Below are 57,671 nucleotides of genomic sequence, written 5' to 3'. Positions count from 1 at the left end.
ATATGAATATTAGGCGTTCGGCGGAGAGCGGACTCGGTCTGAGCAACCTTCAGGCAGAAGTTGCGCATAAAATGGTTTCGCTCATATCCGCTGCTCGTTGGAAGATTGGCGATCGGCTGTCAGATGCCGCCATTGCCAAGGAGCTTCGAGTGTCGCGCTCACCTGTGCGTCAGGTGCTCAATCTGCTGGTGCAACGCGGTTTAGTTCGTCAGACACCCAATCGCGGATATCAACTACATCGCTTCCCTGAGCCGGATGAGTTGAATGACGAGTTGCTCCCGCCGTCGGAAGCGGAAGATATTTACCGAAGGCTGATGAGTTTGCGTGCTTCGGGCGTTGTTGGTGATGAAGTATCGGAAGCGGAACTTGCCGATCAACTCGGAGCTACGCGTGGTGCAGTTCGTCGAGTTTTAATGCGCTTTGCTACTGAAGGTCTGGCAGAACGTCTGCCCGGTCACGGATGGCGGTTTGCCGAGTCGCTCGACAATGAGCGTGCCGTCAATGAAAGCTATGCGTTTCGCCTCGTGGTGGAATGCGGTGCGCTTTCTCAAACGGATTACGCACCTGAACCAAGCCAGCTTGCCGCTCTGCAGCGTGAGCAAAAAGAGATACTGGCATTGCCGCTTCAACGCCTTACAAAAGATATCTGGTTCAGTGCCAACGCCAACTTTCACGAAACCATCGTTTCATGGGCGAATAATCGCTTTTTCACCCAATCCGTGCGCTGGCAAAACCACCTGCGGCGCATGACTGAATATTCCGACTTTGCGAGACTGGGCGAAGAGCGGATTCGCAAGGCATGCAAAGAACATTTGGGTATTCTTGACGCAATTGAAAATGGGGATCTCGAGTTTGCTTCTGCGCTCTTGAAGCGGCATATAAGCAAATCTGGAAAAGAAAATGTTTAGCTCGATAAAGTGTAAAGCTTTCTTCCAACGTGATTGATATCATCATTATAGTAATTAAAATTACCAAGAACATATTACTTATAACCATTGTTAATAGTATAATGTTGAATACACATCGCAGTGTGGGAGTTCAACTCATAGGCCCTAAATTAGCGGCCGCACGATCGTGTACAAGCGAGCGTAATCAAATCCCCTGGCGTACTCAATTCGCAAGGCTCATTGGATCGGACAATTGCATTGCGCGAATGTAGGCAACGCACATGATCCGCAATTGCTGGCGGAGGCCATCGTCGATGGGACCGGCAACTGCGCGCTCGAAAGCATTGCGAACTGCCCCGAAAATCACAGTCAGAATGACCCTGGTCACCAGGACGGGATCGGTAGAAGGTGCGTCGGATGCGCTCGCGAACATAGCGACGGCAGCCGCGTCAGTACGAGCTATGAACGCCGAAATGAGTGCTTCGTTATCCATCTCGACAACAGATCGGTACAGGGCACGAGTCACGTCGGCGCGTTCCGTTTTTGCTTGCCAATAGGTATCGATAAGGTTTTCAACCATGCTTTCCATGACGTCGCCCCGCCGCGCGGTGCATGCCGTTTTTATCTTCTCGGCGAGAGCGTCCAGGTAGACTTCGTTCACCGCATAGATCAACGCCTGCTTGTTCGGGAAATATTGGTACAATGTGCCAACCGAGACGCCAGCGCGTTCTGCCACTCTCGTCGTTGTCAGCTCTGAGAGCCCGTCCTTCACCAAAAGCTGAATCGTTGCTTCGTAGATGGCCTCAAGCGTCGCCGTCGCCCGCCTCTGTTGCGGCGATTTCCGGCGCTTTAACGATGATGGCACTTCGATGTCCAAAAGCGAATCCTCAAACTGAGGATTTCTTCATATCTTTATCTGCGGACAAAAACTAGAAAAGGGAAGCGCATGCAGCAAAATCTTATCGCTCTCGTAACCGGTGCAAACAAGGGAATTGGTCTCGAAACCGCTCGCCAACTCGGTCAACGTGGCGTCAGCGTTATTGTCGGCGCGCGCAACGCGGACAGAGGCACTCAGGCAGTTCGCGAACTGAGGGCTGAGGGCATCGAGGCTACCTTCGTTGAACTCGAAGTCAGTGATGAAACCAGCATCGCTGCTGCTGCACAGCACATCCAAGACGCGCATGGCCATCTCGACATCCTTGTCAACAACGTTGGCATATGGAACATCAAAGACGATGGGCCGCCAACTTCAGCTTCCCCAGCGGTCATCCGCGAGACGATGGAGACAAACTTCGTAGCCATGGTCGCGGTGACACAAGCAATGCTGCCGCTTCTGCGACGATCTTCTGCGGCGCGTATCGTCAACCTATCGAGCACACTGGGTTCACTCGATGCCAATAGCGATCCGTCTAACCCCTATTACGCGTCGCGTCTTCTGGCCTACAATGCCTCCAAGGCGGCGGTGAACATGTTTACAGTCCAGCTTGCACAGGAACTGAAGGACACGGGAATTTGCGTGAACGCGGTCAGCCCCGGTTTCGTCAAGACTGATCTCACCGGTGGACAGGGTCTCGCAGGGGCGGCGGACGGTGCGAGAGCACCAGTCAAGTATGCGCTGCTCGAGGACGGCGTCAGCGGACGCTTCGTGGATATAAACGGTGAAATTCCATGGTGAGACTCAGTCGGGGTCGCATCACGGTACCGTTCCGATGGGTGCGACCTTCGATGTCACGTCAATCTGGATTGCGAGCAATGACAGCCGCATTTCCGATTTCAGATGGCCGGCCACAGATATAATGATTATCGCTTGTCAGGTGTGGACCAGTAAACGCCGACACGTTTGCCATCGATGATTTCGACTGGGATTTCCATCTCGTAAATATTACCAAGGATGTCCGGTTGAATGAGCTCATCCGGTGATCCCTGGTGCAGTATCTTGCCTTGACGCATGGCAACTATGTGGTCGGAATAACAGGAGGCGAAGTTGATGTCGTGGAGAACCACTACGATGGTTTTGCCTAATTCATCTGCTGCACGGCGCAATAGCTTCATCATCATGACCGAGTGTTTCATGTCGAGATTGTTAAGCGGTTCGTCAAGCAATACATAATCCGTGTCCTGGCACAGGACCATCGCCAGAAAGGCACGCTGCCGCTGCCCGCCGGAAAGCTCGTCCAGAAAGCGTCCACTTAATTCCTCAAGTCCGAGATACCCGATAGCCCGTTCGAGATGCTTGCGGTCTGCTTCGTTCGGGCGGCCTTTCGTGTGGGGATAACGACCGAACATTACAAGGTCACGCACAGTAAGGCGGGAATTGATTACATTCTCTTGTCGCAATATCGAAAGGCGTTTCGCCAGTACGTCGTTAGGCGTCGTGGTCACGTCAAGGCCGGAGACTGTCACGCGCCCTTTGTCCATGGGAAGCAGACGGCTCACCATGGAGAGCAGTGTAGATTTTCCTGCCCCGTTTGGCCCTATGATGGATGTGATGCCGCGAGCAGGCAGGCTGAGGGTCACATCATCGACAACGAGTGTACCATCATAGGATTTACTGACTTGGCTGATTTCGATCAACGTGCATGCCCCCTGACGAGAAGGATAATGAAGACCAGACCGCCCAGGAACTCTATGATAACGCTAAGCGCGGTGTTGAATGAGAAGACCCGTTCGAGCACCGTCTGCCCGCCGACAATGCAAAGAATTGCAAGCAGCACTGCCACTGGAAGAACAAACCGGTGCTTTGCAGAACCTGCGATCATGTAGGCAAGATTGGCGACAAGCAGCCCAAAAAAAGTGACCGGTCCCACAAGCGCAGTCGAGACCGAAACAAGCACTGTGACCATGAATAGAATCCTGCGTACCACACGGTGGTGATCAACGCCCAGATTGATTGCCGGATCACGCCCTAGAGAGAGGACGTCGAGGACGTGAATGAAGCGCAGTCCGTATAGCGACACGGCAATGACGATACAGGCTGATATGATCAGGATATCGCTGTTGATCGTATTGAAACTGGCAAAGAAGCGGTCCTGCAAAACAGCAAACAGGTTGGGATCGAGCATTCGCTGCATCAGATTGGAAATGCTGCGGAAGAATACACCGCAAACGATGCCGACAAGCATTACGAGATGCAGGCTGCGCGCGGCACCTGAAAATAGCCAGTGGTACAGTGCACCGGCGAAGATTACCATGACGAAGGTTTCTGCCAGGAACCGCACGTTTGGCCCGAGCCAGTCGATGTGTACAGCACCGAAAAAGAAAACCACCAGCGTCTGGATCAGGATATAGAGCGCGTCGAAACCCATAATCGAGGGAGTGAGTATGCGGTTATTGGTTACTGTCTGGAATAATACGGTCGAAACAGCAATCGAATAGGCCACCAGCACCATCGCTGCCAGTTTGGTACCTCGGAAGGACAGGATGAATGCCCAGCCACCCTTAGCTCCGAGCGTCATGAAGGCGACGGCGGCAATCAGGGTGAGCAGGCAAAGCAGCGATAGCAGGAAGGCAGGGCGTTTACGCAAATCGCGAGCCCCGCCGCAACAGGAGATAAAGGAAAATAGCGCTCCCTGTCACACCCATCATCGTGCCGATGGGAATCTCGTAGGGATATCGGATCAATCGGCCCGCAATGTCGCATGCAAGGACAAGCCCGGCACCGAGGACTGCAACCCATGGCACAGCACGACGCATGTTGTCGCCGACGAACAGGCTGACGATATTTGGAATGATAAGCCCGAGAAACGGTATCGAACCGACGGTGACTACGACGGAGGCGCTGACCATCGAGACTATGATGAGACCGAGCGTGACGACGTGACGATAGTTCAGGCCGAGATTCGTGGTGAAATCCTCGCCCAGTCCCGCAACTGTAAAGCGATCAGCCACAATATAGGACAATACCGTCAGGAAAAAAGCCAACCATAAGAGCTCATAGCGTCCGCGAAGCACTCCCGAGAAATCGCCAACAGTAAATGAATTGAGCGATTGTAGAAGGTCGAAACGGTAGGCGATGAAGGTGGTGATCGCGCTGACAACTCCACCAAGCATAATTCCGACGAGCGGAACTACCAGTACAGAGCGCAACGGAATGCTGCGCAGGATGCGAAGAAACAGGGCGGTTCCCGCAAGTGCGGTAAGAGAAGCCACAAGCATTTTGCCGAACACGGGCGTTTGAGGCGCAAACAGAATGACCAGCAGAACACCGAGGCTTGCCGATTCCACGGTCCCCGCTGTCGAGGGTTCCACGAAGCGATTGCGCGTCAGCATCTGCATTATCATACCGGAGACAGCCATTGACATGCCGGCGAGGACAATCGCCAGAGTGCGTGGAATACGGCTGACCAGCATGACTTCGGCCGCACGGTCAGTGCTTCCTACGCCCAAGAGTGTACCGAGTGACACGTCGCTCACACCAATAAACAGGCTGATGAAAGCCAGTATGACAACGACGGCTATGGCTGCAGCGAGTCTCGTCACACCTATTTCCTGTCTTGTTACCTGGTCGTGGCTTCGGAACGCCGGATGAAACAGCTGGTCCGGATCGACTGTTTCATGAGCTCTTACTTTGCGTTGTCGAAGGCAGCGGAAATCTGCCTGATCGTTTGGTGCAGTGCTCCCAACCCTCCGCCAATGAGATACCAGTTCTGCGCGTTCAGATAGACCACCTGGTCCTTCTTCCAGGCATTGGTCTGGCGGACCAGTTCGTTGTCGAGAACCTGCCTTGCCGAGTTGCCTTCGCGTCCGATTGCGGCATCGCGGTCTATCACGAACAGCCAGTCAGGATTTGTTTCGAGGATGAACTCCGAGCTAACGGGCTGACCATGATTGCCAATGGAAAGATTCGGAGCTGCGGGCGTGACGCCCAGGCTATCATGCAGAATGCCAAACCGCGATCCGGGGCCGTAGGCGCTGATCTTGCCACCGGACGTGAGGATGAGAAGGCCATTCCCCTTGTTTGCAGCCTTGTTCCTTAGCGCTGCCAGTTCAGCGTCGAGCTTTTCGATTTCCGTCTTCGCGCCGGCTTCCTTGCCAAACAACTGCCCAAGCTTCTCGATATTGGCTTCCGTGCCGGCAATAAAATTCTTGGCATCAAGCGTCAGGTCGATCGTTGGCGCGATTTTTGACAATTCGCCGTATTTCGAGGCCGACCGACCGGCCACAATAATGAGGTCCGGTGCCGCGGCGTTTACGGCTTCATAATCCGGCTCGAACAGCGTGCCTATTTTTGCATAGTCATCGCCTTGGTATTTTTTCAGATATTCGGGGAACGATATGCCGCTCGGCACGCCGGTCACCCTGACACCCAGGCGATCAAGGTTGTCGAGCGTTCCCAGATCGAAGACCAGCACTTTTGCTGGAGAGGCTGGAATCGCAGTTTCACCTTGGGCATGCTTGACGGTTATGTCAGCTGCGTTCGCAGTCGAGACAAGGCTTAACGCCAAGACGGCAGCGCCACACATGCGGGCAAGCCTTTGACCGATATTCATCGTATTCGATCCTTTCATCAATTCTGTGCGCTCCGGTTCAGTTCTTTTCACCGCCGGGCTTTTGTCCAAGCAGCATGAAATTCATCGTATCGCGTACTGTCAGCGGAATCATCGAGCCGTGGCTTTCATCGTCAAAGCGATGAGCGGCCGTTTCCATTCGGAGCAGCCCGGACAGCTCCTGCAGGATATCGGAGCCCGAAGGCCCGCCACGCAATTTCTTCAAGCGTTCTTCGTCCTGCGTTGTCTGACCGGGGCGTGTGCTGCGCTTGCCTGATGTTTCGACAAGAAGGCGGACGGGTAGTGGCGATTGCTTAAACCGCTCGATGAAACGATCCTTGTCTTGCAGGATTGAACGATCGTTCCACCATATCGATGGATCAGCAGCGCTATAGCTCTGGAATGAACTCGTGTGATTGAACAGCACATAAAGTGTAAAAAGCCCGCCCAGCGAGTGTCCGAACAGACCCTGCCTGCCTTTATCAATCTCGAAGCGTTTCTCGATTTCCGGCTTCACCTGTGTCTCGATGAAATGAAAGAATTCATCGCGTCCGCCGGTTTTCGGCACACCGGTCTGTACGGGAATCAGTTCATCCGGCGTTGGCGGAGTGAGATCGAAATATCGTAGCCGAACGATCTCTTTCCGATCGCTGGAAGGGTAGCCGATTGCGACGATTACGGCCTTCAAGTCGGTGTTTTCCGCCATATGCTTTGCTGCGATCGGCAGCATGCGGTTGCCATCGGTCATGTAGATAACCGGATATCCACCGTCAGGCGCCCTTTCAGTAGGCGCAGCAGTAAATATGCGATAGGTAATGCCATTGGCTTCCATATCGAAGGAAGCAATGACGGGCTCCGCTGCCCGCGCGGCAGAAGCAGCAAGTATGCTCGCCACGATGACGCAGGCCTTTTTTTTGATATTCTTCAGAGGGCTCATGAGCGAATCCATGCAGGATACCAGCCGACAGCTGCTGGCACCGTGCAACTCCAGATCTAGAACTGCGATGTCATGCTGACCCAAAACCGACGGCCATCAACCACGGTGTTGAAATCATCTACGCCAACCCTCTTGTCAAAGACATTGTAGACGGCCGCGTTCAGAGTAACGTTTTCGCTGAAATCATATGATCCGCCGAGGTCGAAAGTTGCGTATGGCTTGTACTTCCGTGCAACAACCTTGCCGTTTCGGTAAACAGGCTCGCCAGCAGTCCCGATCCGCGCCCCTGCATTGGTTTCCTCGCCGTGATAATTACCTGCGGCCCATACGCTGAGGCCGTCCACCGGCGTCGTCCAGTCGGCACGCAAGCTGGCCATATGCTTCGGGGTTCGCGCCAATGGCAAACCCATATATTCACCGGTCTGCTGTTCGGAATCGGTATAAGTATAGTTACCGCGCAGGCTGATCGTGTCGGTCGCTTCCCAATTGAAGGTCAGTTCCACACCCTGCATGACGGCTTCATCGATGTTGAAGCTATACCAGAGACGGTAGTTGCGGTCTTCGCTCCAGCGCACCGGATTGCCGTCGGCGTCCATCACCAGTGCATTGCTGATCTTGTCCTTGAAGTCGGTATAGAAATAAGTTGCACCAAGTCGAAGACCGGATTGGTTGTCCCAAAGGATGCTGGCCTCGTAGCTCGTGCTCTTTTCCGGCTGGAGGTCTGGATCGCCGATGATGACACCGCAAGTGCCATTTGGACCATAGGAGCAACCGGCGCCGCCAGTAGCATAGGCATAGCCCGGTGCGATGGTGCGAATCTCCGGAGCCCGGAAGCCGGTGGAGATACCACCCTTGAACGTCAATTGCTCGTTTGCGTGCCAGACAGCATAACCGCGCGGGCTGAAATGTGATCCATAGATATCATGGTGATCCAGTCGCAGTCCGCCTGTGAGGGAAAAATCTTGAGTGATCCACCACTCATCCTCGGCAAAGAGGGCCCATTGATCGACGCTGAATTCTTCATCCAGGCCAGTCCGCCGTCCGGGGTTCTGGTCGGTCAGGACTGACTGCATGAACTGTCCGCCTGTAACGAGGGTATGATCTCCGAAGAGCTCGAAAGGCGTCGTGAACTTGCCGTCCAGTACCGAATTGCGGATCTGCGGCGAACGAAGGTTTTCGATGTAGCTTCTGGTCCCGTTGTCCCAATTGAAGTTGGTTCGCTCGGCTCGTTCCTGCTGGAACGAGAATTCGGATGTTGTGGGCCCCCAGCGACCCGTATGGCTGATCGACCAATGGTCGCGGTCGTTATAATTGTAGGAATCCGCGCCGGACGCAGCTGTGTTGCCGACAGTGGTTTCGCGGCGCAGGCGGGTCTTGCCGAGCTCCAATCGAATATCATGATCCTCGTTGGGCGTGATAGTGATGCGGCCGGTTACGTCGACGTCTTCTTGCTCAGGCGTACCACTGACGATGTTATCTTCCTCGCGCTTCAAACCACGCCCCCAGATCTGAGCGCCAATAAGATCTGGAACCAGCGGACCGGTCAGGTAGTAGGAGCCCTGCAGCGAATTTCCGAACTTCGAATGTTCCTGGACTGTACCGTCGACTGTGAGCGAACCGCTCCATCGATCTGATACCTTTTTGGTAATGACATTGATGACGCCGCCCATGGCATCGGATCCGTAGAGCGAGGACATTGGGCCGCGGATGACTTCGATCCGCTCGATAGCGTTAGCTGGCGGCATGAAGCTCTGTTCGAAGCCGGAGTTGCCGTTGGTGCGTGCATCGCGGGTGCTCTGGCGCTTGCCGTCGACGAGAAACAGGGTATAGGAGCCGGGAAGGCCGCGAATGAAAACGTCTTTTTCAGCTGCAGAGCCGGTGACCGCGACGCCCTGAACATCCTTCAAGGCATCGGTCAGGTCCCGATACACGCCCTTTTTCAGCTCTTCTCCCGGAACCACGGTGATGCTCGCAGGAGCGTCATTGATGGTCTGCTCGAAACCCGTTGCGGTTATTACAATCTGTTTGAGCATGATTGTATCGCCGGATGTCGATCCCGTATCTGCAGCCGTCGAGGTTGTCTGTTCAGCAGCGGTTTCGACAGCTTGCGCAAGGGCGCTTGCCTGGCTCAGATATAGCACCGACGAAAGGGAGGTTCCTGCGAGTATCGTTCTATAAATGAACGATTTAATGGCCCGGCGACCATTCGTACTATTGCCTTCTGATCCCCGACACAGGCTGCTCATTTGTCCACCGCTTAAAGTTGAGTTGTTTACTCTCCTTATGTATGGCAATAAGGTGCCGTCAACGGCCATGTTTTATAAACATTCCAAATTTCAGAAATCGCAAATGGACGGGCTACAGCGCTGTGTCGAGCAAGCAGGTGAAACCGCAACAGCAGCCGGAAGGCGGAGAAAATGAGAACCTTCGCTTGGGGCAATTGCGTCTCCTGATTGCTTTTGACGCACTGCTTGTGGAAGGCAGTGTCGGCGGCGCTGCGAAGCAGATGGGATTGAGTATTGCCGCAATGAGCCGGTTGCTCGGCCAGATTCGCGAGAAGTTCAATGATCCCGTTCTCGTCCGTTCCGGGCGCAATATGGTCGCGACGCCGAAAGCTGAAGCACTGCGCGGGCGGTTGCGGCGCCTGGCCAACGAAGCTGAAACGCTTCTAAGCGCGGAGTTCGCGGAATCACCCACGTCGGACTTCGCAGCCCATCAAGGATGGAAACGCAGTAGCATTGTAGCAGCGCCACCGCTTGGTATCCGCAAAGTCGTTGCGCTTGAAAATCACCCGACGCCCGAACAGCTTGCTCGACAATTCGCCAGTATCCAGGACGAGAGTGACCCCTTGCGAAGGCTCGCAAAATATATCGCCGTGGTTGGACGGAGATCTGGTCAGACCCGCCCATTGGAAATATCGGAAGCAGAGGACGCCTTTTCGACGATCTTCGCTGGCAACGCCGATCCAATGCAGATCAGTGCGCTATTGAGGCTCATCCACTATCGCGGAGAGACCGCGACCGAACTGGCGGGCATGGCGCGGGCAGCTCGGCGAATGTACTCGGTGGATACGGGACTAAATATGCCGGCGCTTGATTGGCCAGCTTATCTGTCACCCAATTCCATGCAGTCGCCGTGGTTTATGCTCTCTGCTCTGCTGGTCGCCAGAGCTGGTTATCCCGTCGTCCTGCATGGCAATTGTGGTACAGGGGACGTTTCCGGCAAACTCGAGATTGCGGCAGAAGCAGTCAATATTCCCATTGCAACCTCGCATGCTCTTGCAGAAAGCGCATTGAAGACGCACAACATCTGTTTCATGCCCCTGGCTGGTTTCGCGCCCCAAATACAAGCACTTCTGGCGCTCTATCCACTGTTCGAGTCACGCTCGCCGATGAACAGTCTTGTTCATCTTCTTAATCCAATACGCCTGAACGCATCGTTTCTCGGGGTTACGCAGCCCACATATCGTGAACTGCACCGCCATGCGGGGGGCATCCTAGGTACAGCCTCGATGTCTGTCGTGTCGAGCAGCCGGGATGTCGCCGAACTGGTTCCACATCGCACGCATACGATCTACCGGCTTGTTGACGGCCGCGAAACGAACCTGCTGCTTCCAACGCTTTCCAAAGACAGGAGCGACAAGCATTCAAGCTTCAGCTCATTCGAATTCTGGTATGGCGTCTGGTCCGGCACGACGATGGACAAGAAGGCAGAGAATACGATCATTGCGACCGCTGCAATGGCGATGATGACGGCAACCAGTGCAGACGACAAAAGTTACGCGCAGTTTTTGGACAAGGCTGCGCAGCTTTGGCGCGTTCGTCACAGTCATCGAGCCGCCTGACCTCCTCGGCCTCGTCTCACAAATATCCATCCAAAACGTTTTGGAGTTGACTCCCAAAACGTTTTGGTTGATCTTCTTCGCATCTCGGGAGGAGACATGGCCAATCTCAAGCAACTTGCCCAATCGCTGGGGCTATCTATCACCACGGTTTCGCGTGCGCTGGATGGTTACGGCGATGTCTCTGCCACAACCCGCGAACGCGTGCGCCAGGCGGCCAAGCAGGCCGGCTACCATCCCAATGCTGCGGCCCGCCGGCTGCGCAAGCAACGGGCCGAACTGGTGGCTGTGACCCTGCCGAGCGAGCCCGGGCATATCGGTCCGGCCCATTTTCTCGAAATGCTTTCGGGTTGCGCCGAGCATCTCGCCGCCGCCGGTCTCAACTTGGTGATCGCACCAGTTCCCAGCGGTGAGAGCGAACTCGACATGTGCCGGCGATTTGTCGACGGCCAAAGAGTAGATGCCATGCTGCTGGTACGCACCAAGCGTCACGACGAACGTGTCGAGTTCCTGCAGTCGCGCGGTATTCCCTTTGTCACCAACGGCCGTACCGAATCGACCATCCAGCACGCCTTTATCGATGGTGACGGCCTATCGGGGTTTCGTCGGGCAACATTGCGTTTTTACGATGCAGGTCATCGTCGCATCGGTCATATCGCCGGCCCGCAGGCTTATTTTTTTGCGCATGAGCGCAAGAAGGGCTGGGAGGCGGCGATGAACGACTGCGCCCTGCCAACCGATCTGTGCATCGAGCAGGCGCCGACCGAACAGGGCGGCTATGAAGCAGCTCTTGAGCTGCTAAATCGGCCCGACCGCCCGACAGCGCTGGTCTGTGCCACCGACGAAATGGCGATCGGCGCGTTGCGAGCACTGCGGGAGGTCGATGGCGGCGATTTGATCAGCCTCATCGGCCATGACGACCTGCCGATCGGCGCATTCACCAGTCCGTCACTGTCGACGATGCGCATGACCGGCGGCAATCTCGGCCATAGTTTTGCATCGCTTCTCCTGCGCACCATTGCCGGCGAACCACCCGAAACACTGCAAGAGCTGCACGCTATCGAGTTCGTCGATCGCGACAGCCACCATCGCTCATCGCCGGTGGCATGAACAAAACCAAGGATGAAACAATGAAGCACCTTTTGTCATTAGCAATCCTGGCCTCAACCGCCATCGGTCTGGCGGTCCCTGCCACAGCGCAGACCGTATTCCTCTCGACCCAGTTGCGCCCTATCGAAGAAGCGACAGCCGTTCGTGAGGAACTCCTGAGCGGCCTCGACAAACCAGCCGATTATGTGGTCGAGGAACCGCCGCAATTTGCTGTGCGCATGGAGGCCGAGCAGCAGGCCGGCAAGCATACTATAAGCCTGGTCGGCGCCCTGCATGGCGAACTGTCGCCGCTGGCAGACAAGCAGACGCTGGAGCCGCTCGACGATCTGGCGAAAAAGCTTGCCGGCGCTGGCATGCCGCAGTCGCTGCTCGATCTAGGCAAGCTCGGGAAGACCGAACAGCAGTACATCCCCTGGATGCAGGCGACCTATGTGATGGCCGCCAACAAGGATGCGCTGCAATACCTTCCGGAAGGCGCCGACATCAATAAGCTTGACTACGACCAATTGATTGCCTGGGGCAAGAACATGGAGAAAGCCACCGGCGCCCCACAGATCGGCTTTCCGGCCGGGCCCAAGGGCTTGATGGCGCGCTATTTCCAGGGCTATTTCTATCCGTCGTTCACCGGCGGCGTGGTACGCACGTTCAAGAATTCCGATGCTGCAGCCGGCTGGGCCAAGCTGAAGGAGTTGTGGACCGTAGTCGCGCCTACCTCGACGAATTATGATTTCATGCAGGAGCCTCTGGCTTCAGGTGAAGTCATGGTCGCCTGGGATCACGTCGCGCGCCTGAAGAACGCCATTTCCGCATCGCCCGACCAATATGTAGTCTTCCCGGCACCAGCCGGTCCGAAAGGACGCGGCTATATGCCGGTCGTCGCCGGCCTCGCCATCCCGAAGGGTGCGCCAGACAAGGACAATGCCACCGCGATCATCGAACATCTGGCGACCCAGGATGTGCAGCTGAAGACCGCGTCCCTGGTCGGCTTTTTCCCGACGCTCAACGTGCAACTGCCGCCGGATCTCGATCCGGGTGTCGCCCTTCTCGCCGGCGCCGTCACCGCCACCCAGAGCGCTCCGGACGCGGTGATTTCGCTGCTTCCGGTCGGTCTTGGAGACAAGGGCGGCGAGTTCAACAAAGTCTATATGGACGCCTTCCAGCGCATCATCCTGCAAAATGAACCGATCGACGCGGTCCTGAAGGCACAGGGAGATACAATGACCAAGCTGATGACCGATGCCAAGGCCCCGTGCTGGGCACCGGACGTCAAAAGCGATGGCGCCTGCCCAGTCGAATAGACCAATCCTCACCCCGGGATGACCGAGCATGTTGTTGGCGGACGCGCAGGTACCGCCCGGCACCGCTCATCCTAGTTCCTCCCAGGTCTGCTTCCTGAAAAGCGAGAGTCGATGACCCAAAACCGATCCTGGATCCCCTATCTGCTGATCCTGCCCACCGTCTTCTTCCTGGGCCTGCTCTTCATCGCGCCTCTGGTCCAGACGATCTGGCTTGCAGTGTCCGATAACGGCATGCCGTCCCTCGCCAACATGCGCACGATGATGATCGACATCAATTTTGGCCGCTCGATCCTCAACACCTTTCTACTGACGCTCGTTGTCGTGCCGGTGATCGCCATGGCGCTGGCCATGGGCACCATGGTGTCGAAGGTCAATGGCGGCCGCGAGACCATTTTGTGGATCTGGACGATCCCGCTTGGCATTTCCGATCTCGCCGCTGGCATGGTGTGGTTATCGATCCTGCAAAATACCGGTTATCTGAACACCTTGCTGTTCAGCATGGGCCTTATCGAGCGGCAGACGGCCTGGCTCACTTACCAAACGCCAGTCGCGCTGTTCGTCGGCATCGCCGTCGCCGAAATCTGGCGCGGCACGGCGATCGTCATGATCATCATCGTTGCAGGCCTCAACCAGGTGCCAAAGGAATTCAAGGAAGCCGCCGAGATTTTTGGCGCCAGTCCCTGGACGCGCTTCACCCGCATCACTCTGCCGTTGATCCGTCCCGCCCTGCAGTCGGCACTGATCCTGCGCACGGTGTTGGCCTTCGAGGTGTTTGCCGTCGTTTATGCACTGGGGGGGCGCAATTTTCCGGTCCTCGTCGGTGAAGCCTACAATTGGCAGAACCAGAACCAGAATTACAGCGTGGCCGCTGCCTATGCGGTGCTGATCATGGTCATCTCGCTAATCGCCACCCTGTTCTATCTCAAGGTCATAAAGGTCGATCCGGAGCGTCTGCCATGAGCAATACGAGCTTTATCTCCGCACGCCGGCTCCTTTTGTGGAGCGGTATCGTGGCTCTCTGCGCCTGGGTCCTGGTGCCCATCTACCTGGTCGCGCTCGGTGCGTTGGGCGGACGCTCCGGCGTATACCAGTGGCCAAAGTCCATCCTGCCCACAGGCGTTTCACTGCAGCCGTTTTTTCTCTTCCTGAAGACGGAAGGCGTCGTCCAGTCGTTCCTGAACTCGCTCGGGGCGGCCGGAATCACCGTTGCGCTGTCTATTCTGCTCGGTGCGCCTGCGGGCTACGCGCTGGCACGCTATAATTTTCGCGGCAAGGACAGTTTTCGTATTCTGGTTCTTCTGACCCGCGCCTTCCCGCTGGCGATCCTGGCGCTGCCACTGACGGTTTCATTCATCCGTCTCGGGCTCTATGATACCGTCATCGGCGTCGGTCTCATCCATACGGTCCTGGCGCTGCCGTTCGCTGCGCTGGTCACACAGGGCATTTTCCTTGGCGTGCCGCGCGAACTGGAAGAGGCCGCCTGGGTATTTGGCTGCACCCGCATCCAGGCTTTCTTCAAGATTGTTGCACCGCTGGCGCTTCCCGGTCTGGTCGCGACCGCCGTCTTCGCCTTCGTCATCTCCTGGAACGAGGTTTTTGCAGCCTCGGTGCTGACGGTGCGTAACCGCACGCTCACCGCCTATCTGCTGACGGTTCTGTCGGAAAGTCCGATGCACTACCGCTTTGCCGGTGGTCTGCTCCTCATCCTTCCTTCTGTTGTCTTCATCTTCGCGGTCAGGCGCTACCTCTTCGCGATCTGGGGCATCTCCTCCAAGTAACGGAATAACTCATGGCCAACATTGTCATCGACAGTATCCGCAAGGACTTCGGCACCTTCCAGGCGCTCAAGGAAGTCTCCTTGACAATCAACGACGGCGAATTCGTCTCGCTGCTGGGACCGTCGGGCTGCGGCAAGACCACGCTGCTGCGTATCATTGCCGGGCTCGAAACCGGGACATCCGGCGATATTAGCGTCGATGGCCGTTCCATCGTCGGCCTGCCGCCAAAAGACCGTGGCCTGGCCATGGTTTTTCAGAACTATGCGGTGTTCCCCCATATGACGGTCTATGAAAATGTCGCCTTCGGATTGCGTATGCAGAAAGCCGATGAGGTTCGTGTCAAGAAACAAGTCGAGAAGGCAGCCGCTCTGCTGCATATCGAGCCGAATCTCGGTCGTTATCCTAACAAGTTGTCTGGCGGCCAGCGGCAGCGTGTCGCCGTGGCGCGTGCGCTCGCAGTGGAGCCCCGCGTGCTTTTGATGGACGAACCGCTTTCCAACCTCGACGCCTTGCTGCGCCTTGAGATGCGCACCGAACTGAAGACAGTGCTGCAGGCGGCCGGCACAACGACGATCTACGTCACACACGACCAGACGGAGGCATGGGGCTGTCCGACCGTATAGCCGTCGTTCATGACGGCCGCATCGAGCAGGTCGGTACGCCGGTCGAGGTCTACAATCATCCGGCCACGCGCTTTGTCGGCAGTTTCATCGGCAACCCACCGATGAATTTCATCAGCATGCCAGTCACCGCTGGCCACGTGGCGATCGGTACCAAGCGGTTCGCGGTGCCGGCCGGCAGCGGTGACACCATCCTGCTCGGCCTACGTGGCGAGACGGTGGAGCGCGCGCCTCACGGACAGGGGCTCGAAATGCAGGTGCGGGTGGCCGAGCCGATGGGTTCGCACCTGCTTCTAACCGGCAGCATTCTTGGTCAGTCCGCACGCGTCATTCTGCCTGCCACGGAAACTGTGCGGAATGGCGAGATGATCGGTCTTACGCTGGACGCCAAGCGTTTGACCTGGCTGTCGCCGGACAGCGGCATTTCCTATCCGGCAGCAGCCTGAGACATCTGGAGTTTTGACAGTGACTAAACACTTTGACGAGGCTAAACGGATCCTCGCAGCGAATGACCGTGGCGGCTACACCGTGCCGACCGACAGGCTCTATCCGTTTCAGTGGAACTGGGATTCCGCCTTTGTTGCCATGGGTTTTGCTACCTATGATATCGATCGCGCCTATCGCGAACTGGAGCGTCTGGCCGAGGGCCAGTGGGCCGACGGTATGATTCCGCATATCATCTTCCACCAGCCAAGTGACACCTATTTCCCGGGCCCCGGCGTCTGGCGCACGAACCACACTATCCCGACATCTGGCATTACCCAGCCGCCGGTATTCGGCATGGCGCTGCGCGCCGTTCACGAAGCGGCGGAAAAGGCTGGCACCGACAATGCCCGGGCCCGCACGATCGTGCTATTCGAAGCGGCCCTGAAATGGCATCGTTGGTGGTATGCGGCACGCGATCCCGATGGCACGGGCCTCGTGGCGCTATTGCATCCTTGGGAAAGCGGTAGCGACAACTCGCCGGCATGGGACGTCGCGCTTGCCCGCGTGCCGACGACGACCAATACCGCGGTGGTGCGCAAGGATACGGGCCACGTCAATGCCGACATGCGCCCTCGCGACGAGGATTATCGGCGCTTCATCCATCTGGTTGACACCTACGCCGCCTGTGGCTGGAACCCGGCCAAGCAATGGGAAAAGGCATCGTTCAAAGTGGCGGAAGTGCAGACCAGTGCCATCCTTCTCAAGGCCGGTGAAGATCTCGAACATCTGGCCGGCCAGCTCGGCCTCGACGCAGCTGCAGAGGAACTTGCGGCCTTTAATTATCGCACACGCCGGGCGCTGCTGGCACAATGGCGGCCAAACCTGTCCCGCTTCGTCTCCAGCGATCTGATCTCCGGTCAAGACATCGAGGCGCCGACCCAGGCGGGTTTCCTTCCGCTGCTGGCACTCGACCTCGACACGGATTTGACGCAAGCCTTAGCTGCCGAGATGCGGCTTTGGTCGGACGGTATGAAAGTGGCTTTCCCGACGACCAAACCATTTGTGGAAAGTTTTGAGGCAAAACGCTATTGGCGCGGTCCGTCCTGGGCGATCATTAACTGGCTGCTGATCGACGGTCTCGAGCGCAACGCCCAGGCAAAAATGGCAGAGACCCTGCGGTCAAGTACGCTCGATGCCATCGAAACGGAGGGGTTTGCCGAGTATTTCGACCCGATCACCGGCGAAGGCTGTGGCGGGCTTGGCTTTTCCTGGACGGCGGCAACCTACCTGTGGCTAGCGAGATGACGATCGTCACGGCCTGAAGGCCAATGGGTCATGACACGATAGTCGGCGCGCAGCCGCCGCTATGCCATCGGTCAATCCAACGCCCGGTAACCGCGCCTGCATTTGGCCCTGAACAGCTGGGTGAAACGGGCCTGCGCATCGTCTTCGCCAGCAAATGTCTGGATCTTCACCTGTCCAGCCGAGCCGATACGTCCCCAGTTGCGCATCAACGACACTTCGCCAAACAGGTTTTTCTGGATCGACAGGTGATAGAAGCGGCGCATATTGTACTCCGGCTCGATGCGCTGCATGTAGGTCTGGAATGGCGGCTGTTGTGACATGGCGGAATCTTCGCCGGCACGAGCCCGGAAATCCAACGACTTTTTTGAATCGATTGGCCGCGATTGATTCATCCGCGTGATGAATGGCGCAGTGTCTGCTGCAATACATGCCATAATCGTTTATGCAGGATGGATGATTGCACTTTCTGCCCTGCTCTATTTCCTCAGCCAACATTTCCTTCTGTCGATGCCGCTGCTGACATTGTGCGGCCTTGCAATCGGTGCCGCTATCACACGATGGCGGGCGAACTCCGCATGGTTCGTGCTTGGCATCGTTGGCTTTCTCATTGGCGTGTTCAACATAATCACTGGATCAATGGTCAATGCGATTTTTCTCAACGCGTTCGGTATCTATGGCACTGCGGTCATCACGCATGCCGAAGAAACCAACTCTCAGCTCAACAACCAGAATATCTGGGCCTATGACGCCGTCATGAAGACCGCCGATGGCCGCGACATCAAAATCAGCTTCGACACAATGTCCGCCAGCCTCTATCCGCCCCGCAACGAGATCAATATCCCGCCGACGGGAGAGCGCTTCGTCGTCAAATACATCCCCGGCTTTGAGCGCAATGTTGCGATCATGCGCGATGAATCGCCTTACGGGAAACGGCAGCTCGTCATGAAAGCACGTGTACCAGTGGACCGCGCTGCCGCCCAGCTTACCGCCAGCCCGGACAACGAGGCTTTCAAACAGGAATATCGCGATGCCTTGCATCGGTTCCTGGACAGCCATGGTGAAGATGCACCGCCGGGGTTGGCCGCGCATTATCGCGATGAACTGCAGGCTCTCGATCGCAAGGCCTCCACACAAGAGCGCTGAAGATGCCGGAATTCAAGGCGGCGCGCGTGACGCTTTTGTGACCGAAATGAAAGCCATTGGAAACGCCTGTTACGGGGCTGACACAAGGAAGCGCTAAGAGGCTCGCAACAGCGCCGCCGAATGTGCCGGCGCGCCTGAATACCGGAGAGCCGACCATGAAAGTCATCCAGATCACCGACACCCATTTCAGCCCGGAAAAGACCCATTTCAATGGGAACTGGGCGCCGCTCCTGACCTGGATCGAAGACCAGAAGGCCGACCTGATCATCCATACCGGTGACCTTTCCGTCGACGGCGCCGATCATGGCCAGGACATCACCTTTTCGATGGACCTGATGCGCCAGGTCTCGACCCCCATGCTGGTCATCCCCGGCAATCACGATGTCGGCCATTTGCCGGGCTTCCATCAGCCGGTCAATGCGGAGCGCCTCCAGCGTTGGCGCGATCTGACCGGTGGCGATCGCTTCATCGAGGATGCGAACGGCTGGCGTTTCATTGGGTTCAATGCGCTTCTTCTCGGCCACGAGGACGAAGAGGAAGAAGCGCAGTTCGAATGGTTGCGGACCGCATTCGAGGAACGCAACGGACGCCGGCTGGCGCTGTTTTCCCACAAACCGCTGTTCGTCGACGCTCCCGATGAAGGCGATACCGGCTACTGGGGTTTTCGTCCCGCCCAGCGCAAGCGTCTCTTCGACCTGATGGCCGGCCATGACGTGGCGCTGTTTGCCAGCGGCCACCTGCATTGGGCCTGGAAGGGCAAGTTCGAGAACACCTCGATCGTCTGGGGCCCGTCGGCCGCTTTCGTCATCGACACGCTCGAGCGCGAAATGCCGGGCGAGCGCCTGATCGGCGCCGTCGTCCACCAGTTCGGCGACGAGGTGACGAGCGATATCGTCACTGTTCCGGGCATGACTGCCCATTACATCGACGATGTCATCCACGAAGTCTATCCGCAGGCAGTGCCAAAGGGCGGCCGGGCTGCCAAGTCTCTGCGGCGGACGGCCGAGGAGGCTGCGGAATGACCACCCTCAGCCTTTCCAACATCCAGAAATCCTTTGGCGGCAACCATATCCTCAAGGGCGTCAGTCTCGATGTGCAGCCGGGCGAATTCATCGCGTTGGTCGGCCCGTCGGGCTGCGGCAAGAGCACGCTTCTGCGCATCCTTGCGGGTCTCGACAGCGCCGATAGCGGCGAGATCGTCATCAATGGCCGCGAGGTCAGCGGGACGCAGGCCGCCGATCGCAATATTGCGATGGTCTTCCAGTCCTACGCGCTCTATCCGCATCTGACGGCAGCCCAGAACATCGCCGTGCCGCTGGTCATGCGCCGGCTGACGCGCGCGCAGCAGGTCCCCTTCGTCGCTCCGCTGATCCCGGGCCAGCGCAAGGCTGTCGCCGAGATCCACCGCGATGTGCGCGAAATGGCCGCCTCGCTCAAGATCGACCATCTTCTCGACCGCAAGCCGGGCCAGATGTCCGGCGGCCAGCGCCAGCGCGTGGCGCTCGCCCGCGCCATGGTGCGCCGTCCGGCCGTGTTCCTCATGGACGAGCCGCTGTCCAATCTCGATGCCAACCTGCGCGTCCATGCCCGCGGTGAGATCGTCGAGCTGCATCGCCGCGCCGGCGTGCCGACCCTCTATGTCACCCATGACCAGGCGGAAGCCCTGTCGATGGCCGACCGCGTCGCCGTGATGATCGGCGGCTCGCTGCTGCAGCTGGCGGCACCGCAGGTGATCTACGACGATCCGCAGCATATCGAGGTCGCGAAATTCGTCGGCCAGCCGCGCATCAACCTCGTTTCCTCGCATGTGGAAGCCAACGGCGTCGTCGCGCTTGGCACCGAGCGCTGCGCACTCGCCAACCGTGGCCTGGCCGCCGGTACGTCGGTGACGCTCGGCGTCCGTTCGGAATTCGTGAGAGTTTCCCGCTCGGGTAACGCCGGGCTTCCCGCGCATGTCGAGCGCGTCGAGTTCCTGGGCTCCGAAATCATCGTCTACAGCACGCTCGATGCGATCGGCGAAACCATGATCGCCAAGGCGACGCCCGCCGAAGGTGCGGGCCTCGGCCCCGGCACGCCGGTTCGCCTCTCGGCAGCGGCCAAGCACATCATGGTCTTCGGTGCCGATGGCGCCCGGCTTGCCTCGGCGCCGCTGGTCAAGAGCGCGGTCAAGGGGGTGGCCTATGCCTGACGTGGCTGCAACCTCGATTGGTCCGGTGCCGGTCGCTGCGAAAGCGCGGCGCTCTGACGCCGAGAGGCAGGAAGCGCGCGCCGGCCTGTTGCTGTCGCTGCCGGCGATCCTGCTCGTCCTCCTGTTCATCATCCTGCCGGTCGCGGCGGTCATCCTTCTCGGCTTCACCAATTTCGAACTCGGCTATCCAAGCTTCGAATTCGTCGGCTTCGACAACTATGTCGAACTGTTCGGCGACCGCACCTTCATGAAGTCGCTGTGGAACACGGCCGTCTATGCGGCAATCGTCGCGCCCATGTCGATCTTCCTGGCACTCGGCCTTGCGATGCTGATCGAGGCGGAAGGCATCGGCCGGTCGTTCTTTCGCACCGCGTACTTCCTGCCGGTCGCGTCGCTGCTCGTTGCCATGGCGACCGTCTGGCAATATCTCTTCCACCCGACCATCGGCCCGATAAACACGATGCTGGCGACGATCGGCATTAACGGGCCGAACTGGCTCGGCGCGTCGAACACCGTGCTCTACAGCCTGTCGATCATCGGGGTGTGGCAGTCGGTCGGCTTCAATCTCGTGCTATTCCTCGCCGGTCTCACCGCCATTCCACGCGAGCTTTATTCGGCCGCCGAAATAGACGGCGCGAAATCCGGCTGGGACCGGTTCCGGCTGGTCACCTGGCCGATGCTCGGCCCAACCACGCTTTTCGTCACCACGATCAGCGTCATCAATTCCGTAAAGGTCTTCGAGACGGTCAAGACGCTCACCGAAGGCGGCCCCAACAAGGCCTCCGAGGTGCTGCTCTACACTATCTACCAGGAAGGCTTCGTCTACCTGCGGGTCGGCTACGCCTCGGCCATGACGGTGGTCTTCCTAGCCATCCTCGTCGTGCTGATGTTCATCCAGTACCGCGTCCAGGACAAGCAGGTGCATTACTCATGAGCCCGAACGCTTTCACCCTCGGCCGCATCGTCCGGCTTTCGATACTCAGCCTCGGCGCGCTGTTATTCCTGGCACCCTACATCTTCATGATCTCGACCGCCGGCAAGGCGCAGAGCGACATCTTCTCCTCATCACTGAACCTCATCCCGCAACACTGGTTCTATGCGGAAAACTTCGCAAAGGCCTGGTCGCGCGTGCACATGCCGACGCTGCTGTTCAACGGCGTGATCGTCTGCCTCATGATCCTGGTCATCCAGGTGGTGATCGCCATCCCCTGCGCCTACGCCATGGCCAAGCTGAAGTTCCGCGCGGCAAAGGCCATGATGGTGCTCGTCATGCTCGGCCTGCTGGTACCGATCCATGCGACGGCCCTGCCGCTCTATGTCGCCTTCGACAGGGTCGGCGCACTCAACAGCTACATGGCTCTGGTCGCACCGTTCTCGATCTCCGTCTTCGGCATCTTCCTCTTCCTGCAGTTCTTCCGCGCCATGCCGGACGATCTGATCCACGCTGCGCGCCTCGATGGAATGAGCGAGATCGGCGTCATCGCCCGGGTCATCGTGCCGAATGCCTGGCCGGCAATCACCGCGTTTTCGATCTTCTCGGTCGTGGCCCATTGGAACGACCTCTACTGGCCGCTGATCGTCGTCTCGAACCAGGCCTATGCCACTCCGCCGCTCGGTCTCCTCTACTTCCGCGCCGCGGAAGCGGGCGACGACTACGGCGCGCTGATGGCGGCGACCCTGATCATCACCTCCCCTCTCGTCGCAGCCTTTCTGATTGCCCAGAAGCGCTTCGTCGAAGGGATCACCATGACCGGTCTGAAGGGCTGAATCCCAAGTCCGGTCGTCCACACCGAAGCCTGCCCTAACCCAAATCGCCCCGAACCAGGAGCAATGCGATGAAACATATCACCAAGATTCTTGCCGCCGCGACCGTTGCCATGACGTTTTCGCTGCCGGCCCATGCCGAAACCACGCTCACCGTGCATTACCCGATGCCAGGCTTCTTCAAGGACGTGATGGACACGATCTCGAAGAAGTTCATGGAAGAGAACCCGGATATCAAGATCCAGTTCGCCAATCCTTCCGCGACCTATGAGGAAGGCATCCAGACAATCATGCGCCAGGTCGGCACCTCCGAAATGCCGGACCTGACCTTCATCGGCCTGAACCGCCTGCGCATGGCCAACGAGCGTGGCATCCCGGTTGACATGGGTCCGCTGATCGCCAAGGACAAGGCGACCATGTCTGAGCAGGGCTTTTCCGACACGATCCTCAAGCTTGCCCAGGTCAACGGCAAGCAGGTCGGTCTGGCCTTCGCGACATCGAATCCGATCATGTACTACAATGCCGACCTGGTGAAGGCTGCCGGGGGCAACCCGGATGTCCCGCCAAAGACCTGGGACGAGGTCATCGCCCTCGGCGCCAAGATCAAGGCGCTTGGCAATGATGTAGATTCCATCGACTTCCGCTGGCAGGGCGACGACTGGATGTTCTCCGCGCTGTTGTTCGGCGCCGGCGGCACCATGCTGTCGGAAGATGAAAGCCAGGTAGCATTCAACGACGAGAAGGGCCAGAAGGCCATGGCTGTCGTCGACCGTCTGGTCAAGGAAGCCGGCATGCCGGTCTTCACCAAGCAGGCCGGTGAGCAGGCCTTTGTCGCCGGCAAGGTCGGTTTTGCCTTCCAGACCACCGGCGCGCTGCGCAACACGATCAAGAATGTGGGCGACAAGTTCGACCTGCGCACTGCCGAAATCCCGCTGCTCGATCCGGAAAACGGCAAGCTGCCGACCGGCGGCAATGCCGTCGTCATCCTCACCAAGGATGAAGCCCGCCAGGAAGCCGCCTGGAAATTCGCCAAGTTCGCTGCCGGCCCTTACGGTGCCTCGGTCGTCGTTCCGGGCACGGGTTATGTTCCGAACAACGAACTGGCCGCCAAGGCGCCCGAATATCTCGGCAACTTCTACAAGGAAAACCCGCTGTTTCAGGCCGGCCTGAAGCAAATGCCGCGCATGATCCCGTGGTATGCCTTCCCGGGTTCGAACGGCGTGCGCGTCACCCAGACGATCGTCGACAACACTTCGCGCGTCGTCGACCAGTCGGCCACCCCGGACGAGGCGCTGGAAGACGCCGCCAAGGAAATCAAGCGCCTGCTGCCACGCAGCTGAGCTTTCATTCCTGGAAGATATCAGCCGCCGGGAGCGAAAGGGTCCGGCGGTTTTGTTTTGGCGTTGCCGGTGAATCAGCGGCGGAGAAAAATTCCGCGTCCAAAGCCCTTAAATCGCCCTGACGGTCCCGCCGCGCCGCAGAGAATACGCGACCTCGAGATGCCTTGGCTGGGCGGCGTTTTCGGCGATGTCGAGCAGAAGCGATGCAGCGGCGGCGCCCATGCTGGCGTCGGGCATTTCTATCGTGGTCAGTGGCGGGTCCATCATCCGGCCGAGCGGAATGCCGTCGAAACCGGCGACCGAAACGTCGTCCGGCACGCTCAGGCCCTCGCGCCGCAGCGCGCTGATGACGCCGAAAGCGAGCAGGTCGTTGGAGGCGATGATCGCCGTCGGCCCGATATCGGCCATGGCAGCGCTGAGGTCGAGCATGTCGTAGTCGCCGACGAAGGAAATCTGCATGGCGGCAAGCGGCATGGCGCCGCTCTCGACCATCGCCTGGGCATAGCCCTGGTAGCGCAGCCTGGCGCGGTCCGAGGCGGAAAAACTGCCGGAGACGAAAATGATGCGCTCATGCCCGAGCTGTCGCAGCAGCATCGTCAGCTCGTGGCCGGCCTTGAAATTATCGACCGTGACCGCCGACTGAAACCGTTCCGTTGGGCGATTGTGAAGCAGCACCGTCGGCGGCAGCGGCAGGCCGAGAACGGCGCTCCTGTCGGCGCTGCAGAGCGTCAGGATCAGGCCGGTCGGCTTTTCGTTGAGCAGAGAGGCCACTGCATCGAGCTCCCGGGCCGGGTCGTAGTGGGACTGGGAGATCAACACCCCATGGCCAGCCATCAGCATGCGGTTCTCGATACTGGACAGTGAGGAAGAGAAGACCGGATTGGTAATGCTGGGGATCAGCACGCCGACGACGAGGCGGCGGCCGGATTTGCCGCTGGGGAAAGTGTGACGATAGCCGAGTTCGGCCGCCGCGCGGCGCACCTTGCGCACCATCGCCTCGCTGACCGATCCCTTCAGCGTCAATGCCCGGCTCGCCGTCGCTGGCGAACATCCGGCCCTGGCCGCAACTTCCTGCAGCGTCGTCACTTGATCGTCCCTCACGTTTCGAGCTTGCCTATAGCACAGCTTCCGTCGCAACGCGCACCGTCGGCCGACGATTGTCCATCGAGTCCGCGTCCTTCGGATAGGACGGAGGTCTCGCCGAATGGCTTGTCGCAGCTAGAACGTTGGCGGCGTCGATGCACTGACAACGTGACAGGGTACTGGCCCAACACACCGGAACCTGTGAGGACGCCGGCTGTCGAAATAGTAGGCATCGCCGGGTCCCAGAATTCGTCGTTCCTGATCGACGGTGACTTCAAGCCTGCCCGACAGGATGATGCCGCCCTCCTCTCCGTCGTGAACAAGCGGCACTTTCCCGGTGTCGGCACCGGGCTGGTAGCATTCTTTCAGGATCTGCAGCGCCCGACCGAAGAGATTCTCTCCGACCTGCCGGTAAGAGATCGATCCCTTGCCGATCTCGACAAGTTCTTCGGCCGCATAGAACGCCTTTTTCGGCCGATCCGGTTCGAAAGCGAAAAATTCCGCCAGACCTATGGGGATACCGTCGAGAATGCGCTTCAAAGCTCCGACGGAGGGGTTCGACGTATTGGATTCGATCAAGGATATGGTTGAATTCGGCACCCCGGTTCTCTTCGCCAGTTCGCGCTGCGACAGATTGCTTGCGGTGCGCACGGCCCGGAGCCGATTGCCGATATCAACTGACATGAGCATCCTTTTGGTTTGTTCAGAATAACAGGAATTCTATCTAACAGTGACAGTATTTTCAATGTATTAGCTCGAGATAGAAAAGGGCTTGTTCGTCTCTGAAAAATGCCCAATCTGGCTCCGTCCCAAGGAGGCACAGATGGAAATCACCACCAAGACCAATGCTCCCATACTCGACAATTTCTGGATGCCATTCACCGCCAATCGGCAGTTCAAGGCGTCGCCTCGCCTGCTGGCCGGGGCTGATGGCATGTATTACACCGATATTGACGGGAACAAGGTTCTCGATGGCACAGCCGGCCTTTGGTGCTGTAACGCCGGCCACGGCCGCAGGAAGATCACCGAGGCCGTCGAGCGCCAACTTTCGATGCTGGACTTCGCGCCGACCTTCCAGATGGGCCACCCGATCGCCTTCGACTTTGCCGCCCGCCTCGCCGAAATCGCTCCGGGTGACGGCCAGGGCAGGCTTGATCGCATCTTTTTTACGGGTTCCGGCTCGGAATCGGTCGATACAGCGATTAAAATCGCGATCGCCTACCAGCGTGCAATCGGCCAAGGCACCCGCACCCGAATTATCGGTCGGGAAAAGGGCTATCACGGCGTTGGCTTTGGCGGCATATCCGTCGGCGGTCTCGTCAACAACCGGCGGATGTTCCCGCAAATCCCGACCGACCATATCCGCCATACGCTGGACATCGAACGCAACGCCTACTCGAAAGGCCTGCCTGCCCACGGGGCAGACCTCGCCGACGATCTGGAACGGCTGGTCCAGTTGCACGGCGCCGAAACCATCGCCGCCGTCATCGTGGAACCCATGTCCGGCTCGGCCGGCGTCATTCTTCCACCGAAAGGATACCTGGAGAAGCTGCGCACGACAGCAGACAAGCATGGCATCCTGTTGATCTTTGACGAAGTCATCACCGGATTCGGTCGCCTCGGCACGCCCTTTGCAACTGATTATTTCGGTGTCGTGCCCGACCTGATGACGACCGCCAAGGGCCTTACCAACGGAACGATTCCGATGGGCGCCGTCTTTGCAAGTCGCAAGGTGCATGACGAATTGATGATTGGACCGGAAAACGCCATCGAACTTTTCCACGGCTATACCTATTCGGGTCATCCGGCTGCGTGCGCTGCCGGGATCGCGACCCTGGACATTTATGCCGAGGAAGGTCTTTTGACCCGTGCAGCCAGTCTGGCAGGGCATTGGCAGGACGCGCTGCACTCGCTGAAGGGAATGCCGTCAGTCATCGACATACGCAATCTCGGCCTGGTCGGCGCGGTTGAACTGGAGCCGCGGACGCATGCACCCGGAGGCCGGGCCTACGATGTCTTTGTCGATTGCTTCCAAAAGGGCCTGCTGATCCGCGTCACGGGGGACATCATTGCCCTGTCTCCACCACTGATCGTTGAAAGCGATCAAATCGATACCATTGTCTCCACGCTCGCGGACGCCTTGAAGCGCGCAGCTTGATAGCTGGAAAATGCACCCCGAGCCGCAGGCCGGTCGCCACCTGATCAGAGTGGCGGACAGCCTTTGGGGCCCGGCGCGATAGTAGAGTGATGACTTCGCAGCGGTGAAGCCGATGTTCAGTTTGCCAAATGATTGTGCCCCGACGCCGAGATGTTCAAGAAGGGGTACAAATCGTTCACGGCATGGACATCCGCCGTAAGCTCCGCAATCAGCCAGTCCCTGACCTCGCCGACGATCGGACGCACCGGCTTGTCACGCAGTCTGACGAGATGACAGCGACGACCGGTGACCATGAGGTGTTCGCGCGCCGGTACAAGCGCGCGCGTCCTCAGCCAGTGGGCGACAACATTGAGCCAGCCAAGTGCCACGCCTTGGCCCAGCAAGGCCGCCTGTACGACAATTGCATAGTCCGAAAAGATCATGGAATTCTGTGCATTAATGCCATTGGCCGGGGTGAAAAGCTTCGACCAATCCGGCTGTGCGTCACTCAGGTTGATCATCGTGTCGGGCACGCCGCTGATTCCGCGACCCGATATAGCATGACCCTCCATGTAGTCAGGACTGCAGATCGGCAGCAATATTTCAGGCATGATGAAAGCGGCCTCATGGCGCTCGTCCGGCCCGTCCACAAAGCGCATCCCGAGATCGACATCGTTGACAGGCCCCGACAGAGCCCCCATCACCAATTGGAACCGCAGGTCGACGGCGGGAAACTGCTTCTTGAACTCCGCCATTCTCGGCATCATCCAGTGCGTGGTGAAACCGGTCGATACGGATAGCGACACCGTTTCCGTACCGGTTTTTCGGTCCTCGATCTCTCGAAGTGCGCTTTCGATCCCGGCAAAGCCACGTGCGATTGCATCGAACAGCAGCTGGCCCGGTTCCGTCAAGCTGACGCCGCCGGGCTGGCGAAGAAACAAAGCAATATCAAGATATTCCTCGAGCCGCGATATCATGCGGCTAACTGCGGCAGGCGTCACGTTCAACTCGTCCGCGGCGTTGGAAAAGCTTCCGCAACGTGCCGCTGCCTCGAACGTAAACAGGCCATTCATGGACGGAAGCGATCTTCGAAGAAACGTCATTACATTTTGTAACATTGACTGGATTTTTTTTCAATTGCACGTCCGCGTCTTGTTTGGTCTGCTGAGAGCCAAGGAAGGCAAAAGTCTTTCCAAGCAATCAGGGGAACATGACGGTTTGATCGTTGAACGGGCGCTTCGCGCCATTTTCTGTCAATCTGTTGCTGTTTCTGCAAGATCGTGGTGCCGTGTCTCGAACTGTCATCGAGGCTTTAAGAATTTTGCAGTGGAATCATATGCTTGAGCAATCAAACAAAGAGCGTGTCGGCGTTTCCATCAAGAAGGCGACTAAATCCTACGGGGCTTTTCGCGCACTTGATGACGTCAGCCTCGATGTCTCTCCCGGCGAATTCGTTTCCATTCTCGGGCCGTCCGGCTCGGGTAAGACCACCCTGCTGGGCATCCTGGGAGGCTTCGTTCAGCCGACGTCGGGTTCGATCTGGTTGGGGGGCAGAGATATTACATTCGAGCCGCCACATAAGCGTGAAATCGGAATCGTCTTCCAGAACTATGCCCTGTTCCCGCATATGAGCGTCGGCGAAAACATCACCTTTCCGCTCAGGGCACGCCGGCTGCCAAAGTCGACCTGGCCGCGCAAGCTTGCGTCGGCGCTCGAGATGGTGGAGCTGGTCGGCTACGAGGACCGGCGGGTTCACGAACTATCCGGCGGTCAGCGCCAGCGTGTCGCGCTCGCGCGTGCCATGATCTTCGAGCCCGGCCTTATCCTTATGGACGAGCCGCTCTCGGCACTTGACAAACAGTTGCGCGAGACCATGCAGATCGAGCTCAAGCGCCTGCACAGGCGGCTCGGAGCCACGATCGTCTATGTCACGCACGATCAGCGCGAGGCCCTCACGATGAGTGACCGCGTGGCAATCATGAACAAGGGGCGGCTCGTGCAGGTCGACACGCCGGAGCGCCTTCACGATCATCCCGCGAATGCCTTCGTGGCCCGCTTCATCGGCGAAGCAACATTGCTGGCCGTCGATCGCGCAAGCGACGACGCCGTGCGGCTCGGTAGTCAGACGCTGAAAACGACGCACCGCGTCCCCGATGGCAACAGTCTGCATCTCGTGGTCCATTCCGAGAAGCTGACCGTGGCCGACGGTTCCGAAGCGGACATTTGCAACAGGCTGACCTCCACCATCACCGACGTGCTCTATCAGGGTGAGAGCATTCGCGTATTCGTCAGGCTTGATGTCGGCGGGGAGCTGAGCTTCCGGCTTCCTAGCAATCATGCCGGCCGCGCACTCATGAAATCGCCGGGTGAGACGATAACGCTCGCGCTACACCCGGAAGACACGATCATCGTCCCCGATGCAGGCTGACGACCCCCGTTCAATGCAGCAAACAAGGAATAACACTATGCAACTCACGCAATTTAAGGTCATGACCTTCGATGTCGTCGGCACCTTGATCGATTTCGAAACCGGTGTGCTCAATGCGGTTCGGGCACTTGGGGGCGAAAAGGCGGCAACCGCGACCGATGATGAGATTTTCGAGCCTTACAAGCGTGGCCGCGACAAATTTTATGGCCGTTCCTCCGTCGCGATGAAGGATGTCTATCTCTCGCTTGCCAACGAAGCAGGCTTCAAGAATGACGATGCCACCGCCGAAGCCTTCCAGCTCGCCGTATTGCGCTGGCCCGCCTTTGCAGATTCGGTCGAGGCGCTCGCCCGGCTGCGCAAGAATTTCCGTCTGGTCGCCATGACGAATGCGGACCGGACTGCCTTTTCCGCCTACTCCGATACGCTCGGCAACCCATTCCACGACAGCGTCACCTGCGACGAAACCGGTTGCGCCAAGCCCAATCCGCAGTTCTTTGCTTTCAACAAGGGCCGGCAGTCCGCCTTCGGCTTCAGGCAGTCGGAGATCCTGCATGTCGCCCAGAGCCAATACCACGACATTGGCGTAGCCCGCGAGCTTGGTTATACGACCTGCTGGATCGAGCGCCGTCAGGGTCAGGAGGGTTTTGGGGGTACGCCGGAGCCCAAGGTAGTGACCAAGCCCGACTTCCACTTTTCCTCCCTCGGGCAACTCGCCGATGCCGTGGATAGAGAACTCGCGGCCCGCCTCAAGACGGCAACAGCAGCCTGACCAAAAACGAACCAGACCGATGACCACCCAACCTCCCCTTCCCGACATTCACTCCCTGTGGCAGGAAACGGCTGCAAGCCGTCCTGCTTTCGATGAAATGTCCAGCGGTCATCGGTTTGACGTTGCGATCATCGGCGGCGGATATACGGGCCTGTCGACCGCGCGCTATCTTGCGCGCCGCGGCCTGTCAGCCGTGGTGCTGGAGGCGAGCCGGATCGGCTGGGGCGCAAGCGGTCGCAATGGCGGCGTGGTGTCCGGAAAATTCCGGTTGTCGTTCTCCGACATCGCCGCACGATACGGTCTCGATACCGCACGCCGCATGCACGACCTGGGCATCGAGGCGATCGACCATGTCGGGGAATTGGTGGAAGACTACGGCATCGCCTCTGCCGGGTTTCATCCCACAGGTTCGCTGCGCTGTGCGCACAACCAGGTTTCGCTCGATGGACTCAAGAAGGAAGTCGCGTGGCTGCACGGCACGCTTGGTGATCGCGCATGCTCCATATTGTCACCCGAGGAAATGGAGGCCGAGACCGGTTCGCGCGACTTCGTTGGCGGCATGCTGAACACGCATGGTGGCGTCATTCATCCACTGAATTTCGTGCTGGGCATTGCAGCCGGCTTGAAGGCCGCGGGCATCGCCATCCATGAGAAGGCGCCGGTCACAGCGATCCGGCGGGACCGCAACGGCGTAGTACTCGAAACTCCCCACGGCGCCGTGTCGGCCGGTCAAGTCGTGATCGCCACGAATTCCTATTCCGACCTGACGCCGGCAACCTCGGCGGTGCGAAAGTCCATCATTCCGTTCCGCTCTGCCATGATCGCCACCGAGCCGCTGACGGACAGCGCCTATGCAAGCCTGCTGTCGCAGGACCGCAGCTACACGGAGACGCGCCGGATGATGCGATGGTTCCGTAGAGCCGGAGACCGGGTGATTTATGGTGGCCGCGGCGCCTTCGGCAAAACCGATTCCGAAGGCGCTTTTGCAGCTCTCCACAAAGCGATGGTCCGCCAGTTTCCGGAACTGGCGGCGGTATCGGTGACGCACCGTTGGTCGGGCCTGGTCGCCATGACCATGGACAGCATTCCCCATCTTGGCCGGCTCGACGACCGCGTGGTCTATGCCGTGGGCTACAACGGCACTGGCGTCGCGATGGCCTCCAACATGGGCCGCTATGTGGCGGCCATGGTTGCGGGCGAGAACCCCGATCTCGGGCTCCTCACACGCACACCGCTGAAGCCCGTGCCCCTCTATCCCATCAGGGAGCCAGTCGTCCGGCTTGTCGCCGGCTGGTACCAGTTCCTCGATGCAATCGGGCGCTAAGACCCGAAAGTCGCGTAGCAACCGGGGCATAATGTCCCCGCCAAGAAAGAGGAGAACCAGTAATGGCCTATAGACTTTCCATCATCGCGCTTTCCGTATCAGCTGCGGTCTTTCTGGCTGGCACGGCTTCAGCCGAACAAATTACCTTCGTGTCGCAAGGTGGCGCTTATCAGGAGGCTCAGACCCAGGCAATCCTGGATCCGGTTGCCGAACTGCTCGGCATTACCATCAACCAGGACAGTGCCCCCGACGCATGGCCGGTCATCAAGACGCAGACAGCATCTGGCAAGGTTATCTGGGACGTGGTGGACACCCCGGCGAAGGACTGCATCCGGGGGGGCGAGCAGGGCATGATCGAGAAGCTCGACTTCTCCAAGATTCCCAATGCGGAGAAGATGCCGGCCGAATACAAGAGCCCTTATTCAGTTGCCTATGAATTCTATTCGAGCGTACTCGCCTACAACAAGGACAAGTTCGGCGACAACGCACCCAAATCCTGGGCCGACTTCTGGGACGTGAAGAAATTCCCGGGCACGCGCGCTCTGCGCAACCATCCGCTGGCAACGCTCGAAGCTGCGCTGCTCGCTGACGGCGTGCCGGCCGACAAACTATATCCGCTCGATGTAGACCGCGCCTTCAAGAAGCTCGAGGAGATCAAGCCGCATGTGGCCGTGTGGTGGACCTCCGGAGCGCAGTCGGCGCAATTGCTTGCCGACGGCGAAGTCGACATGGAGATGGCCTGGAACGGTCGCGTGGCCGCGGTCGTCAAGGAAGGTGCGCCGATCGGTTATTCCTTCAACGAGGGGTTCCTGCAATACACATCGCTTTGCGTCCTCAAGGGCGCACCCAACCAGGAAACCGCAGTAAAGTTCGTCAATGCCGCGCTGACGCCCGATATCCAGGCGAACTTTCCGACCTATATCGACTACGGGCCCGCGAATCCGGAAGCCTACAAGACAGGCAAGATTTCCGCGGAACGCGCAGCCGAGATGCCCAGCTCACCCGAGAATGCGAAACTCCAGGTCCTTGTGTCGGACGAATGGTGGAGTTCACCGGCTGGCGAGGACGCGCAGAAGCGTTGGGCCGCGTTTATCCAGCAGTAATCATCAGCCTTGGAGGCGAACTGATGGCACAGTCGATACGAAACCCCGCGGAGTTGCATGAGCGGCGCGAGCAGAGGCTCATGATGATCCTGCTGGCTCCGGCCCTGCTGGTCATCACCGTCCTGCTGGTCCTGCCGCTCCTTTGGTTGGCCTGGCAGTCGATCCGGCAGGACGGCGGCTTCACGCTTGCCCATTACGAGCGGTTTCTGACGGACTCTGTCTATTGGGTGACCTTCCTCCAAACCTTCCGCATCGCCGTGACCGTTACCCTGATGACTGTCGTCCTCGGCTACCCCGTCGCCTATGTGGCGGCGGGTCTGCCGCAGCGTTGGAGCATCCTTGTTCTTGCGATGGTTCTGCTGCCATTCTGGACTTCGGTACTTGTGCGCGCCTATGCCTGGCTGATCCTGCTGCAGCGCAATGGCATCATCAATTCGGTTCTGACCGGGTCGGGGCTGATCGATGAGCCGTTGCGCCTGGTCAACAACGAGTTCGGCACGGTCATGGCGACGATCCATATCCTGCTGCCTTTCATGGTGCTGCCGCTCTATGCGACGATGAAGAAGATCCCGGGCGAGCTGACCATGGCGGGCGCCAGCCTCGGCGGCTCGCCCCTGCATGTCTTCCTGCGCGTATTCCTGCCGCTGTCACTTCCAGGCATGATCGCGGGCATGGTGCTGGTCTTCGTGCTGACGCTCGGCTTCTATATAACGCCGGAACTTCTGGGAGGCGGGCGCACCTACATGGTGTCCATGCTGGTATCGCGCAACATCGAGGTCTACAACGAATGGGGCGCCGCCTCGTCAATCAGCGTGGTGCTGATGGTCTGTGTCTTTCTGGTCTTCCGCCTCGCGAGCCTGCTCATTCCGTTCGAACGCATCATGGGAACGAGGTGACGCATGAACCGTTCAAAATTCCTTCTTTACGGCTTCGTGGCCCTCATCCTTGCCTGGCTGATGATACCGGTCCTGATCATTCTGCCAATGTCCTTTTCAGGTGCGCGCTTCCTCGCATTTCCCCCACCCTCCTGGTCGCTGAGGTGGTACGAATCCTATCTGGGCAGCGCCGCCTGGATGCAGGCAACCCGTGTCAGCCTGACCGTCGCTGTCTGCAGCGCGTTCATCTCGACCATCTTCGGCACGGCTGCGGCCTATGCCCTGAACCTCACGCAATCGCGCCTGGTGCGTAGCCTGCAGGCTCTGCTGCTGCTGCCATTGATCGTACCGATCGTCATCACCGCCGTCGGCATCTTCCTCGTCTATGCGCAGGTCGGATTGCTCGCTTCCATGACCGGGCTCATCCTCGCCAATGTGATGCTGGGTTTGCCCTATGTCGTCACCTCGGTCCTGGTCGGGCTTCGCAAGTTCGACCATACCCAGGAAATGGTGTCGCGCAGCCTGGGCATGAACCGGTGGCGCACCTTCTTTGCCGTCACTCTGCCGCAGATCCGGCCGAGCGTGATCTCCGGCATGCTGTTCGCCTTTATCTCGGCGATCGACGAGACCGTTGTCGCGCTTTTCATCTCTGGTGGCGAAAACCAGACTCTGACCAAGAAAATGTTCACCGCGCTTCGGGACGAGATCGATCCGACGATCGCCTCGATCAGTTCATTGCTGACGACGGTTTCCTTCATCCTGCTGATGCTGGCGGCGCTGAATGCGCGTAATACCGAGCGCTCCCAGGGGCGGGCGACATGATCGTAGACCACCTGATCCTGGGTGGCGGGTCCGCTGGCTGCGTGCTGGCTGCCCGGCTCTCGGCCGATCCGAGGCGAAGGGTCGCGCTGATCGAAGCCGGGCGCAACATCTCGGCAGACGATATCCCCGAGGATATCCGCAGCCGCTATCCTGGACGCGCCTATCTCGACACGCGCAATATCTGGTCTGAATTGACGGCCATGATGGGTTATGCCCGATCCAATGCCGCGCCCCGTTCATCGCGGCGCTACGAGCAGGCGCGACTGCTGGGTGGCGGTTCGGCGATCAATGCGCTCATGGCCAATCGCGGGGCACCGGCGGACTATGCCGATTGGCAAGGGTTGGGGGCAGAGGGCTGGGACTGGGACGATTGCCTACCCTATTTCCTCAAGATCGAGGCCGACAGGGATTTCCGCGGCCCGCTGCACGGACAGGATGGGCCGCTCACCATCCGCCGCGTCTCCGATGACAAGATTTCACCCTTCGTCGATCGCGTCATGAAGACGCTTGATCGGCGCGGCCATCCGATCAAGCCCGACCAGAACGGTCCCTGGGAAGACGGCGTCTTTCGCGGTGCCCTCGCCGTCAGCGATCGCGGCGAGCGGATGCCGACCTCGCTGGCCTACCTGACGCCCGATGTCCGCAAACGGACCAATCTCCGCATCATCACCGAAAGCGTCGCAACTCGGATCCTGTTCGACGGCCGTCGTGCCACGGGGGCGCAGCTGTCGGGCGCAACGATGGAGACCATCCATGCGGCAGAAGTGATCGTCTCTGCCGGCGCGATCCATTCGCCGGCCTTGCTTCTGCGGTCCGGCGTTGGCTCGGTCCGCGATCTCGCATCCAAGGGCGTCGATGTCGTGGCCTCCCGCGAGGGTGTCGGACGCAACCTGATGGAACATCCCTCCATCGCCGTCGCCGCCTACCTGCCGCCCCATATGCGGGTGCGCGACGAATCCGAACATCACGAACAGGCCGTCTGGCGCTTTTCCTCTGGCCTCGACGGCACCCCAAGCGGCGACATGCACGCCGCTATCCTCTCGCGGTCGGGCTGGCATTCCGTCGGGCAGCGTCTAGGGAGCCTGTTTTTCTGGGTCAACAAATCCTACTCCCGTGGCGTGGTGAAACTCGCCTCGGCCGACCCGACATGCGAGCCGGACGTCGATTTCAGGATGTTGAGCGACGAGCGTGACCTGATCCGGCTCAAGCTTGCCGTTCGCATGGGCGCCGAAGTGCTGTCCGATCCCTTCATGAACGGCCATCGCGGTACGGCCTTTCCCTCCAGTTACTCGCCGCGTGTCGCGAAGGTGGCCGTACCCGGCGCGTGGAATGCGCTGCAGCGCGGCATTCTTTCGGGCTTGCTCGACGTAGCAGGGCCGTTCCGCCCTGCCCTTGTCCATTCGGCGATCACGTTGGGAACGACGATGAAGGGTCTATTGACCGACGACGATGCTTTAACGGAGTTCGTACGGCGCCATGTCGGCGGTACGTGGCATCCGTCGGGGACGTGCCGCATGGGATCAGCCGATGATCCGATGGCGGTGACGTCGCCGACGGGACGAGTTTACGGCATCGAGGGATTGCGGGTCTGCGATGCCTCACTGATGCCCTCCATTCCATGCGCCAACACCAATATGCCCACGATCATGATCGCAGAACGGGTCGCCGATTTCATCCTGGCCGGCCGCTGATGGGAGAGATCAATGCAAAGACATCTTAAATTCTACATCGACGGCGCTTGGGTCGACCCGATCGGCGACCAGCGGCTGGCGGTCGTCGATCCTGCGACGGAGCAACCCTTTGCCGAGATCGCCATGGGGTCGGCGGCCGATGCCGAGCGCGCCATCGTTGCCGCCCGCCATGCATTCGCGACCTTCTCCCTGACCACGCACGAAATGCGCCTGGCGCTGCTAGAGCGCATCGTCGCAATCTTGAAACGGCGTAATGACGAGATCGGCGATGTCATAATGCGCGAAATGGGTGCGCCCCGCCGTATGGCACGGGAGGAGCAGGTCGGGATCGGCATCGCTCATTTCGAACAGACTATCAGCGCCATGCGGAATTTCGCCTTCGAGTACATGCAGGGCACCACCCGGATCGTGCATGAGCCGGTCGGCGTTGTCGGCATGATCACGCCGTGGAACTGGCCGATAAACCAGATAGCCTGCAAGGTGGCGCCGGCGCTCGCCTCCGGCTGCACGATGGTGCTCAAGCCATCCGAGATCGCCCCGGTCAACGCCATCCTGTTTGCGGAAGTTCTGCACGAAGCGGGCGTGCCTGCGGGCGTGTTCAACCTGATCAATGGCGATGGCCCGACCGTGGGCGCGGTGCTCGCCAGCCATCCCGAAATCGACATGATCTCCTTTACCGGCTCTACCCGCGCCGGGATTTCCGTGGCGCAGGCAGCGGCGCCGACAGTGAAGCGCGTTCACCAGGAACTTGGCGGCAAGTCGCCGAACATCGTGCTCAGAAGCGCCGATCTCGACGTGGCGGTTCGCGCCGGTATTGCCAAGTGCTTTGCCAATTCCGGCCAGTCCTGCAATGCACCGACACGCCTGCTGGTGCCGGCGGAAAGCATGGATCGGGCTATCGACGTGGCTCGGCAGGCCGCCGAGGCGGTTCGTGTCGGCGCGCCGGCCGATCCGGCGACCGATATTGGTCCCATCGTCAGCCAGATGCAGTTCGACAAGGTACAGAGTCTCATTCGCAAGGGCGTCGAGGAAGGCGCCGAACTCGTGAGTGGAGGACCAGGCCGACCGCCACATCTCAATGCCGGCTACTATGTCCGGCCTACGATCTTCGCCCGCGTTACCAATGACATGACGATCGCCCGCGAGGAAATATTCGGCCCCGTCCTGTCGATTCTGGGCTACTCAAGCGAGGATGAAGCGGCCGAGATCGCGAATGACACGCCCTATGGCCTGGCGTCCTATGTCCAGGGCGAAGCCGGGGAGGCGCGCGCTTTCGCACGACGACTGAGGACAGGCATCGTTCGTCTCAACAGCTCGGCCTGGGACGGTGCGGCTCCCTTCGGCGGTTACAAGCAGTCCGGCAATGGTCGCGAATATGGCAAGTTCGGGCTTCACGAATTCACGGAAGTCAAGGGAATCGTCGGTTTCGGCGACTGACGACGCCGCGACCCGCGCTTTCATCGTGTGCGCAGGCAAAGCTTGGCCGGGCTTGCACGGAGCGCCCCATTCAGCCGTCAGGACCAGCGCTAGAAATCCGCAACCTTGCCCCATGCGCTGCCATCGAGACGCTCGGGCCTGTAAGGCGCCGGATCGACGACCGGTTTACGCCCGAGGATGGTGTCGGCAATCATATGGCCGGCGCCCGGGCCGATGCCGAAGCCATGACCGCTAAAACCCGCGGCAAGGATGAAGCCCGGTATGGTCCCGATCTCGCCGATGGCGGGAACGCCGTCCGGCGTGCTGTCGATATAGCCGGCCCATCTGTCCGCAATCGGCATCCTGGCGATTTCCGGCAGCAGCGCCGCGGCTCTACGGTAGGTCAGATCGATCTGCGCAGCATCCGGTTCTGGATCGAGGATACGGTTCCGCTCCATCGGCGTGATGTCATCCAGCGACCATTTGCGCAATGTCTCGTGGCCGTTGTGCCAGCCGCCAAGGCCGCCCGGCGCAAGACTGCGCCAGCGGCGCAGGAACATCGGCACGAAGACCGGGCTGAAGCGCAATTGCTGCGGTGTCACGTCGACGCGCGCACGCCCGCTGATCGCCACCGTATAGCCGCCATTGCTGCGGCGGGTGATCGAGACTTGTGACGTATGGAGCGCATCCGGCAGGCCGACGGCGCCGGGCGCAACGGCCAGGATGGACGCGCGGATCGAAGCCTGCGGGAAGCGAACGCCAAGCTGGTTGCAGAAGGACGATGCCCAGGCGCCGCCAGCCATCACCACCGTTCGGGTGCGGATGGTGCCCGCCTCGGTTACGACGCCGCTGACGCGGCCAGCACTGAGCTCCAGGCCGCGCGCTGCGCAATTCTGGTGGACGGTGCCGCCGGCAGCCATGATGCCGCGAGCGACCACCGGCACGGCGCGCGAAGGATCGGCTGTGCCGTCGCTCGGCGAAAAGACGCCGCCTTTCCAGGCGCGACCCGTCGCCCTGCCCCGCTCCGCTGCTTCCGCAGCGCTCAACATATGCGTCGTCACACCGACGGTCCTGGCAAAGTCGCGCCATTTTGCCCAGCCGGCGATCTCCGCCTCGTCCTGCGACAGATAGAGCAGGCCGCAACGACGGAAGCCGGTATCTTCGCCGGTTTCCTCGGCAATCTTCTCCCATAGTTCGAGGCTCTTTGTCGCCATCGGCAATTCGCGCGCATCGCGGTTCTGCTGGCGGCACCAGCCCCAGTTGCGGCTGGATTGTTCGGCGGCAATGCGGCCCTTTTCGACGAGCGCGACCCTGGCGCCGCCGCGCGCCAGATAGTAGGCGGCGAATACCCCTACCACCCCGCCTCCGATGACAACGACATCTGCCTCTTTCGGCAGGGCCGGACTCGTTACGATGTGCATCAGCGGGGCAGGCATGGGCGGAACTCCGGAGTTTCCATGTATCCTAGAGCAGCTTATGCCGTGCCAGGCGTCGCAATAGCTGTTTTCACAGAATTTCCTGTGGTTTTCGGCACTTATGACGGGCAAATATTGCGTGTAATAGAGTGGTCCAGCCGCGACGGCGGCTATGTTTCGTCGCGATGGGCCTCATTGCGGCGACAACCGAAAAAGATGATAATCAACCAGGGCACCGATCATTGGCAGCATCATGAAACTCGACAAAATCGACATCCGGATCCTATCCGAAATGCAGAAGAATGGGCGGATCACGAATGTCGAGCTGGCCGAGCTCGTCCATCTTTCTCCCAGCCCCTGCCTGATGCGGGTCAAGAAGCTCCAGTCGGAAGGTTATATAACCGGCTATTCGGCGCAGATCGATGTATCCAAGCTCGGCCAGACATTGACCGTCTTCACCGAGATCACGCTCAAGAACCACCGCCAGATCGATTTCGCGCGCTTTCTCGCAACGGTCGAGAAGATCGATTCCGTCATCGAATGCCATCTGGTTTCCGGCGGCTACGACTATCTGATGAAGTTCGTCACGGCGGGCATCACCGATTACCAGACGGTCATGGAGCGGCTGATCGACATGGATATCGGTATCGACAAATATTTCAGTTTCGTCGTGCTCAAATCCCCGATCGTCAAGGCGCATCTTCCGCTGGATTCGATGTTCAACGAATAGCGCCCAGCGGCCGGTGCGCGGTCAGCTACGGTCGAAGCTGCGCATCAGTTCCGCATCCTGCTCCAGACTATCCAGCCATGTCGGGTCGAGCTTCGGCACCGATGAGAACAATAGCCGCGAATAGGGATGGCTCGCCGTGCTTCCCATCTCGTCGGGGCTGAGCTGTTCCACCTTCCGCCCGGCATACATGACGGCGACTTCGTCGCAGATCGCGCGGACGGTCGACAGATCATGGCTGATGAAGAGATATGACACCGAAAGTTCGCGCTGCAGCTCCTTCAGGAGCTCGATGATCGCCGCGGCAACGACAGTATCGAGCGCGGATGTGATCTCGTCGCAGAGGATGAGCTTCGGATCGGCTGCGAGAGCCCGCGCCAGGTTTATGCGCTGCTTCTGCCCGCCGGAGAGTTCGGCCGGGCGGCGGTAGCGCATGGCCCGGGGCAGCCGAACCATGTCGAGCAGCTGTTCTATCCGCGCTTCCCGGCCCCTGCTATCCATATCATGATAGAAGGTCAGCGGCCGCGCCAGGATGTCGGCGATGGATTTGTTCGGATTGAGCGCCGTATCGGCAAACTGGAAGACGATCTGCAATTCGCGTAGCTGATCGCGGCTGCGCATGCGCAGGTCGCTGTGCATCTCCTTGCCCTCGAAATATATCCTGCCGCGCGCTGCAGGCAGGATGCCGGCGATGACCCGCGCCAGCGTGGACTTGCCGCAGCCGGATTCACCGATGATGCCGAGATTCTGCCCGCGGGCGAGATGCAGGCTGACATTGTCGACGGCAGTCAGCACGGGATTGCCGGCCTTGTCGATCATGCCATAGCCGGCCACGACGTTTTCGACGACCAGCAAGGGCGCGGGCTTCTCCCTCTCGGGCCCGCTCGCAGCGGCGCGGGGCGCCGGCTCGAAGGCGCCCAGAAGCTCCCGCGTATAGGGATGCTGCGGATTGCGCAGGATATCCTCGGTACTGCCGATCTCCTGCACGGCGCCGTTCTTCAGCACGACAATACGGTCGGCGATCTGCGCCACCACCGCGAGATCGTGCGAGACGTAGACGCCGGCGATCCCGTTCGATCGCATCACCGATTTGAACGCGCGCAGCACTTCGATCTGGGTGGTGACGTCGAGAGCTGTCGTCGGCTCGTCGAATATCACGAGCTTCGGATTGCCGATGAGCGCCATGGCCGCCGAGAGCCGCTGCAGCTGGCCGCCCGAGACCTGATGCGGATAGCGGTCGCCGATGGTTTCCGGGTTCGGCAGGGCCAGCGCCTTGAAAAGCTCGATAGCCTTGCTGCGGGCCTTGTCGGCCGGCATGAGGCGATGGATGCGGGTCACTTCTATCACCTGGTCGATGATCCGGTGTGCCGGATTGAAGGAAGCGGCGGCGCTTTGCGGAACATAGGACACTTCCGTGCCCCGTTTGCGCGCTCTTTTCCGCTCGGAGAGCTTTGCGATATCCTCGCCGCCCAGCGCGATCCTGCCGCTGACGATACGGCAACCCGGCCGGGTATGGCCCATCAGCGACAGCGCGATCGTGGTCTTTCCCGATCCGCTCTCGCCGATCAGCGCGACGATCTCGCCTGCCGCGATATTGAAGCTCACATCGCGGATGATCTCGACCTTGCGGCCGGAATCGGTTTTGGCATCGACGCGAAGTCCGGAGATCTCGACAATATTGGCCATTACGCGCTCCGATCTCGGATTTTCCGGGGAAGATTGTCGATCAGCAGGTTGACGCTGATCGTCAGGCTGGCGATCGCGATCGACGGGAACACGACGGCCGGCGCGGCGAAGGAAAGCCCTCCGATGTTCTCCTTGACCAGTGCACCCCAATCGGCAAAGGGCGGCTGCACGCCGAGGCCGAGGAACGACATGCTGGACAATAGCAGGACGACGAAGACGAAACGCAGCCCGAAATCCGCCAGCACGGGGCCGATGATCCCCGGCAATATCTCCGAACGGATGAGATAGCCGAGCTTTTCGCCTCGGGCCCGCGCCACGGTGACATAGTCCATGGTGTTGATGTTGATCGCCAGCGAACGGGCGAAGCGATAGCTGCCAGGCGTATAGATCACCGCCATGGTCACGATAAGGATCGGGATCGAGGAGCCGACGGCGGCCACGACGACAAGCGCCAATATCTTGCTCGGGATCGAGGTGAGCGCATCGAGAAACCGGCTGAGGGCGGCATCGAACCAACCGCCGATCACCGCTGCCATCATGCCGAGCGTCACGCCGCAGAAACAGGCCAGCACGACCGAGGCGAGCGAAATCCCGACGGTGAAGCGCGCGCCGTGGATGATGCGGGAGAGCATGTCCCGGCCGAGATAATCGGTGCCGAGCGGGAATTGCGCGCTCATTGGACCGAAGAAGTCGAAATCGACGATCTCGCCGACCGGGTGCGGCGCGATCCATGGCGCCAGTATGGCGACGAGCGCCCAGGCGAGAATGATCAGAAACGAAACGATACCGAACAGGTTGAAGCGATATCCGAAGCGCGGCGATTTGGTGTCGGGTTGGTCGAGGACGGGTGCGGACATGATTATCGTAGCCTCGGGTTCGATGCGATGGCGATAAGGTCGGCAAGGGTGATGAGCAGGAGATAGCCCAGGCAGAAGATCATCGCGCAGGCCTGTATCAGCGGCAGGTCGCGCGTTGCGACCGCATCCAGCATCAGCTTGGCTATGCCGGGATAATTGAAAATGGTCTCGACGATGATGACGCCGCCAAGCAGGTAGGAGAGCGAAAGCGCCACCGCATTGACGATGGGGCCGAGCGCATTCGGCAGGGCATGGACCAGCACCATACGGCTGCGCGAGGCACCTTTCAGCAACGCCATTTCGAGATAGGGCGCATCCAGCGTTTCGACGACGGCGGCGCGCGTCATGCGAATCATCTGCGCCGAAATCACGAAGCTCAAGGTGATGACCGGCATGGCGAATGCCTTCAGGAGACCGCTGAACGACGTCACCTCATTGGCCATGGAAAGCGCGGGCAGCCAGCCGAGATAGACCGCGAATACGATCACCGCTATCGTCGCGACCATGAATTCCGGCACGGAAATCACCGAAATCGTGATGATCGACACCAGGCGGTCGTAGATCGTGCCGCGCATGATCGCCGCCGTGATGCCAAGAAACAAGGCGATCGGCACCGAGATGCCGGCGGTGATGCCCGCCAGCCTGAGCGAATTCATCAGGCGGCTGCCGATGAGATCGGCGATCGGGACATTATTGGCGTAGGAGACGCCAAGGTCGCCGGTGAAGAGGTTTCCGAGCCAGTAGATGAAGCGCAGGAACGCCGGCTGGTCGAGGTTCATCGCCGCGCGAAGCCCGGCGACCGCCTCCGGCGTTGCCGCCTGCCCTAGAAGTATCTCCGCCACGTCGCCCGGCAGCATCTCGGTTGCGAAGAAGATCGTGAACGCGACAATGAGCAGCGTCAGCAGCGCAATGACGAGGCGTTTGGCGATGAGACTCAACAATGGAGATTTCATGATGCACGGCCTGCAACTCGGAAATGGGAAACTGCCCGGACACCGTCATAGCGGCGTCCGGGCGCGGCAATGATACCGGTCAGGCTTCCAGCCAGGCGTATTCGGCGAAGGCAAAGCCCATCATCCCGCCCAGCGGATTCGGCTCCAGGCCGTGCAGCTTCGGCGAGATCGCATCGACATTCGACATGAAGACCGGGATGACCGTGCCGGCTTCGTTGGAAACCATTGCCTGCATCTCGCCGTAAATGTCCTTGCGCTTCGCCTCGTCCAGCAGACCGCGCGCTTCCAGCAGCATGGAGTCGAACTTTTCGGATTTGTACTGGCTTTCGTTCCAGGGCGCGTCGGATTTGTACAGCAGCGAAAACAGGATGTCGGGGGTCGGGCGCGCATTGATATTGCCGTAATGCACGGCGTCCTTCAGCCAATGGTTCGACCAGTAGCCATCCGAGGGCACGCGGTCGATGACAATCTTCTGGCCGATGGACGACGCGGCCTGCTGCAGCACCATCGCATAATCGAGCGAGGAGGACGCCGCCTCGGCCGCGGTAATATGGATCTCCTGGCCGAGTACACCGGCCTTTTCGAGCAGCGACTTGGCGCGCTCGGGATCGTATTCGCGCTGCTTGAGTTCGGCATTGTAGTAGCGGCTCGTATCCGGCACCGGATGATCGTTGGCGATCTCCGCCAGCCCGCGCAGCACCGATTTCTGGATGATCTCGCGGTTGGTGAGATATTTGAAGGCCTCCGCGACCCCGGCCTTGTCGCCCGGCGTCATGTCCAGCCGGACGTTGAGATTGGTATAGGTGCCGAGCTTCGAGATGAACAGCTTGGCGGCCGGATTGTTCTGGAGCACGCGCAGCGAACGCGGATTGAGATTGGCGGCAAGCTGGATATCGCCGGAAAGCACCGCATTCATGCGCGCGCTCTCATCGGAAATCGCAAAGAACTCGAATGAGTCGAGATGCGGTCCGTTGTTCTTCCAGTAGTTTTCGTTGCGCGCCGCAAGCGAGCGGACGCCCGGCTGGAACTCCTTGCAGACGAACGGACCGGTGCCATTACCCTTGGAGAAGTCGGTAGTTGCATTTGCAACTATCATGAAATGATGCATCGCAAGGATCGTCGGAAGATCCGCATTCGGGCTGTCGAGCGTGATCTCGACCGTCGTATCGTCGATCTTCTTCGTCCCGGAAATCTGCTTTGCGAGCGCATTGACCTTGGAACCGACGGCGGGATCGAGGTGCCGCTGCAGCGAAAAGACGACGTCATCGGCGGTGAGGGATTTGCCGTCATGGAAGGTCACGCCCTTGCGCAGCTTGACCGTCCATGTCCTGGCGTCGGCACTTTCGACGCTTTCGGCCAGTTCCATCTGGATCTGGCCCTTACCGTCGAGGAAGGTCAGGCGATTGTAGAAGGCGCAGCAGCGAACATAGTCGGTGGCGTTCGACGCCTTGGCCGGATCGAGCGTATCGGCGGTGGAGGCGCTGAATCCCGCGGCCTTGACGAAGCCGCCCTTGACGGGGGTCTGCGCAAGTGCCGACGTGGCCCGGCCGAGAATGGATGCGCCGGCAATGGCGCCAACGCCTCCGAGCATCATCATCTGAAGCAGCTCGCGCCGGGTAGCACCGCGCCGGATCGCATTTTCAATCATCCGGTCATCGGAGGATGTCCAATCGGTAATCTTCTCGTTCATAAGAATTCCCCTTTTTTGGCGGTTGCGTCAGATGCACCGATTTATGAGCATCGGCTTCATCGTTTTCATGGTTTCAATCGTCAACGAACCTCATTGCAGTGGTGGCCTCGACCCGGCGCAGTGCTGCGGATGCCGGTCGCATATCGGGCAAATCTCCGTCCGTATCGAGCGTGTCCGGGTTCCGCAGCTGCCTTTGCCAGCCATGACAGTGTCCTATGGACGCGGGCATCATTTGCGCTGAATAGGCGAAGCACGGCAGCATAAAATTGCGAATCTTCGGTATTTGCCAAATTCCGCCGCAACCGCGCTTCGCGTTCTCAACCGCGCATGGCCGCGCGGACATCCTCGTCGGCAAGCGTCTGGTCGAGCGTCAGGCGCGTGCGTTCGATGATGGCGTCAATGTCGTCGTCCGTACAGCAAAGCGGCGGCGCATAGCCGAGCACGCCATTGGCGAAGGCGCGGATTACAAGGCCATTGTCCCAGGCGCGGTCGAAGATGCGGCGCGCCGGATCGGCATCCGCCGGCAATGGCGTCTTGCGCTCCTTGTCGGTGACGAGTTCGATCGCCGCCAGCATGCCACGGCCGCGAATATCGCCGACAAGCGGATGATCCGCCAGCGACTGGAGCCCCGCCATCAGGCGCTTGCCGGCCTTGCGGCCGTTTTCAAGCAGCCCGGCCTCGTAGAGACGCAGGCATTCGAGACCGATTGCGGCGCTGACCGGATGAGCGGAATAGGTGTAGCCATGGCCAACAGCCGCTTTGCCGGCACCGTCGGCAATCGTATTATAGACATGTTCCGACATGAAGACGGCACCCATCGGCGCGTAGCCGGATGTCAGCCCCTTGGCGACGGTGATGAAGTCCGGAACGATGTCCTCGTCTTCGCAGGCAAAGAGCGGCCCGGTGCGGCCAAAGCCGGTGATGACCTCGTCGGCGATGAAAAGCACGTCGAACTCCCTGCACACCGCGTGCATGGCCTTGAGCCATCCTGCCGGCGGCACCAGGACGCCGCCCGAGCCCTGTATCGGCTCCACGTAGAAGGCGGCGACGCGTTCCGCGCCGAGTTCCTCGATCCTGGCGCGCAATGCAGCCGTCGATGTATCGATGATCGCTTTGGGGTCGGTGCCTGCTGGATTGCGGTAGACATAATGCGAGGGAATCTTGTGCTGCCAGTCATAGGGCACGCCGAAACCCGCGTGAAAGGCCGGGAGGGCCGTGAGGCCGGAGCCCGCCGTCGAGGAGCCGTGATAGCCATATTCGACCGAGATGAACTGGTCCTTCTGCGGCTTGCCCCTGGCGTGCTGGTAATAGCGGATGAAGCGAATGGTGCTGTCGACGGCGTCCGATCCGCCGAGGGTAAAATAGACATGGTTCAGATCGCCCGGCGCCCTGTCTGCCAGTTCGGATGCAAGGCGGATGGCCGGTTCCGAGCCCAGGCCGAAATAGCCGGTGGCATAGGGCAATTCGCGCAATTGCTTCGCGGCGGCTTCGACGATGCTGTCCTGGCCATAACCGGCATTGACGCACCAGAGGCCGGCGAAACCATCGAGCAGGCTGTGGCCCGAAGCGTCGGTGACGGTTGCGCCCTTGCCGGATTGCAGCACCCGCACACCCGCGGCTTCATGGCCGCGATAGGAGGAAACCGGATGCACCAGATGGGCGCGGTCGAGTTCGATCAATGAATTGCTGAGCATGATATTCTCCGATTCTACCTGTTCAACCGAGAGCCTGATTGACGAGTGCATAGGTCTGGTACGGCTCGCTCGCTGCGGCCCGCACGTCGGCCCCTCGCCGCATGGTGACGCCGCCGCCGACATGCGAGAGCCCATGTTCGGTGAGCCATGGCGCCAGATTGGTGGACCTGTCCGTGTCCACGCGCACGAATTCGCCCGTATGGTTCGAAAGCACGAAACTGATGAGCGCACGAGCATCGGCCGCGTCTCTCGCAACCACCGGGCCGACGACGAGGCCACGGCCGAAGCGACGAACCGCGGCAAAGGCTTCGACCTGACCTTCCGGGCGAATGACCACGAACCGCGCGCGCTCGTCGAGCAGCCGCATCAGTTCGGAGCGGTCATACTTCTTCGCCAGCCGGTCGAGCACGCGGATGCGCTCATGATCGCCGGTCGTTGCCCATGTAACATTGTCCGGCGCTTCTACGTTCGATGCCACGCCCTGGTGCTGCGCGATTTCGCCGGTGGCGACAAAGCCCAGCTTTTCATAGAGCGGCAGCCCGTCCTTGGTCGCAACGAGCAGGCATGTACGTCCGCCCGCGGCATCGAGGGCTGCCTGCATGAGCTTCCGCCCCAATCCGCGGCCCCGCATCGCCTCGTCCACGATAACCATGTTGATGGTGGCGATGTCTTCGCCGAAAGGCGTCATCATCGCCGTACCGACCACGCGCCCATCCTCGAATGCGGCCACGCCGGTGCTGAGGGCCAGCATCATCGCCCAGTCTTCGCGCCGGTGCGGCCAGCCCGCCTGCCGGGACAGGGTGACGGCGGCAGCGAGGTCTGCCGATGCCAACTCCCCGATGGTAATTTGCGTCGTTGTCATGCCTTCTTCCAGATCGCTTCTCTCCAGGGACAAATTAGGCTGCCGGGAGCAGCAGTTCCTCCCGACCAGCACGTCCGGGCAGCGCAATTTCACTGTCCTTCCGCGCCAGCGCCGCATCTTATGCCGCGACAATCGTCAAACCGTTCCGGGACGCCGCGCCGATGCGTATCCGACGAAGGTCCGGACGCAACTCTCTGCCAAAGCTGCAGTCAGATACGAAACAATCTGCTTCGGCTGCGGGTCATTGCAGTGATTAGTCCATCCGCCGGCAATTATTATGGATCGGGAGGGCACCGCAGTGTCCGCAAGGCTTAGGAAGGATCAGACATGGCCCAGTTCAGACCGAAATACATCACCTTCGATTGTTATGGCACGCTGACGAATTTCCAGATGTCGCAGGCCGCCCGCGAGCTCTATGGCGACCAGCTCGACGAGCAGGCGATGCAGAAGTTCAATGCCGACTTTACCGCCTATCGGATGGATGAGATACTCGGCGACTGGAAGCCCTATAACGAGGTTATCCACAATGCGGTCGAGCGGACGTGCAGGAAGCACGATGTGGCTTTCAATGCGGAAGACGCGCGCAAGGTCTATGAGAAGGTTCCGACCTGGGGACCGCATCCGGACGTGCCCGCCGGCCTTGCCAGGGTCGCGAGGGAAATCCCGCTCGTCATCCTCTCCAACGCCATGAACGAGCAGATCCATTCCAATGTCGAAAAGCTCGGCGCGCCGTTCCACGCGGTCTATACGGCGCAGCAGGCACAGGCCTACAAGCCGCGCTTCAAGGCTTTCGAATATATGCTGGACCAGCTCAATGCCCGGCCGGAAGACATTCTCCACGTCTCCTCGTCGTTCCGCTATGATCTGATGTCGGCACATGATCTCGGCATCAGGAACAAGGTCTGGGTCAACCGTGGCCACGAGCCGGCAAACCCCTATTACGGCTATACCGAGATCAAGGATATTTCGGGATTGCCGGGCGTCGTCGGGCTTTAACCGCGCGTTCCGCGAGCGCCGCCACGGAGAGAAAAGCCGATGCAGTTCAAGCCCTATTGGCACGATACGACGCCGCCTTTCACCGGCGCGGAGCCGAACCCGCCGGAAGGGCATTATGACGTCGCGGTGATTGGCGGCGGCTTCACCGGATTGTCGGCGGCACTGCATCTGGCCAAGGCGGGCACCCGCGTGGCCGTCTTCGAGGCGGGTCACGTCGGCTCCGGCGCGTCGGGCCGCAATGGCGGCCATCTCAACAACGGCCTGGCGCATAGTTACATCGCCGCCAAGGAGCATCTCGGACCGGAGCGCGCCCGGGCGCTCTACAAGGCGTTCGACATTTCGGTCGATACGGTCGAGCGCATCGTTCGGGAGGAGAATATCGATTGTTCCTTCCGGCGCGCCGGCAAGCTGAAACTTGCGTCAAAACCGGCGCATTTCGACAGTCTCGCGCGCAATTTCGAGGCTATTCACGCCGAAGTCGATGCCGATACGGCGCTGCTGCGACGCGGCGATCTCGTCGGCGAGGTCGGCTCGAACGATTTCCACGGTGGGATGCTTTCGCGCCAAAGCGCCATGATGGATATGGGCCGCTATGTCGGCGGCCTGGCGACCGCAGCCGCCCGGCATGGAGCGGTGATCTTCGAAGGCACGCCCGTAACCGAGCACAAGACCGACAGCGGCGGCCATCGGATCGTCACGCCGCGCGGCAGCATCACGGCAGACAGCGTCATCCTCGCGACAGGCGCCTATACGGATGCCGGCTTTTCATATTTTCGCAATCGCATCATCCCGGTCGGAAGCTTCATCATCGCCACGCGCCCGCTGACGCAAGCCGAAATTGCGGCGACCATGCCCGGCAACCGCACCTATGTGACCTCGATGAACATCGGCAATTACTTTCGCCTCGCACCCGATAATCGCATGATCTTCGGCGGTCGCGCACGCTTTTCGGCAACATCCGACCAGCGCTCGGATGGCAAGAGCGGCGCGATCCTGCGCGCCAACCTCGTCCGGCTCTTTCCGCATCTGGCCGATGTCGAGATCGACTATTGCTGGGGCGGCCTCGTGGACATGACGCAGGACCGCTATCCCCGCGCGGGCTTTGCCAACGGCGTCTGGTATTCCATGGGCTATTCCGGCCATGGCGCGCAGATGTCCACGCAGATGGGCATCCATCTGGCGGACGCCATCCTCGGGCGCGGTGACCGCAATCCGTTCGCCGGCCTGGAGTGGCCAGCCATCCCCGGCTATTCCGGCAAGCCCTGGTTCCTGCCGCTGGTCGGCCTCTACTATAAATTCCTCGACAGGGTGCAATGATTTCTCAGCTGCGAAGCAAAGGCGGGAAAACCCGCCTTCTCTCCTGTCTCAGAGCCCGCCGACATGCAGCGTCTTGACCTCGAGATATTCGTCGATGCCGAGTCTCGATCCTTCCCTGCCAAGTCCCGATTGCTTGACACCGCCGAAGGGTGCGACCTCCGTCGATACAAGGCCGGTGTTGAGGCCGACCATGCCGAACTCAAGTGCTTCGGCGACGCGCCATGACCGCTTGAGATTTTCGGTGAAGAAATAGGCTGCAAGACCGAACGGCGTGGCATTGGCGATGGCAATGGCTTCCTCTTCGGTTTCGAAGCGAAACAGCGGAGCCACGGGCCCGAACGTCTCTTCCGACGCAAGCAGCATATCGGTCGTCGCGCCGCCAAGCACGATCGGACGCGCATATTGCCTGCCCTCCGCCATCTTCTCGCTTTGCGCCAGAATACTTGCACCGCGGCCGAGGGCATCGCTGACATGGCGCTCGATCTTTTCGATGGCCGCATGATTGATCATCGGGCCGATCGCAACGCCTTCCTCGGTGCCTGCGCCCACCTTCATGGCCGAAACGCGCTCGGCAAGCTTCGAGGCGAAGGCTTCATAGATGCCGGATTGCACCAGGATACGGTTGGAGCAGACGCAGGTCTGGCCGCCATTGCGGAACTTCGAGGCGATGGTGCCTTCGACCGCCTGCTTCAGATCCGCATCGTCAAAGACGATCAGCGGCGCGTTGCCGCCGAGTTCGAGGCTGAGCCGCTTGATGCTGTCGGCGGCACCCTTCATCAACAGCGCGCCGACCCGCGTCGATCCGGTAAAGGATATCTTGCGGACGGTCTCGTTCGCCATCAGTTCCTTGCCGATTTCCGTCGGCATGCCGGTGACGATATTGATGACCCCGGCCGGGATACCCGCCCGTTCGGCCAGCACGCCAAGCGCCAGCGCGGAAAAGGGCGTGAACTCCGAAGGCTTGACGACCACCGTGCAACCGGCCGCCAGCGCAGGCGCCACCTTGCGGGTGATCATGGCGTTCGGGAAGTTCCAGGGTGTGATGATCGCGCAGACGCCGACGGCTTCCTTCAGGACGAGAATGCGGCGGTCGGCCGTCGGGGATGGAATGGTAGCGCCTTCGATACGACGGGCTTCTTCCGCAAACCATTTGACGAAGGACGCGCCATAGCGGATCTCGCCCAGCGCCTCGTCGAGCGGCTTGCCCTGTTCGAGCGTCAGCAGCAGCGCAAGGTCCTGCTCGTGCTCGATCATCAGCGCGTGCCAGCGCTCCAGCAGCGCCGCGCGCTCGGCATGGGTCTTCTTCTTCCAGCTCTTGAAGGCGAGCGATGCCGCCTCGATGGCCGCTCTGGTCTCGGTAGCGTCCATGTCGGGAATGGTGCCGAGCCTGTCGAGCGTCGCCGGATTGGTGACATCGACATCTGCGCCCGACGCCGCGTCGCGCCAGTCGCCGCCGATGAGTGCCTGCTGCCGGAACAGCCCCTTGTCTTTCAATGCGTGCATGGTTTCCTCGTTTCTGCTCAAGCCATGGCGGCAAGCACGGCCCGGGTGATGGCGTCCGTGCTGTCCTTGCCGGCGATCGTGCCGATGCCCTGTGTCGTTGCCGCCTCGATCGCCGCCATGATGCCGCGCGCCGCCTCCTGCTCGCCGAGATGTTCGAGCATCAGCGCCGCCGACCAGATGGCCGCGATCGGATTGGCTATGCCCATGCCGGCAATGTCCGGCGCGGAGCCATGCACCGGCTCGAACATCGACGGCGCGCTGCGGTCGGGGTTGATATTGGCCGAGGCGGCGTAGCCGAGCCCGCCCTGGATGGCAGCGCCGAGATCGGTCAGGATGTCGCCGAAGAGGTTGGACGCAACGATGACGTCGAGGCCTTCCGGCGCCATGACCATGCGTGCCGCCATGGCATCGATGTGAAAGAACGAAACTTCGACGTCCGGATAGTCCTTCGCCACCGCGCGCGTGACCTCGTCCCAGAACACCATCGAATATTTCTGCGCGTTCGACTTCGTCACCGAGGCGAGCTTCCTGCGGCGCACGCGCGCCTGCTCGAAGCCGAAGCGGATGATGCGTTCGACGCCGGCGCGCGTGAAGATCGCCGTTTCGACCGCGACTTCATCACTGGTGCCCATATGCACGCGCCCGCCCGCGCCGGAATATTCTCCCTCGGTGTTTTCGCGAATGCAGAGAATATCGAAACCGTCGGAACGCAGGGGACCGGTGACACCCGGCAACAGCCGGTGCGGCCGGATATTCGCATATTGCACGAACGCCTTGCGTATCGGCAGCAGAAGGCCATGCAGCGATACGGAATCCGGAACTTCCGCCGGCCAGCCGACCGCCCCGAGATAGATGGCGTCGAATTTGCGCAGCGTCTCGATACCGTCTTCCGGCATCATGGCGCCGGTCTCGCGGTAATAGGCACAGGACCACGGGAAGCGCTGGGCTTCGAGGCCGAAGCCGTGGCGCGAGGCTGCGGCTTCCAGCACCTGCCATGCCGCGTCGGTGACGTCGCGGCCGATGCCGTCGCCCGGGATAAGCGCTATGGAATGGTTCTTCATGAATTGTTTCCTTCGATGTCGATGAGCACGCTCTTGTATTTGCGGTTGGCGAGATAGGCTTCCCGCCCGAGATCCTTGCCGATCCCCGAACTCTTATAGCCTCCTGTCGGCAGAATGTGATCGCGCGAACGCCCATAGCGGTTCACCCAGATCGTCCCTGCCTGCAATCGCTTCATCACGCGCATCGCGCGCGACAGGTCGCGCGTGAACAGGCCCGCCGCCAGCCCATAGGTCGGATGATCGGCGAGCGCGAGCGCCTCTTCTTCCTCGCGGAACGTCTGCAGCGTCAGCACCGGGCCGAATATCTCCTCGGTGACGGCGGGAGAATTGCCATCGACACCACGCAGGAGGGTCGGCTCGTAGAAATAGCCCTCCACATCCATCCGCCGGCCGCCGACGACGCATTCGGCGCCAAGGCTGGCGGCGCGCTTGACGATCTCGTCGATGCGGCCGAGCTGCCGCTCCGAGATGATCGGCGAATATTGCGTGTTCTCGTCCCAGGTCAGGCCCGGTTCGATCCTGGCCATGTGGCGCGCGATGGCCTCGCTCAACGCATCGGCAACCTCCTCGGCGACGATCAGGCGCGAGCCGGCGACGCAGACCTGTCCGGCATTGGCTAGGATACCGCGCGAGATGGCGGCCGCCGCAAGTTCGAGATCGGCATCGGCGAACACCACCTGCGGGCTCTTGCCGCCGAGTTCCAATGTCATGGGTTTGATGCCGGTCCGGGCGATGTTCGCCATGATGGCGCTGCCGGCAACGGTCGAGCCGGTGAAACTCACCTTTGCGATATCGGGATGGCCGGTGATGGCATTGCCGGTCGTCGGACCCTCGCCGAGGACGATGTTGATCAATCCGGCCGGAATACCGGCCTTCACGGCAAGTTCCGCCATGAAAAGCGTCGAGAACGGCGTGATTTCCGACGGTTTGAGCACGACCGCGTTGCCGGCGGCGAGGGCCGGTCCGAGCTTCCAGCCCGCCATGGAAATCGGGAAGTTCCACGGCGTTATCGCACCGATGACGCCATAGGGCTCGCTGAGCGTCATGCCGAAACTGTCGGTGCTCGTCGGCGCTACGACGCTGCCCTCCTTGTCGGCGAATTCCGCGAAGAAGCGTATCTGCTCGGCCGTCACGGCGATATCGCCCTCGGCGAGCTGCACGACCGGACGGGTCGAGCAGAAGGCCTCGAGCCGGGCCAGCGCCGGCGCCTCCTGCTCGATCAGGTCGGCCCAGCGATACATGGCGTTCAGCCTTTCGCGCGGCCGCGCATCTGCCCAGCCGCTTGATTTCAGCGCTTCCCGCCCGGCCTGGACCGCGCGATCGACCACGGACGCATCGGCGACCGGGCAGCCGCCATAGGCCATGCCGTCGGATGGCCGGCGCATTTCCAGCGCGCCTTCGGCCGCCACGCGCTCGCCGGCTATGAAGTGATGAAAGGGAAGCTCAAGCGTCTCCGGGTCAAAGCTTAGCGTCATGGTCGCCCCGCGCTCATTCGTAGACGCAGACATAGATCTTGCGAACGGTTTCGATCGTGCGCCATATCCCGACAAAGCCGGGCTTCATGACGAAACTGTCGCCCGCGCGATAGGTCTTCGTCTCCCCGCCCTTCTCCTCGATCTCGACGAGGCCGGAAAGGATGTGGCAGAATTCGAAGGTCGTTCCCTTGATCGAATGCGTTTCGCCCGGCGTCGCCTCCCAGATTCCCGTCAGCACGCGCTCGTCCTTCGAAGCATCCTGCGCCCAGGTCTTGAAAGCCGGATTGCCGGATATCAGCCGTTCGGGCGTCGGGAGTGCTTCCTTGGGTGCAAAATCCGGGTTCGTATCGATGGTGATCAGAAGCGACATGGCATTTCCTTGGTTAATAGCCGAGTTTTCGATCGACGAGGCCGACCATTTCCTTGCCGTCGCGGTGGCGACGGATGTTCTCGATGACCGCCCTTGCAGCCGTTCCCGGCTGGGTGACGGAGGCGATATGCGGGGTGATCACGACCTTTGGATGCGACCAGAGCCGGTCTGCGGCAGGCAGCGGTTCAGGATCGGTCACATCGAGCATCGCGCCGGCGAGATGGCCGCTGTCGAGCGCCGCGACGAGCGCGTCATGGTCGAGCTGCGGCCCGCGGCCGACATGAAGCAGCCGCGCACCCTCGGGCAGCCGGGCGAAGAGCTCGGCATCGAGAATGCCTTGCGTTTCGTCCGTCAGCGGCAGGAGGCAGACGAGAATATCCGCCTGCTGCAGGAAGTCCGTAAACCGGCCCGCCCCGGAGAAACATTCGACCCCGTCGATTTCCTTGCTGTTGCGGCTCCAGCCGGACAGCGCGAAACCGAAGGGCTTCAGGCGTTCGATCGAAGCCTGCGCCAGGAGGCCGAGGCCGAGGAACCCGACGCGGCGTTCATTGGCCGGCGGTATGGCCAGCGGCCGCCATTGCGCTTGCCTTTGTTGTTCGCGATAGGCCGTCATCTCCCGGTGCAGCGTCAGGACGCCGAGCGCCACATATTCCTGCATCATCCGGGTTATGCCGTCTTCGATCATGCGCACGAGCTTGACGTGCCGGGGCACGCTGCCGGGTTTGAACTGGTCGACTCCCGCGCCAATCGAAAACAGGATTTCGAGATTGGTATAGCGCGCGATGTCCTCCGGCGCCGTCCAGCTGATCAGATAGCGGATCCTTTCGGGCTCGACGCTCTCGCCGGCCTGAAAGAACTCGATATCCGGCAGCTCCCAGGCAAAAGCCTCGCGAAAGATGGCGCCGCGCGCCGCATCGGAATTGAAGAGAAAAGCCATGGCGCCGCGCTACGATATGAGACGCGCCGCGAGGCCGGCAATCATCTGCTGGCATGCGGCGAGTTCCCGGGTTTCGATATATTCATTGGGACGGTGAGCCCGGTCGATATTGCCGGGGCCACAGATGATCGCGTCGATGCCGGCATGCTGATAGAGTCCAGCTTCGGTGCCGTAACTGACCGCAGCAAGCGCCTTCTCCCCCGTCAGCTCGACCATCAGCCCGGCGAGCGCATGTTCGGCGGGCAGCCACAATGCCGGATAGGCGCTCATGTCATCCCAGGCGGTTCCATAACCCTGCTCGCGCAGGGCAAGCAGCTGCTGCTTCACCGGCTGGAGCAATGATGCCGGCGAAACGCCCGCGATGGCGCGCGCCTCGACCTCCGCCGTGCAGCGGTCCGGGATGATGTTGATCGCCTGGCCGCCCGCGATCACGCCGAACTGCAAGGACGAATAAGGCGGTTCGAAATTCGCATCGAGCGGACCGTTCGCAAGCGCCTGCCCATGGAGTGCCGCCTGCGCGACGATGACGGCCATGGCATGGACGGCGTTCAATCCGAGGTCCGGCCTCGACGAATGGCCCGGCCGGCCGATCACTTCGAGCCTGGCCGCGGCTTTCCCCTTATGCGCCAGCACGGGCTGCATCCCGCTCGGCTCGCCGATGATGGCGCCGAGAGGCCTGGCGCAAAGACCGGGCAGCGCAGCAAGGAGATGCGGCACGCCGCGGCAACCCGCCTCCTCGTCATAGGAGAAGGCGAGATGAACCGGCCGCGCCAGCCGGCTCGCGGCAAGCTTTGGCAGGGCGGCCAGCGCACAGGCGAGGAACCCCTTCATGTCGGTGGTGCCGCGGCCATGGAGCCTGTCGCCATCCCGCCGCAGAGCGAACGGATCGCCCTGCCAGCCCGCCTCGCCCGCCGGCACCACATCCATGTGGCCTGAAAGAACATAGCCGGGTGTCTCGCGCGGGCCGACGGAGATGAACAGGTTGCTCCTGTCTCCTTCCGGCCCCGGAAGCACGGCTACCTCGGCGCCTGCCGCGCGCGCATAGGCGGCGATCCAATCGGCGATCGCGTGGTTTGGCGATCCGACGACAGACGGAAATCCGATCAGCTTTGCCAGAATTTCTTCGACCTGCATGGGCTGCCACATTGTAAGAGCAATCTTCGATATGGCAGCATAGCCCGCCCGGGCAGCGTTCCATGCCGAATACGGCGGCGCTTCGGACGAAGATTGCGAATTGCCCGCGCCAGGAAGCAAGTCCTGCCGGAGTTACCATGCGATGATGCGGCAGGATATGCCTGCGGGAGGGAGCGAATAGGCCGAGATGCGGAATTCATTGCAATTGCAATCGTTCGAGCTGGTTGCGCGCGACATCGCAGAGGCGGATATCGCCTCGCTCCATGCCCTGTCGCTGGGCGTCGGCTGGCCGCACCGGCCCACGGATTGGGAACAGCTGCTGCAGACGGGACCGGGCATCGTTGCCGTCGATGGTATCGGGCGCGTGTTCGGAAGTGCGATGTGGTTTCCGCACGGCGACGATTTCGCGACGATCGGCATGGTGATCACCACGCCGCGCGCGCAGGCGCAGGGCAATGGCCGCTGGCTGATGGATCAGGTGCTGGGTCGCTGCAAGGGCCGATATCTGAGCCTCAACGCGACGCATGCGGCCCATGCGCTCTATCTTTCGCTGGACTTCCGGGACGAGGCTGTCGTCTATCAGTGCCAGGGCGAGGCAGCGCTGACATTGCCGCCATTGCCGCCGCTCGACGGCGAGCTTGCCCCCATATCCGCCGGGATGCTGGGCGATATCGCGGATCTCGACGCCCGCGCCTTCGGTGTCGATCGCGGCGATCTCCTCGACATCATCACCCGCAAGGCGGACATCGTCGTCCTGAAGCGCGACGGCAAGCTCGCCGGCTATTCCTGCTGCCGCGATTTCGGCCGCGGCAAGGTCATCGGACCCATAGTCGCCTCCAGCGACCGCGACGCGGTCCACCTCGCCGCGATCCACCTGCAGAAACTCAAGGGCGAATTCGTTCGTGTCGATACGCGGGAAAAGGACGGGCTTTTTGCCGACTTCCTGGCGCAGTGCCGGCTTGGCGTGTATGGAACCGTCACGACAATGTCCAAGGGAAGACCCTTTCTCAACCGCAAGCCCGCCGAACCCTGGATCTATGGGCTCGCCGCCCATGGCTGGGGCTGATACCCATTGAACATGGGCACAACCGGCCCACGTGGTGGGATAGATTTTCGGCCTCAAAAAATATTTTGCCCTGCAAGCTACTGATTTCGCTCATTCTTCCTTCCGGCACGCAAAAAAACTTATCCCCCCTGTTTGAAGCCGGGGTATTCTGCACAAA

Annotated in this window: 51 protein-coding genes and 1 pseudogene; 28 read left to right on the top strand and 24 right to left on the bottom strand. The window is 60.3% G+C overall.

Features of this window, described 5'->3' with window-relative positions; genetic code table 11:
• The first annotated feature begins 2 nt into the window (after positions 1 to 2).
• The gene (locus OSJ75_RS08440) at positions 3 to 908 is read left to right on the top strand and encodes a GntR family transcriptional regulator (protein WP_267228023.1); all 906 of its coding nucleotides are present in this window, start codon (positions 3 to 5) and stop codon (positions 906 to 908) included.
• A 202-nt stretch (positions 909 to 1,110) separates the two neighbouring features.
• On the opposite strand, the gene OSJ75_RS08435 is transcribed toward OSJ75_RS08440, so the two are convergent.
• Positions 1,111 to 1,764, bottom strand: coding sequence for a TetR/AcrR family transcriptional regulator (locus OSJ75_RS08435; RefSeq protein ID WP_267227561.1), 654 nt, complete (start codon positions 1,762 to 1,764; stop codon positions 1,111 to 1,113).
• A gap of 69 nt (positions 1,765 to 1,833) precedes the next feature.
• Between OSJ75_RS08435 and OSJ75_RS08430 the strand changes: the two genes are divergently transcribed.
• A complete protein-coding gene (locus OSJ75_RS08430; RefSeq protein ID WP_267227560.1) occupies positions 1,834 to 2,562 on the top strand; it encodes an SDR family oxidoreductase in 729 nt (242 codons plus the stop codon).
• A 125-nt stretch (positions 2,563 to 2,687) separates the two neighbouring features.
• Here OSJ75_RS08430 and OSJ75_RS08425 read toward each other — a convergent pair whose 3' ends face one another.
• From OSJ75_RS08425 to OSJ75_RS08400, 6 genes are all read right to left on the bottom strand, one after another.
• Positions 2,688 to 3,461, bottom strand: a complete 774-nt coding sequence (locus OSJ75_RS08425; RefSeq protein WP_267227559.1) for an ABC transporter ATP-binding protein — start codon at positions 3,459 to 3,461, stop codon at positions 2,688 to 2,690.
• Positions 3,458 to 4,411 carry an iron chelate uptake ABC transporter family permease subunit gene (locus tag OSJ75_RS08420; RefSeq protein WP_267227558.1) on the bottom strand — a complete coding sequence of 318 codons (954 nt, stop codon included), beginning with the start codon at positions 4,409 to 4,411 and terminating at the stop codon, positions 3,458 to 3,460. Before OSJ75_RS08420 ends, OSJ75_RS08425 begins: the two co-directional genes overlap by 4 nt.
• Positions 4,404 to 5,366 (bottom strand): ABC transporter permease, encoded by a 963-nt coding sequence (locus OSJ75_RS08415; protein ID WP_267227557.1) that lies wholly within the window; start codon positions 5,364 to 5,366, stop codon positions 4,404 to 4,406. The genes OSJ75_RS08420 and OSJ75_RS08415 overlap by 8 nt, the downstream gene beginning before the upstream one ends.
• A gap of 83 nt (positions 5,367 to 5,449) precedes the next feature.
• Entirely contained in the window at positions 5,450 to 6,394 is a 945-nt protein-coding gene (locus OSJ75_RS08410) for a siderophore ABC transporter substrate-binding protein (protein WP_250016081.1), read from the bottom strand.
• A gap of 19 nt (positions 6,395 to 6,413) precedes the next feature.
• On the bottom strand, positions 6,414 to 7,310 hold the full coding sequence (locus OSJ75_RS08405; RefSeq protein WP_267227556.1) for an alpha/beta hydrolase: 897 nt from the start codon (positions 7,308 to 7,310) through the stop codon (positions 6,414 to 6,416).
• Positions 7,311 to 7,366: 56 nt separating this feature from the next.
• Complete coding sequence (locus OSJ75_RS08400; RefSeq protein ID WP_267227555.1) at positions 7,367 to 9,343, bottom strand: TonB-dependent receptor domain-containing protein; 1,977 nt, start codon at positions 9,341 to 9,343, stop codon at positions 7,367 to 7,369.
• Between the two features lie 350 nt (positions 9,344 to 9,693).
• Between OSJ75_RS08400 and OSJ75_RS08395 the strand changes: the two genes are divergently transcribed.
• The 7 genes and pseudogenes from OSJ75_RS08395 (at position 9,694) to OSJ75_RS08365 (ending at position 17,688) form a co-directional block, all read left to right on the top strand.
• The gene (locus OSJ75_RS08395; protein WP_267227554.1) at positions 9,694 to 11,154 is read left to right on the top strand and encodes a glycosyl transferase family protein; all 1,461 of its coding nucleotides are present in this window, start codon (positions 9,694 to 9,696) and stop codon (positions 11,152 to 11,154) included.
• A 96-nt stretch (positions 11,155 to 11,250) separates the two neighbouring features.
• On the top strand, positions 11,251 to 12,261 hold the full coding sequence (locus tag OSJ75_RS08390; protein ID WP_267227553.1) for a LacI family DNA-binding transcriptional regulator: 1,011 nt from the start codon (positions 11,251 to 11,253) through the stop codon (positions 12,259 to 12,261).
• A 20-nt stretch (positions 12,262 to 12,281) separates the two neighbouring features.
• Positions 12,282 to 13,559 carry an ABC transporter substrate-binding protein gene (locus tag OSJ75_RS08385; protein ID WP_267227552.1) on the top strand — a complete coding sequence of 426 codons (1,278 nt, stop codon included), beginning with the start codon at positions 12,282 to 12,284 and terminating at the stop codon, positions 13,557 to 13,559.
• Positions 13,560 to 13,670: 111 nt separating this feature from the next.
• Positions 13,671 to 14,519: a carbohydrate ABC transporter permease gene (locus tag OSJ75_RS08380; protein ID WP_267227551.1), complete on the top strand. Its 849-nt coding sequence runs from the start codon at positions 13,671 to 13,673 to the stop codon at positions 14,517 to 14,519.
• The gene (locus tag OSJ75_RS08375; protein WP_250015979.1) at positions 14,516 to 15,337 is read left to right on the top strand and encodes a carbohydrate ABC transporter permease; all 822 of its coding nucleotides are present in this window, start codon (positions 14,516 to 14,518) and stop codon (positions 15,335 to 15,337) included. The genes OSJ75_RS08380 and OSJ75_RS08375 overlap by 4 nt, the downstream gene beginning before the upstream one ends.
• Positions 15,338 to 15,348: 11 nt before the next feature.
• Positions 15,349 to 16,403 (top strand): annotated as a pseudogene (locus OSJ75_RS08370) (ABC transporter ATP-binding protein).
• Positions 16,404 to 16,422: 19 nt separating this feature from the next.
• The gene (locus OSJ75_RS08365) at positions 16,423 to 17,688 is read left to right on the top strand and encodes an MGH1-like glycoside hydrolase domain-containing protein (protein ID WP_267227550.1); all 1,266 of its coding nucleotides are present in this window, start codon (positions 16,423 to 16,425) and stop codon (positions 17,686 to 17,688) included.
• Positions 17,689 to 17,759: 71 nt separating this feature from the next.
• Here the strand turns inward: OSJ75_RS08365 and OSJ75_RS08360 are convergent, their stop codons facing one another.
• Positions 17,760 to 18,008, bottom strand: coding sequence for a WGR domain-containing protein (locus OSJ75_RS08360; RefSeq protein ID WP_267227549.1), 249 nt, complete (start codon positions 18,006 to 18,008; stop codon positions 17,760 to 17,762).
• A 91-nt stretch (positions 18,009 to 18,099) separates the two neighbouring features.
• On the opposite strand from OSJ75_RS08360, the gene OSJ75_RS08355 reads away from it, so the two are divergent.
• The 6 genes from OSJ75_RS08355 to OSJ75_RS08330 all read left to right on the top strand — a co-directional run bounded on the left by OSJ75_RS08355 (position 18,100) and on the right by OSJ75_RS08330 (position 24,123).
• On the top strand, positions 18,100 to 18,831 hold the full coding sequence (locus OSJ75_RS08355) for a hypothetical protein (protein WP_267227548.1): 732 nt from the start codon (positions 18,100 to 18,102) through the stop codon (positions 18,829 to 18,831).
• Between the two features lie 155 nt (positions 18,832 to 18,986).
• Positions 18,987 to 19,853: a metallophosphoesterase family protein gene (locus OSJ75_RS08350; RefSeq protein WP_267227547.1), complete on the top strand. Its 867-nt coding sequence runs from the start codon at positions 18,987 to 18,989 to the stop codon at positions 19,851 to 19,853.
• A complete protein-coding gene (locus OSJ75_RS08345) occupies positions 19,850 to 21,019 on the top strand; it encodes an ABC transporter ATP-binding protein (RefSeq protein WP_267227546.1) in 1,170 nt (389 codons plus the stop codon). The genes OSJ75_RS08350 and OSJ75_RS08345 overlap by 4 nt, the downstream gene beginning before the upstream one ends.
• A complete protein-coding gene (locus OSJ75_RS08340; protein ID WP_267227544.1) occupies positions 21,012 to 21,953 on the top strand; it encodes a carbohydrate ABC transporter permease in 942 nt (313 codons plus the stop codon). The genes OSJ75_RS08345 and OSJ75_RS08340 overlap by 8 nt, the downstream gene beginning before the upstream one ends.
• Positions 21,950 to 22,786, top strand: a complete 837-nt coding sequence (locus tag OSJ75_RS08335; RefSeq protein ID WP_267227543.1) for a carbohydrate ABC transporter permease — start codon at positions 21,950 to 21,952, stop codon at positions 22,784 to 22,786. The genes OSJ75_RS08340 and OSJ75_RS08335 overlap by 4 nt, the downstream gene beginning before the upstream one ends.
• Before the next feature lie 68 nt (positions 22,787 to 22,854).
• On the top strand, positions 22,855 to 24,123 hold the full coding sequence (locus tag OSJ75_RS08330; protein ID WP_267227542.1) for an ABC transporter substrate-binding protein: 1,269 nt from the start codon (positions 22,855 to 22,857) through the stop codon (positions 24,121 to 24,123).
• A 108-nt stretch (positions 24,124 to 24,231) separates the two neighbouring features.
• Here OSJ75_RS08330 and OSJ75_RS08325 read toward each other — a convergent pair whose 3' ends face one another.
• Together OSJ75_RS08325 and OSJ75_RS08320 are read right to left on the bottom strand one after the other, a co-directional pair.
• Positions 24,232 to 25,209 carry a substrate-binding domain-containing protein gene (locus OSJ75_RS08325; RefSeq protein WP_267227541.1) on the bottom strand — a complete coding sequence of 326 codons (978 nt, stop codon included), beginning with the start codon at positions 25,207 to 25,209 and terminating at the stop codon, positions 24,232 to 24,234.
• Positions 25,210 to 25,341: 132 nt separating this feature from the next.
• Positions 25,342 to 25,890, bottom strand: coding sequence for a cupin domain-containing protein (locus OSJ75_RS08320; RefSeq protein ID WP_250015992.1), 549 nt, complete (start codon positions 25,888 to 25,890; stop codon positions 25,342 to 25,344).
• Between the two features lie 139 nt (positions 25,891 to 26,029).
• Here OSJ75_RS08320 and OSJ75_RS08315 point away from each other — a divergent pair, with 139 nt between their 5' ends.
• On the top strand, positions 26,030 to 27,364 hold the full coding sequence (locus OSJ75_RS08315; protein ID WP_267227540.1) for an aspartate aminotransferase family protein: 1,335 nt from the start codon (positions 26,030 to 26,032) through the stop codon (positions 27,362 to 27,364).
• A gap of 116 nt (positions 27,365 to 27,480) precedes the next feature.
• On the opposite strand, the gene OSJ75_RS08310 is transcribed toward OSJ75_RS08315, so the two are convergent.
• Complete coding sequence (locus OSJ75_RS08310) at positions 27,481 to 28,446, bottom strand: LysR family transcriptional regulator (RefSeq protein WP_250015995.1); 966 nt, start codon at positions 28,444 to 28,446, stop codon at positions 27,481 to 27,483.
• A gap of 233 nt (positions 28,447 to 28,679) precedes the next feature.
• On the opposite strand from OSJ75_RS08310, the gene OSJ75_RS08305 reads away from it, so the two are divergent.
• From OSJ75_RS08305 to OSJ75_RS08270, 8 genes are all read left to right on the top strand, one after another.
• A complete protein-coding gene (locus OSJ75_RS08305; protein WP_267228022.1) occupies positions 28,680 to 29,771 on the top strand; it encodes an ABC transporter ATP-binding protein in 1,092 nt (363 codons plus the stop codon).
• Between the two features lie 37 nt (positions 29,772 to 29,808).
• Positions 29,809 to 30,540 carry an HAD-IA family hydrolase gene (locus tag OSJ75_RS08300; RefSeq protein ID WP_267228020.1) on the top strand — a complete coding sequence of 244 codons (732 nt, stop codon included), beginning with the start codon at positions 29,809 to 29,811 and terminating at the stop codon, positions 30,538 to 30,540.
• 19 nt (positions 30,541 to 30,559) lie between these two features.
• Entirely contained in the window at positions 30,560 to 31,864 is a 1,305-nt protein-coding gene (locus OSJ75_RS08295; RefSeq protein ID WP_267227538.1) for an NAD(P)/FAD-dependent oxidoreductase, read from the top strand.
• A 62-nt stretch (positions 31,865 to 31,926) separates the two neighbouring features.
• Positions 31,927 to 32,967 (top strand): ABC transporter substrate-binding protein, encoded by a 1,041-nt coding sequence (locus tag OSJ75_RS08290; RefSeq protein WP_250015999.1) that lies wholly within the window; start codon positions 31,927 to 31,929, stop codon positions 32,965 to 32,967.
• Between the two features lie 23 nt (positions 32,968 to 32,990).
• On the top strand, positions 32,991 to 33,863 hold the full coding sequence (locus tag OSJ75_RS08285; protein ID WP_267227537.1) for an ABC transporter permease: 873 nt from the start codon (positions 32,991 to 32,993) through the stop codon (positions 33,861 to 33,863).
• Between the two features lie 3 nt (positions 33,864 to 33,866).
• Positions 33,867 to 34,664, top strand: a complete 798-nt coding sequence (locus OSJ75_RS08280) for an ABC transporter permease (protein ID WP_250016003.1) — start codon at positions 33,867 to 33,869, stop codon at positions 34,662 to 34,664.
• A complete protein-coding gene (locus tag OSJ75_RS08275) occupies positions 34,661 to 36,355 on the top strand; it encodes a GMC family oxidoreductase (protein WP_267227536.1) in 1,695 nt (564 codons plus the stop codon). The genes OSJ75_RS08280 and OSJ75_RS08275 overlap by 4 nt, the downstream gene beginning before the upstream one ends.
• A gap of 12 nt (positions 36,356 to 36,367) precedes the next feature.
• Positions 36,368 to 37,792, top strand: a complete 1,425-nt coding sequence (locus OSJ75_RS08270; protein ID WP_267227535.1) for an aldehyde dehydrogenase family protein — start codon at positions 36,368 to 36,370, stop codon at positions 37,790 to 37,792.
• 89 nt (positions 37,793 to 37,881) lie between these two features.
• Here OSJ75_RS08270 and OSJ75_RS08265 read toward each other — a convergent pair whose 3' ends face one another.
• Positions 37,882 to 39,207, bottom strand: a complete 1,326-nt coding sequence (locus OSJ75_RS08265) for an NAD(P)/FAD-dependent oxidoreductase (RefSeq protein WP_267227534.1) — start codon at positions 39,205 to 39,207, stop codon at positions 37,882 to 37,884.
• A gap of 232 nt (positions 39,208 to 39,439) precedes the next feature.
• Between OSJ75_RS08265 and OSJ75_RS08260 the strand changes: the two genes are divergently transcribed.
• Entirely contained in the window at positions 39,440 to 39,916 is a 477-nt protein-coding gene (locus OSJ75_RS08260) for an Lrp/AsnC family transcriptional regulator (RefSeq protein WP_250016007.1), read from the top strand.
• A gap of 21 nt (positions 39,917 to 39,937) precedes the next feature.
• Here OSJ75_RS08260 and OSJ75_RS08255 read toward each other — a convergent pair whose 3' ends face one another.
• The 6 genes from OSJ75_RS08255 to OSJ75_RS08230 form a co-directional block, all read right to left on the bottom strand.
• The gene (locus OSJ75_RS08255; RefSeq protein ID WP_267227533.1) at positions 39,938 to 41,599 is read right to left on the bottom strand and encodes an ABC transporter ATP-binding protein; all 1,662 of its coding nucleotides are present in this window, start codon (positions 41,597 to 41,599) and stop codon (positions 39,938 to 39,940) included.
• On the bottom strand, positions 41,599 to 42,456 hold the full coding sequence (locus OSJ75_RS08250) for an ABC transporter permease (RefSeq protein ID WP_250016010.1): 858 nt from the start codon (positions 42,454 to 42,456) through the stop codon (positions 41,599 to 41,601). Before OSJ75_RS08250 ends, OSJ75_RS08255 begins: the two co-directional genes overlap by 1 nt.
• Positions 42,457 to 42,458: 2 nt before the next feature.
• Positions 42,459 to 43,409, bottom strand: coding sequence for an ABC transporter permease (locus OSJ75_RS08245; protein ID WP_267227532.1), 951 nt, complete (start codon positions 43,407 to 43,409; stop codon positions 42,459 to 42,461).
• Positions 43,410 to 43,488: 79 nt separating this feature from the next.
• A complete protein-coding gene (locus OSJ75_RS08240) occupies positions 43,489 to 45,099 on the bottom strand; it encodes an ABC transporter substrate-binding protein (RefSeq protein ID WP_267227531.1) in 1,611 nt (536 codons plus the stop codon).
• Between the two features lie 317 nt (positions 45,100 to 45,416).
• Positions 45,417 to 46,793, bottom strand: coding sequence for an aspartate aminotransferase family protein (locus OSJ75_RS08235; protein ID WP_267227530.1), 1,377 nt, complete (start codon positions 46,791 to 46,793; stop codon positions 45,417 to 45,419).
• Between the two features lie 22 nt (positions 46,794 to 46,815).
• Complete coding sequence (locus OSJ75_RS08230; protein WP_267227529.1) at positions 46,816 to 47,655, bottom strand: GNAT family N-acetyltransferase; 840 nt, start codon at positions 47,653 to 47,655, stop codon at positions 46,816 to 46,818.
• Between the two features lie 327 nt (positions 47,656 to 47,982).
• Between OSJ75_RS08230 and OSJ75_RS08225 the strand changes: the two genes are divergently transcribed.
• Complete coding sequence (locus OSJ75_RS08225; RefSeq protein WP_267227528.1) at positions 47,983 to 48,651, top strand: haloacid dehalogenase type II; 669 nt, start codon at positions 47,983 to 47,985, stop codon at positions 48,649 to 48,651.
• 39 nt (positions 48,652 to 48,690) lie between these two features.
• Positions 48,691 to 49,968 carry an NAD(P)/FAD-dependent oxidoreductase gene (locus OSJ75_RS08220; protein ID WP_267227527.1) on the top strand — a complete coding sequence of 426 codons (1,278 nt, stop codon included), beginning with the start codon at positions 48,691 to 48,693 and terminating at the stop codon, positions 49,966 to 49,968.
• A 48-nt stretch (positions 49,969 to 50,016) separates the two neighbouring features.
• On the opposite strand, the gene OSJ75_RS08215 is transcribed toward OSJ75_RS08220, so the two are convergent.
• Genes OSJ75_RS08215 through argE form a run of 6 tightly spaced genes read right to left on the bottom strand, consistent with a single transcriptional unit; the run spans position 50,017 to position 56,448 of the window.
• Positions 50,017 to 51,471 carry an NAD-dependent succinate-semialdehyde dehydrogenase gene (locus tag OSJ75_RS08215; RefSeq protein WP_267227526.1) on the bottom strand — a complete coding sequence of 485 codons (1,455 nt, stop codon included), beginning with the start codon at positions 51,469 to 51,471 and terminating at the stop codon, positions 50,017 to 50,019.
• A gap of 17 nt (positions 51,472 to 51,488) precedes the next feature.
• The gene (locus tag OSJ75_RS08210) at positions 51,489 to 52,532 is read right to left on the bottom strand and encodes a tartrate dehydrogenase (protein ID WP_267227525.1); all 1,044 of its coding nucleotides are present in this window, start codon (positions 52,530 to 52,532) and stop codon (positions 51,489 to 51,491) included.
• Positions 52,529 to 54,007 (bottom strand): aldehyde dehydrogenase family protein, encoded by a 1,479-nt coding sequence (locus tag OSJ75_RS08205; protein WP_267227524.1) that lies wholly within the window; start codon positions 54,005 to 54,007, stop codon positions 52,529 to 52,531. Before OSJ75_RS08205 ends, OSJ75_RS08210 begins: the two co-directional genes overlap by 4 nt.
• 13 nt (positions 54,008 to 54,020) lie before the next feature.
• The gene (locus OSJ75_RS08200; protein ID WP_267227523.1) at positions 54,021 to 54,377 is read right to left on the bottom strand and encodes a cupin domain-containing protein; all 357 of its coding nucleotides are present in this window, start codon (positions 54,375 to 54,377) and stop codon (positions 54,021 to 54,023) included.
• A 13-nt stretch (positions 54,378 to 54,390) separates the two neighbouring features.
• Positions 54,391 to 55,314, bottom strand: coding sequence for a 2-hydroxyacid dehydrogenase (locus OSJ75_RS08195; protein WP_267227522.1), 924 nt, complete (start codon positions 55,312 to 55,314; stop codon positions 54,391 to 54,393).
• Positions 55,315 to 55,323: 9 nt separating this feature from the next.
• The gene (gene argE, locus OSJ75_RS08190; protein ID WP_267227521.1) at positions 55,324 to 56,448 is read right to left on the bottom strand and encodes an acetylornithine deacetylase; all 1,125 of its coding nucleotides are present in this window, start codon (positions 56,446 to 56,448) and stop codon (positions 55,324 to 55,326) included.
• 187 nt (positions 56,449 to 56,635) lie between these two features.
• On the opposite strand from argE, the gene OSJ75_RS08185 reads away from it, so the two are divergent.
• Positions 56,636 to 57,514, top strand: a complete 879-nt coding sequence (locus tag OSJ75_RS08185; protein ID WP_267227520.1) for a GNAT family N-acetyltransferase — start codon at positions 56,636 to 56,638, stop codon at positions 57,512 to 57,514.
• Positions 57,515 to 57,671 lie beyond the last annotated feature (157 nt).

Source organism: Phyllobacterium sp. 0TCS1.6A, from assembly GCF_026420825.1.
Lineage (GTDB): Bacteria > Pseudomonadota > Alphaproteobacteria > Rhizobiales > Rhizobiaceae > Phyllobacterium.
The sequence above is the reverse complement of the archived record's forward strand: the minus strand, read 5'-3'. Positions and strand labels throughout refer to the sequence as shown.

Coding starts and splice junctions, on each gene's coding strand:
- OSJ75_RS08285 (WP_267227537.1), top strand. CDS start 32,991: ATGGCACAGTCGATACGAAACCCCGCGGAGTTGCATGAGCGGCGCGAG.
- OSJ75_RS08380 (WP_267227551.1), top strand. CDS start 13,671: ATGACCCAAAACCGATCCTGGATCCCCTATCTGCTGATCCTGCCCACC.
- OSJ75_RS08360 (WP_267227549.1), bottom strand. CDS start 18,008: ATGTCACAACAGCCGCCATTCCAGACCTACATGCAGCGCATCGAGCCG.
- OSJ75_RS08345 (WP_267227546.1), top strand. CDS start 19,850: ATGACCACCCTCAGCCTTTCCAACATCCAGAAATCCTTTGGCGGCAAC.
- OSJ75_RS08275 (WP_267227536.1), top strand. CDS start 34,661: ATGATCGTAGACCACCTGATCCTGGGTGGCGGGTCCGCTGGCTGCGTG.
- OSJ75_RS08210 (WP_267227525.1), bottom strand. CDS start 52,532: ATGAAGAACCATTCCATAGCGCTTATCCCGGGCGACGGCATCGGCCGC.
- OSJ75_RS08225 (WP_267227528.1), top strand. CDS start 47,983: ATGGCCCAGTTCAGACCGAAATACATCACCTTCGATTGTTATGGCACG.
- OSJ75_RS08310 (WP_250015995.1), bottom strand. CDS start 28,446: ATGACGTTTCTTCGAAGATCGCTTCCGTCCATGAATGGCCTGTTTACG.
- OSJ75_RS08265 (WP_267227534.1), bottom strand. CDS start 39,207: ATGCCTGCCCCGCTGATGCACATCGTAACGAGTCCGGCCCTGCCGAAA.
- OSJ75_RS08320 (WP_250015992.1), bottom strand. CDS start 25,890: ATGTCAGTTGATATCGGCAATCGGCTCCGGGCCGTGCGCACCGCAAGC.
- OSJ75_RS08235 (WP_267227530.1), bottom strand. CDS start 46,793: ATGCTCAGCAATTCATTGATCGAACTCGACCGCGCCCATCTGGTGCAT.
- OSJ75_RS08205 (WP_267227524.1), bottom strand. CDS start 54,007: ATGACGCTAAGCTTTGACCCGGAGACGCTTGAGCTTCCCTTTCATCAC.
- OSJ75_RS08300 (WP_267228020.1), top strand. CDS start 29,809: ATGCAACTCACGCAATTTAAGGTCATGACCTTCGATGTCGTCGGCACC.
- OSJ75_RS08270 (WP_267227535.1), top strand. CDS start 36,368: ATGCAAAGACATCTTAAATTCTACATCGACGGCGCTTGGGTCGACCCG.
- OSJ75_RS08240 (WP_267227531.1), bottom strand. CDS start 45,099: ATGAACGAGAAGATTACCGATTGGACATCCTCCGATGACCGGATGATT.
- OSJ75_RS08185 (WP_267227520.1), top strand. CDS start 56,636: ATGCGGAATTCATTGCAATTGCAATCGTTCGAGCTGGTTGCGCGCGAC.
- OSJ75_RS08215 (WP_267227526.1), bottom strand. CDS start 51,471: ATGCACGCATTGAAAGACAAGGGGCTGTTCCGGCAGCAGGCACTCATC.
- OSJ75_RS08330 (WP_267227542.1), top strand. CDS start 22,855: ATGAAACATATCACCAAGATTCTTGCCGCCGCGACCGTTGCCATGACG.
- OSJ75_RS08430 (WP_267227560.1), top strand. CDS start 1,834: ATGCAGCAAAATCTTATCGCTCTCGTAACCGGTGCAAACAAGGGAATT.
- OSJ75_RS08255 (WP_267227533.1), bottom strand. CDS start 41,599: ATGGCCAATATTGTCGAGATCTCCGGACTTCGCGTCGATGCCAAAACC.
- OSJ75_RS08295 (WP_267227538.1), top strand. CDS start 30,560: ATGACCACCCAACCTCCCCTTCCCGACATTCACTCCCTGTGGCAGGAA.
- OSJ75_RS08350 (WP_267227547.1), top strand. CDS start 18,987: ATGAAAGTCATCCAGATCACCGACACCCATTTCAGCCCGGAAAAGACC.
- OSJ75_RS08305 (WP_267228022.1), top strand. CDS start 28,680: ATGCTTGAGCAATCAAACAAAGAGCGTGTCGGCGTTTCCATCAAGAAG.
- OSJ75_RS08385 (WP_267227552.1), top strand. CDS start 12,282: ATGAAGCACCTTTTGTCATTAGCAATCCTGGCCTCAACCGCCATCGGT.
- OSJ75_RS08280 (WP_250016003.1), top strand. CDS start 33,867: ATGAACCGTTCAAAATTCCTTCTTTACGGCTTCGTGGCCCTCATCCTT.
- OSJ75_RS08200 (WP_267227523.1), bottom strand. CDS start 54,377: ATGTCGCTTCTGATCACCATCGATACGAACCCGGATTTTGCACCCAAG.
- OSJ75_RS08400 (WP_267227555.1), bottom strand. CDS start 9,343: ATGCTCAAACAGATTGTAATAACCGCAACGGGTTTCGAGCAGACCATC.
- OSJ75_RS08220 (WP_267227527.1), top strand. CDS start 48,691: ATGCAGTTCAAGCCCTATTGGCACGATACGACGCCGCCTTTCACCGGC.
- OSJ75_RS08260 (WP_250016007.1), top strand. CDS start 39,440: ATGAAACTCGACAAAATCGACATCCGGATCCTATCCGAAATGCAGAAG.
- OSJ75_RS08340 (WP_267227544.1), top strand. CDS start 21,012: ATGCCTGACGTGGCTGCAACCTCGATTGGTCCGGTGCCGGTCGCTGCG.
- OSJ75_RS08335 (WP_267227543.1), top strand. CDS start 21,950: ATGAGCCCGAACGCTTTCACCCTCGGCCGCATCGTCCGGCTTTCGATA.
- OSJ75_RS08245 (WP_267227532.1), bottom strand. CDS start 43,409: ATGAAATCTCCATTGTTGAGTCTCATCGCCAAACGCCTCGTCATTGCG.
- OSJ75_RS08440 (WP_267228023.1), top strand. CDS start 3: ATGAATATTAGGCGTTCGGCGGAGAGCGGACTCGGTCTGAGCAACCTT.
- OSJ75_RS08230 (WP_267227529.1), bottom strand. CDS start 47,655: ATGACAACGACGCAAATTACCATCGGGGAGTTGGCATCGGCAGACCTC.
- OSJ75_RS08390 (WP_267227553.1), top strand. CDS start 11,251: ATGGCCAATCTCAAGCAACTTGCCCAATCGCTGGGGCTATCTATCACC.
- OSJ75_RS08410 (WP_250016081.1), bottom strand. CDS start 6,394: ATGAAAGGATCGAATACGATGAATATCGGTCAAAGGCTTGCCCGCATG.
- OSJ75_RS08315 (WP_267227540.1), top strand. CDS start 26,030: ATGGAAATCACCACCAAGACCAATGCTCCCATACTCGACAATTTCTGG.
- argE (WP_267227521.1), bottom strand. CDS start 56,448: ATGCAGGTCGAAGAAATTCTGGCAAAGCTGATCGGATTTCCGTCTGTC.
- OSJ75_RS08405 (WP_267227556.1), bottom strand. CDS start 7,310: ATGAGCCCTCTGAAGAATATCAAAAAAAAGGCCTGCGTCATCGTGGCG.
- OSJ75_RS08195 (WP_267227522.1), bottom strand. CDS start 55,314: ATGGCTTTTCTCTTCAATTCCGATGCGGCGCGCGGCGCCATCTTTCGC.
- OSJ75_RS08290 (WP_250015999.1), top strand. CDS start 31,927: ATGGCCTATAGACTTTCCATCATCGCGCTTTCCGTATCAGCTGCGGTC.
- OSJ75_RS08375 (WP_250015979.1), top strand. CDS start 14,516: ATGAGCAATACGAGCTTTATCTCCGCACGCCGGCTCCTTTTGTGGAGC.
- OSJ75_RS08250 (WP_250016010.1), bottom strand. CDS start 42,456: ATGTCCGCACCCGTCCTCGACCAACCCGACACCAAATCGCCGCGCTTC.